We start from the raw sequence: 43,644 nt of genomic DNA on the forward strand, positions 1-43,644 counted from the left end.
CCGGCGCCAACGATCTGGTGCAGAAGCCGATCGAAGAGCGCCTGCTGGTGACCAAAGTCCTGTTCCAACTGCGGCTGGCACGCCTGGAAGACCGAGCTGTGACGCTATGAGCGAGACGACGGAGGCGCGGATCCAACTGGAGCCGTCGTGGAAGGCGCGGGTGGGAGAGTGGTTGCTGCGACCGGAGATGCGCGAGCTGTCGGCGTTCCTGCGCCAGCGCAAGGCGGCCGGCGCACGGATCTTCCCGCCGGGACCGCAGATCTTCGCCGCCTTCGATGCCACCCCGTTCGATCAGGTCAAGATCGTCGTGCTTGGCCAGGACCCCTACCACGGTTACGGGCAGGCGCATGGGTTGTGCTTCTCGGTGCTGCCGGACGTGCCGGTGCCGCCATCGCTGCTGAACATCTACAAGGAAATCCAGGACGACCTGGGCATCGCCCGGCCCGACCATGGTTACCTGATGCCGTGGGCGCGCCAGGGCGTGCTGCTGCTCAACGCGGTGCTGACCGTGGAAGAGGGCCGCGCCGGCAGCCACCAGGGCAAGGGCTGGGAGGGCTTTACCGACCATGTGGTCGATACCCTCAACCGCGAGCGCGAGGGCCTGGTGTTCATGCTCTGGGGCAGTTACGCCCAGGCCAAGGGCAAGGTCATCGATACCCGTCGCCACCGGGTGCTGAAGGCGCCGCATCCCTCGCCGCTGTCGGCGCACCGGGGCTTCCTGGGCTGCCGGCATTTCTCGATGGCCAACGAGTACCTGGCTCGCACCGGCAGCACGCCGATCGACTGGCGATTGCCGCCCCGGCAGGCGCTGGGCGAGGCCACCTGAGGCGTCGGCAACGGACGGAATACCGTCACGGCGGCGACTCAAAAAGGGTGATAGGGTGGCTGGGAAACGGTTTCCGGGGCATTGACAGAACGTAAGGGTCTGGACCCGGATAACCATCCCAATAATGGAACGCTGGAACTTTTTCTGTACCCGGCAGTCCAATAGCTTGACTGCTAAGATGAGGTCCTATGAGCCAGAACACCTCGACTGCCCTCGTGGCGAACAATCTCCCGGTTCCCAGTGCGCTGGGTTCGCTGGATGCCTACATCAATGCCGTGCACCAGATCCCGGTGCTCTCGGTCGATGAGGAACAGGAGTTGGCGCGCCGTTTCCGCGATCACGAAGACCTCGATGCCGCGCGCGAGCTGGTGCATTCGCACCTGCGTTTCGTCGTGCACGTGGCGCGTGGCTACAACGGCTACGGCCTGCAGATGGGCGACCTGGTCCAGGAAGGCAACATCGGCCTGATGAAGGCGGTCAAGCGCTTCGACCCGGACATGGGCGTGCGCCTGGTGTCCTTCGCGGTGCACTGGATCCGTGCCGAGATGCACGAGTTCATCCTGAAGAACTGGCGCATCGTCAAGGTCGCCACGACCAAGGCGCAGCGCAAGCTGTTCTTCAACCTGCGCAAGTCCAAGACCCGCCTGGGCTGGCTGAATGCCTCCGAGGTCAGTGCCGTCGCCAAGGACCTGAACGTGTCCGAGCGCGAGGTGATGGAGATGGAGTCGCGCCTGGCCGGTCGCGATATCGGTTTCGATGCGCAGTCCGACGATGACGATGAGCATGCGCCGCCGTCGCCGGTGAGCTACCTCGTCGCCAACGACGAGGATCCGTCGATGGCCTATGAGCGCTCCAACAGCGAGGACCACCAGATGGAACTGCTGCGTGAGGGCCTGGCCGAGCTGGATGCGCGTTCGCGCGACATCATCCGCCGCCGCTGGCTGGATTCGGAATCGAAGGTCACGTTGCAGGAGCTGGCCGACGAGTACGGCGTGTCGGCCGAGCGCATCCGCCAGATCGAGGCCAACGCGCTGAAGAAGATGAAGGCGCTGTTCGTCGCCTGATCCACATGCGCGCGGCGCAACGAAAAACGGCCCGGGAAACCGGGCCGTTTTCTTTGGCGCTATTCGCACTGGCGAGTGATGGTGGGAGGGACTTCAGTCCCGACTGGCTCTACCGACAAAGCGTCGGGACTGAAGTCCCTCCCACAAGTAAGTTCTTCCCACGAAGGCCAGCTTCAATGCTGTGGGGTGCCTTCAGGTGCGCGCGCCCCTCGCAGGAACGCCACACATCGTTGTGCAGGTATCCGGTGAATGCGTGTCCGCCGGTGTGCGGTCAGTGCATGCAGACCATCATCGGCATGTTGCCGCACATCATGGTCATCGGCATGCCGCAGCCCATCATGCGGTTCATGGTCTCGCAGCACATCTTGAGCATGTCCATGCTCATCATGCCGGTCGGCATCATCATGCAGACCATGCCCTGCGACTCCATCGTGCAGGTCATCTTCGGCATCATCGGCATGCCGCAGCAGCTCATCATCGGCATGTTGCCGCACATCATCCCGCACGGGGTGCCGCTGGCCATCATCGACATCATCATGTCGCAGCAGTCCTTGAGCATCTCCATCGTGCAGCCCTCGGCGGGCTTCATCACGCACATCATGCCTTCGGCGGTCATGGAGCAATCCATGTGGCACATCATCGGCATCATGGTCGCCATCGGCATGGAGGACGTGCCCGTCATCGGCATGCTGTTCATCGGCATCGACATCATGTTCATCGCGGTGTTCATGGCAGGCTCCAGGCAGTCGTTCGTAGGGAAGGATGGCGGCTGATTGCGTTTGGTAATTTCATCATGACCATAAGTGATGAATGTTTCAAGTTTCTGATTTAAAAGGGAAAATATTCGTTATCTCGAACGTCCGTCCGTTTTATTGGATGCGGTTATATGGCTATGCCGGGAGGTTGTTTCCCTGGTGCCTAGGTGCGGATGCAGATTGCATGCCTCTCCCCCGCGAATACGTCCCTTTCGATGGATATCCCTGTCAGCGCGACCCTCCATGCCATCGCGGACTACCGTGGCCGCAAGGCATTGCGTGATTGCGGGCAGGACAGCCGGCGGCGTGAGTTCCTGTGGGTGCATCCGGGCAGTGGTGCGGCGATGGTGGCGGTGTTCCGCCCGGCCCGGCCGACTGCAATGGCGACCCTGCGCAGCGCGCGTGCTGCTGGACGCGTCGGCTGAATTCGGAGGCCGGGGCGGCAGTGGTGACCGCGTCCGCCGGCGGCAAGACCCGCGACCCGGAGTATCTGGCAGTACGGGTCGCACAGAGGCTGGTCGAACTGCGCCGACAGCGGCAGTTGTCGCTGGAAGCACTGGCCAAGGTTTCGGGCGTCAGCCGGGCGATGCTCTGGCAGATTGAGCAGGGACGCAGCGCCCCGACGCTGAAGGTGCTGGCGCGCATCGCCGACTCGCTGGATCTCTCATTGACCGACCTGCTGCATGACGCGCGTGCACCGCAGGCGGAAGTGCTGCGTGCCTGCGACGCCAAGCAACTGGTTTCGGCTGATGGCGGCTACGTCTCGCGCGCGCTGTTTCCCTTCATCGGTGCGCACGTGGTGGAGTTCTACGAGATCCGGCTGTTGCCGGGTGTGGTCGAGCGTGCCGCTGCGCACGCGTCCGGTACCGTGGAGAATCTGGTGGTCAACGCAGGTCGCGTGGAAATCGAGGTCGGCGAACAGGTTCATCTGCTGACGGCCGGCGATGCGATCCATTTCCGCGCCGATCAGGTCCATGCCTACCGTAATGCGGGCAGCGAGCCGGCGCTGCTGTACCTGGTGATGAGCTTCGCCGGCGAACTCAACTACGGTTGATGGGGTTGTCGGCGCACGCCGAGCTTTACGGGGCCCGACTGCGAGCGGGCCCCGAAAGCCGGTTCATTCCGGCGGTGCCGCGCCTTGATCGTCTTCGTGTGGACGACCGAAGATGATCCGGGCCGCGCGCTGGTAGCTCCAGTACGCCATCGCCCAGTTCACCAGCACCACGAAGCGGTTGCGGAAGCCGATCAGGAAGAACACGTGGGCGGCCAGCCAGAACCACCAGGCCAGCGGGCCTGACAGCTTGAAGCGGCCGACGTGGACGATCGCGGCCATGCGCCCGATCGTGGCGAGGTTGCCGTAGTCCTTGTAGTGGAAGGGCGCTGCCGGCTGAGCGGCGAGCCGGGCGCGCAGCGCATCGGCGATGTGCCGGCCCATCTGCTTGGCGGCCGGGGCCACGCCGGGCACCGGGCGGCCGTCCTGCTGTACCGAGGCGAGGTCGCCGCCGACGAAGATCTCCGGATGACCGGGCACGCTCAGGTCAGGCTCGACCTGCACGCGGCCGGCGCGGTCCAGCGGTACGCCGAGCGTGCGCGCCAGCGGCGAGGCGGCCACGCCGGCGGCCCATACCACGGTGCGCGCCGGCACGAATTCCTCGCCGAGCCGGTAGCCGTGTGCGTCGATGTGCGTCACCGGCGTGCCGGTATGTACTTCGACACCGAGCTTCTGCAACTGGTGCTGGGCCTTGTCGGTCAGGTCGGGCGGGAACGAGGGCAGCACGCGCGGGCCGGCTTCGATCAGGCGCACGCGTGCTTCGCGCGGGTCGATGTTGCGGAACTCGTTCTTCAACGTGTGATGGGCGATTTCGGCAAGGGTGCCGGCCAGCTCGACGCCGGTCGGGCCACCGCCGACGATCGCGAAATTCAGCCATGCGGCGCGCGCGGCAGGATCGGTTTCGGCCTCGGCGCGTTCGAAGGCGAGCAGCAGCTTGCGGCGCAGGTAGAGCGCGTCGTCGAGGGTTTTCAGGCCGGGTGCGTGCTCGGCCCACTGATCGTTGCCGAAGTAGGCGTGACCGGCACCGGTGGCCAGCAGCAGATAGTCATAGCCGAGCCGATGGCCGTCGGCGAGGACCACTTCGCGCTGGGTGGGATCGACCGCTTCGACTTCACCGAGCCGCACTTCGACGTTGCGTTGCTCGCTGAGGATATGCCGCAGTGGCGCGGCGATATCCGGTGCCGACAGGCCGGCGGTGGCGACCTGGTACAGCAACGGCTGGAACAGGTGGTGGTTGTGGCGGTCGACGAGGGTGATGCGGAGCGGCGCGTCGGCCAGGGCGCGGGTGGCCCATAGGCCCGCGAAGCCGCCGCCGACGACGATCAGGTGGGGGATCTTGGAGGTCATCGTAGTGTGAAGAGCATGGGGGAACCGGAGGGCGCCTGCGGAATCGAGGCTGCCACGACTGCGCGCTAACGTAGCAGTTCGCGCGGGGTGTTGGCGTATCCGGGCATCACTGGACACCATGACATCGCCGCGCGGGTGGCCTGTGTATGCTCGGCCCCGAAACGGGCGTGGCGCCCGTACGAGGCGGGACCGATGGCATCCGGCAATGGAACCGAGACGCGCATTGCGCTGCTGGTCGACGCCGACAACGCGCCAGCCGCCAAGATCGATGTGGTGTTGGCCGAGGTCGCCCGGTATGGCGTGGCCAACGTGCGTCGCGCCTACGGCAACTGGAAGAGCCCGCATCTGAAAAGCTGGGAGGGCGTGCTGCACGAGTACGCGATCCGCCCGATTCAGCAGTTCGCCTACAGCAGCGGCAAGAATGCATCGGACATGGCGATGGTGATCGATGCGATGGATCTGCTGTACGCACGCAATCTCGATGGCTTCGCGATCATTTCCAGCGATGCGGACTTCACGCCGCTGGTGATGCGGCTGCTGACCGATGGCATGAAGGTGTACGGCTTCGGCGAGAAGAAGACGCCGGCGCCATTCGTCAATGCCTGCTCCAAGTTCACGTATCTGGAAGCGCTCGGTGCCGAGGCGCGGAGCGAGCAGAACGCCGTCTCCACTCGTACCGGAGAGAAGGAACTGCGCAACGATACGCGGCTGGTGCAGTTGTTGCGTGGTGCGGTGGATGCGGAGTCCGAGGATGATGGTTGGGCGCATCTGGGCGCGGTGGGCAAGCAGATTGCCAACCAGGCTTCGTTCGATCCGCGCAATTATGGGTATCGCAAGTTGAGCGATCTGGTTAAGGCGATCGGGTTGTTTGAGATGCGGCAGGAGAATCAGGTGATCTGGATTCGGGATAAGCCTAAGGTGCGGGGGAAGGTGGGGAGGGGGTAGTGGGTGGTTTTGGTGGTGGTTTGTTGTTGGGGTGGGTTTGTTTCGGTTGTTTATGAGGGCTTGGATCCGGTGCCTTTCACGCCATCTCCCCTCCGTCGTCCCCGCGCAGGCGGGGACCCAGCGACTTCCGCACAATCTCTCTACCGTCATCCCCGCGAAGGCGGGGATCCATGGGCGTTGCTTGTTGTGTTTGACGTTGCAGTGACAACAACAGCCAAGGCTTTCGCTCCTTCGGAGCGAGTCACCTTTCTTTGCTCGTGCAAAGAAACGTAACCCAAAGAAACACGCCCCAGTCCTCGCGCCCTTCGCTGCGCTGCGGGTCCACTCCGCCAGCGGGATTTTCTGACGCGGCATCCATGCCGCGGCAGAAAACGACGCACATCCATGTGCGTCGCCCCTTCGGGGTTTTTCCCGCTGGCTCCATCGCTGCGGATGGGGGCCCCGGAAAGTCAAAAGCAAAGAGCGACAGCAAAATCACGAGCAACGGCAACGGCAACGGCAACGGCAAAGCGTACGGCTTTTCCCTTCTCCCGCTTGCGGGGAAGGTGCCCGAAGGGCGGATGAGGGAAGTGCCGGCTTCAGGTAATCCTCATCCGAGGCTTCATATCAACATCTCGAAAAGAACACGGGTCCACATGCTAGCCAAGGAGTTGGTATGCATGAAGGCGAAGTTTTCTCGAAAAACCGCAGCATCTTCGCCCCGAATCTCGATTCGTCCATACGGTAGCGGTGTTGCGTTGCGTCGTGGCTTGGTCACATTGGCGCGTTATAAGCAGGGCACGTCGCGGCGAGGGGGCGCTGCGCGATCCGCGACGTGGGCTGGATGCCTGAGTGAGGCGTGGCCTGCGTGGCATTACGCAACGTCCAAGGAGGAAGACGCCATGCTTAGATCCATGACGCTGTTCGCCGTATCCGCGTTGTCGCTGCTGGCTCCTGTCGGCCATGCTGCCGAGCTGGTTCCCAAACAGTTGGCGGGCCCACCCGAAGAGTTCACGCAGATGCGGGCGCCTGATCCTGGCGCATCTGCAATTCTGTCCAAGAGTGCATTGTTGCCGGTGGAATTGGCCGCGCAGGTGGGTGGTGCGCAGTGGCGCGGCAGTCTGCCGGTCGAGAGTGGGCGAGCACGTTTCATGGTGCTCGATAATGGTGCCGGGTGGCAGGCGGTGGCCGGTGAGCCGGGTGTGGCGTTGCGTGCCGATGCCGCCAATGCGGCGCCGCTGCAGGCTGCCGCCGCCACGCTCGGGATGCAGGCATCCGCGGTGCAGGGTGTGCGCTATGCGCTCGAGGGGGCGCGCAGTGGTGAGTGGACACTGCAACTGCGGGCGTCCACGCCGCAGGCGCAACGTGGCTATCTGCTGATGGAAGGCGATGAGCGCACACAGTTGGCGTCCTATCCGCACGATCGCCAGCGCCAGACAGGACGTCCGCTTGCGTTGAACGCAGTGCTTGCCGGCAATAGCGCAGCAGGCGAGACGCGTGTCGGACTGGATGCCGGTCGCATCGAGCGCGCCGAGCTGCGTGTGATCGCGCCCGATGGCAGCGTATCGACCACGACGATGGCCGATGATGGTTTCCATGATGACGGTGCGGCCGGTGATGGGGTGTATGGCGGAAGCTTCGTCCCCGACCGTTCCGGAACCTGGATCGCGCAGACCGTGGTGTATGGACGCGATCGCGATGGGCAGTCGTTCGTGCGTACGGCAGAACATGTATTGCCGGTGCTGGACGCACAGTTGCGGGTGGTGGGCAGCGTCGGTGTGCAGGCCGAGCAGGATGGACGTCTTGCACTGCAGCTGCCGGTGGTCGCGCGTGGTGCGGACGTGCCTTCGCACTATCGGGTGTTGGCCGAGGTGTGGGGCAAGGGCAGCGCCGGCGAGGATGTGCCGGTGGCCTGGATCGGTGGCATGGCCTCGCCCGTGGACGGTCGCTTGACGGTGGCACTGGACGAACGCTGGATCACCCGTTCGGGTGCCCGTGCGCCGTTCGTCGTGCGCAATCTGCGTATCGAGGATCCGGACCATTTCGTTCCGCTGGTCGAGCAGGCCGAGCTGTCGTTGACACTGCCGGCCACGCGTCTGCGCGCGTTGGCCAGTGCCAACCTGACGAAGACGGTTGCGATCGACGAGGCGATGCGGATGGGGCCGCGTCCGGCGACGATGGCACGGGTAACGTCCGATGCGACAGTGCAGGCCACTGGCGCGCGTCTGGTGCTGGTGCATGGCTATTGTTCCAGCGGCGTGTGGCCGGTCGCGCAGTTCAGCAATGCATCGGCTTTCCTGGATGCCAATCAGAGCCGCAGCAATGATCAGTTCGCGCAGTTGCTGGCGCAGTTCGGCAGCCAGTGGAATTCATTCGGTACTGTCGCACACAGTCAGGGTGGGATGGCGGCACTGCATCTGTATGCGTACTACTGGAGCGGGTTGGACAATGCCAGCGGTACGCGCCTGATGCAGTCGGTCGGTACGCCATACCAGGGCACCAATCTGGCCGGCATCCTGGCGACGGTGGGTTCGTGGTTTGGCGTCGGTTGCGGCAGCAACACCGATCTCACCTATGACGGTGCGAGGGCGTGGCTGGCTGGCATCCCGGCCTCGGCGCGCGCGAAGGTCTTCTACTACACGACGTCCTTTGCCTCGACCAACTGGTGGACCAATGATTACTGCAACGCCGCCTCGGATCTGGTGCTGAGCGATCCGGAGGACGGCACGGTCGAGCAGGTCAACGCGCAGCTGCCAAGCGGCAACAACATGGGCCATACCACCGGGCAATGCCACACTACCGGGATGCGCGATCCGGCGCAGTACCTCGATGCAAGCCGCAACGCGACGATGAGCGCGAACGCGGCGCGCTGACAGCAGTTGGCCCGGGACCTCGTGTACCGCTGCGGCGGCATTCCGATTTACCCGCATGGATGAAACGTCAGCCGCGCTTGATGGCGCGGCTGACGTAGTCGGAGGTCCAGCACCGAGTCCAGCACCGAGGCAGGAGCAGGGCTCAGAACTTGTAGGTCAGGCCCATGTACGCAATGCGGCCGGCGTAGCTGTTGGAATAGAAGCGATCCTCGGTGTCGTTACCCAGGTGCATGCGCTGCTCCTCCTTGGTCAGGTTGAGCACCGACGCGGTCAGGCTCAGGTCCTTGGTGATGTTGTACGCCGCGTTCAGATCGATCTGCTGGTACGGCTCTTCGTAGATGTTCAGGCCGTTGACCAGGCCGTCGACCACCTCGCCGCGACGGTTGTACGAAGCGCGCAGCAGCAACCTCCCGGTTTCGTAGAACACGGTGAAGTTGGCCTGGTTCCTGGCGCTGCCGACCAGGGGGGACTTGCCGATCTCGGTGCCGTCCTCGAGGGTGATGGCCGCTTCGTTGGTCCTGTTGTAGGTGTAGTTGAACTGGAAGCCGAGGCCGAAATCCAGCGTGTGCTGGGCGTAGAACTCGACGCCTTCCGACACCCCATCGCGGCCGCCGGCGGTGGTGGAGTAGTTCTGCACTGTCACGGTCTCGCCGCCGATGTCCATCGACACGTTCTGCACCACCGGCACCGAGAAATTGCTGACGTCCTTGCGGAACAGGTCCAGGCCTACCACCGAGCCCGGATGGAAGTACCACTCCAGCCCGATGTCGTACTGGGTGGCCTTGTACGGCTGCAGGTTCTTGTTGCTGCCCGTGCCGTACCAGCCCGCCTCGTCGGCACCGCCGGTCAGGCGGCGATCGTTGATGTATTCCTGGCTGAAGTATTCCAGGTTGCCGGGGGCGGCGATGTCGCTGTAGCTCGGGCGCGAGATCACCTTGGAGGCTGCCGCGCGCAGCAGCAGGTTCTCGGTCAGGTCGTAGGCCAGGTTGAAGCTTGGCAACACGTCGGTGTAGTTGCGGTCGAGCGAACTGATCGCGAATGACTCGACGCGCTGCTGGCTATCGGAGAGCCTCCAGTATCCCTCGCTGCCGCAATAGGTGTCGGCGGGCGCGCCGCCGGGCGCGGTGGCGCCTTCCTGACAGGCCAGCGGATTGCCGTCGGCACCGTCGTAGAAGTAGTCGTTGTAGGAGGTGACCTTGTCGGTCGAGTCGGCATGCTGCCGGGTGCTCACGACGCGTACGCCGACGTTGCCGCGCAGGCGTTCGGTCCTGAAATTGGCCTGCAGGTAGGTGGCGTAGATCTTCTCGTCGACGTTGTAGACGAAGTTGTCTTCGTTGCGGGTCTGCATCGGCCCGTAAGTCTGGTTCAGGTAGGCGATGTAGGCCGGGTAGTTGATCGCCGGGAACGCGCTGGCGTTGATGCCTCCCGCCAGGTTGCCCATCGCGTAGAGGAAGTCCGGCGAGAATTGGGTGGCCAGGTTGTTGCAGCGGCCGTTCCAGTAGCGGTTGTCGTAGTCGCTCGGATCGGTGCCCGGGCACACCCAGTAGTTGTTGCCGGTGCTGCGGTGGATGCCGCCGTCGCGGTACTTGACGCCGAACTGCAACGAGTCGAGGAAGCCCTCGTCGTTGTGCCAGGTGGTGTCGATCTGGAAGTACTTCTGCTGGGTGGTGTTGCGGGTCCAGGACGAACCGGTCGAGCCGAGGTCGACTTGCAGGATGCCGTCCTTGAGGTTCTGCATCAGTTCCGGCGAGAACGCCATCGTCGGTGTGCCGGTCACGTCCCATGCGCTGGCGTAGTTGCCCAGGGTCCAGCTGCCGTCCGCGTTCTGGCGGCGTGGCTTGAGCGGCACCGCGAACTGCAGGTCCGGTCCGCCCTTGGCCCATGTGCGGCCGCCCTTGAAGGTGATGTCCATCGATTCGCCGCGCCACGCGGCCTCGAAGTCGGCGGTCTGCGACAGCGCGCTTTCGCGGTTGTAGCTGCCGGTGATCTGCGGCGTCGGGATGGTGCAGTCATCCGGGCCCCAGCCGCCCGGGGCCATTCCGCCCGCGGCAGCGGCGGCTTCGCTGCAGTAGTACGTCTTGCCGGCGTGTGCGCTGTATTGCGCGCCGGTGACGATGGTGCCGCTGGGGTCGAAGCTCAGCCCGTCGAGCATGCGACCGCCGGGCCAGTTGCCGTCGCCGTTGTAGCGGGCCAGATTCCATTCCGGAATTTTCAGTGTGTTGGTCTGGGAGTTCTGCGACAGGTCGAAACGGAAGTAGTTCGCCGTCAGGGTCAGATTGTCGTTCGGTTTGAATTGCAGGGTGACCTGCCCACCCTTGCGCTCGCGTTCTTCCTCCTTGACATTGAGGTTGACCGAGGTCGGCATCATGAAGTTGGTGTAGTAGTTGCCGCTCTGGTCGTAGAAGCCGGATTGGCCCCACCAGTAACTGGTCATTCCGGAAGGCTTGCCGTTGACGTCGCTGGCCGGGTGCGCGTCGTAGTCGTCGGCGTACCACTGCCAGTTCTCGGTGCTGGCGTCCAGGGTGCGCGTGGTGCGCTTTTGCTGGGTGTAGCCGACGAAGACGCCGAAACGGTCGTCCTTGTCGTGCCAGGAGTACGAGCCGGAGAACTGCCCATCGGTCTTCTTGGTGGTGTCGGCCCAGGTGCCTTCGGCGGAGACGAAGCCGGTGTTCGCTTCCATGTCCAGCGGACGGCGCGTGTGCAGGATCACGGTGCCGCCGATGCCGCCTTCATCCAGGCGCGCTTCCGGCGACTTGAACAGCTCGGCGCTGGACAGCATGTTCGACGGCAGCAGCGTGTAGTTGAACGAACGCGTGGGATCGCCGTTGGATTCGGCGGTGGCGATGTAGTTGCCGTTCAATTCGGTCAGGGTCAGTTCCGAGGACAGGCCACGGACGCTGACGTTCTTGCCCTCGCCGCCATCGCGGCTGACGATCACGCCCGGCACGCGCTGCAGCGCGTCGGCGACGTTCTTGTCGGGAAACTTGCCGATGTCCTCGGCGTTGACGACATCGACGATCGCGTTGGCGTCGCGCTTCTGGTCAAGGCTCTTTTCGATTGCGTAGCGATAGCCGGTGACGGTGACGGCATCGAGGGTCTTTGCGTCCGGTGACTGCGTGGCCTCGGCGCTCGCCTGCTGGGCGAAGGCGACGGTCGGTATTGCAGCGGCTGCGGCCAGTGTGATCGCGATGGCGCCGGACAACGAGTTCCGCGCATGCGTGCGTGATGTTTGTGCCATTTCACTCTCTCCCATTACCTGGATGGAATCGATAACCGACGCGAACACCGTGAATCGATCCGAAGTTTTGATGCCGAGCATTTCGATGAAGCTCGAGGAGCGCTTTCGCGCATCCACCAAGTGACGAATCCGGTGTGCTTCCCCCGTTTGCAGGCAACCGCTTGTCGATTCCGATTTAGATCGATCTAAACGGTTGGTAAAAATTTTGTATCACAGCGTTGCCGTATGTGCATGCTGCTGCGCAGTATTGCGATCCACTGACACTGAATGTCGTTGAGTGCGGCTTTAGATGCTGCGTCGCAGAATGCGGGGCCGGAATTGGCCATGCTTTACTTGGATCGATCCAAATGAGCTGATGCATCGATTGGGAACGATGCAAAGACCGCCGAGATGCTGTCTCGCCAGGAGATTCGTGACCGTGACTGGATGTACCCGACGCGACAATCTTGATGGCTTCCGCCGTCGTTACCGCACCGGTCTGGCCTGCCTGCTGGCGCTGGCCTTCGTGCCGCCGCTCGCGGCCGCTCCGGTCGCGCTGGAGCAAGAGGTCAACACCTTCATCGGCAGCCAGGACGAGGGCAACACCTTCCCGGGGGCGTCGGCACCGTTCGGCATGATCCAGGTCAGCCCGATCGGCAGCCATTACGCCGGCTGGCGCTATGACGACGAGAAGATCCGTGGTTTCGGGCATTCGTTCCTGTCCGGTGCCGGCTGCTGGGAGCAGGGCGGGCAGGTGTCGGTGCTGCCTGTCACCGGCAGCATTGGGCCGGGCGGCGATTTCGATACCGGTGATGCCAAGCGCTTCGACCACAACAACTACGCTTCGGCCTACCGCCATGATGGCGAGATCGGGCAGGCCGGTTACTACAGGACGCGACTGACCGACTACGGCGGCATCGACGTGGAAGCCACCGCGCGTCCCCGTGCCGCCGCCGAGCGTTACACCTTCGGTGCCGGCAGCGGCCAGGGCCATGTGCTGGTCAATGTCGGCCAGGCCAACGACCGCCATACGGTGGTCGGCAGCGTGATCGATGTGGTGGGCGACCGCGTGGTGGAAGGCAAGCTGGTCACGCGCAGCTTCTGCGGTGGGCACCAGTACACCACCTGGTTCCGCATCGAGTTCGACCGGCCATTCAAGGCATACGGTACCTGGGGCGAACAGGGCGGCGTGCCCGGCGCGCGTCACAGCATGGAAGGCGAACTCAAGCCCAACGGTGCATGGTTGAGCTTCGATCTGGCCGATGGCCGGGTGGTCACGGCCACCAGTGCGATCTCGCATGTCGATGCCGAAGGCGCGCGCAACAACCTGCGCGTGGACGGCACGCAGAACGGCAGGCTGCTCGGCTTCGAGCGCATGCGTACGCTGGCGCAGCAGGCCTGGCGCCATGAACTGGAGAGCGTGCGCGTGACGGGTGGCAGCCGCGACGACCGCACCGTGATGTATACCGCGCTGTACCACGCGCTGCTGCAGCCGATGACCGGCAGCGACGCCGACGGTCGCTATCGCGGCTATGACGATGCGATCCACCGTGCCGATGGCTGGACCTACTACGAGTACTTCTCGCTGTGGGACACCTATCGCGCGCAGAACCAGTGGCTGGCGATGACGCGTCCGGACGTGGCGCGCGACATTGCCCGAAGCGTGCTGGCGATCGACGCGCAAGGGGGCTGGTTGCCACGCTGGGGCTATGCCAACTTCGAGACCAACGTCATGACCGGCGATCCGGTCACGCCGTTCCTGGTCGATCTGTGGCGCTTCGGCGCGCTGGCGGGCCGTGAGGCTGAGGCCTGGGCAGCACTGCGCCGCAACGCCTTCAGCATGCCGCCCTTGAATTCGCGCCACGCGGGACGTTCCGGGAACGCCAACTACCTGGCCAATGGTTACGTGATCTACGACCGTGCCTTCCCGTCGAAGGGCATGGACGTGGATCCGCACCACGGCGGTTCGGCAACGCTGGAATATGCGCTGGCCGATTGCGCGCTCGCACAGATGGCCGATGGCCTTGGCCACGCCGATGACGCAAAGCAACTGCGCGAACGCGGCGGCAACTGGCACAAGGTATGGGACCCGGAGGTGCGCGATGCCGGAACGGGTTTCAGCGGCTTCCCACGACCGCGCAGCGAAGGTGGCCAGTGGTACACACCGGCTGACGGCCACTACGATCCGCGCGCCCAGCATGGCTTCCACGAAGGCACGGCGTGGCAGTACCAGTGGCTGGTGCAGCAGGATGTACCGGGCCTGGTCGCGGCCATGCATGGGCGTGAGCAGACCGCACGGCGGTTGGATGCATTCTTCGCCTACGACGCATTGCTGCAGGCACCGCTCACCGCGGCGCGCAAGGAATGGGTGGTTGGCCCGTACAGCTACTACAGCCAATACCGCTACAACCCGAACAACGAACCGGATCTGCATTCGCCGTGGATGTACACGCTGATCGGCCAACCGTGGAAGACCGCGGTCGTGGTCCGCGCCGCGCAGCAGTTGTTCGTCAATGCCCCCAATGGCGTTACCGGCAACGACGACCTGGGCACGATGTCGGCCTGGTATCTGTTCAGTGCATTGGGGTTGTATCCGGCGGTGCCGGGCACGGGCCAGCTGCTGCTGCACACGCCGCGCTTCGCGGAGGTTGAGGTCTCGCTGGGCGAAGGGCGCCGGCTGCGCCTGCAGGCACCGGGTGCCGATGGGCGCCGCTTGCAGTACATCCAGAACGTGCGCCTGGACGGCAAGCCGCAATCTGCGGTGTGGCTGGACTGGCAGCGCCTGCGCCAGGGCGGCACGCTGCGCTTCGAACTGGGCGAACAGGCGCCGCAGCAGGGCTGGGGCACTGCCCTTGCGGATCTGCCGGCGTCGTACTGCGCCACACCGGGTAGCGCGCTGCAATGAGCGGGCGTGGCGCCCATCCCGATGCTGCACGGCAGAGGGCCTGGTGTGTCGGGATAGGCGGGTGACGCGATGAGCGATAAAACATCCGGCGTCGGCAAGGGCACGCGCAAGGCCGGGAAACGCGCGGTCACGGTCACCGATATCGCGCAGGCGGTGGGTGTGTCGCGTGCGACGGTATCACTGGTGCTGCGGGGCAGCCCGCTGGTCAATGTCGAGACGCGCGCGAAGGTCGAGGCCGAGCTGCGCCGTCAGCGTTATGTGTACAACCGCACCGCGGCCAACCTGCGCCGTCGCACGTCGTCGTCGATCGCGCTGGTGATCAACGATCTGTCCAATCCGTTCTTCGCCGAGTTCGCCTCCGGCGTGGACGAGGCGCTGGGGGCAAGAGGCTACGTGACTCTGCTGGGCAGCACCGGCGAGTCGCCGCAGCGCCAGCAGGCGGTGCTGTCCACGCTGATGGAGCACATGCCCACGGGTTTCATCCTCTCGCCCGCCGAAGGCAGCGACGTGCGGCAGTTGCACCAGGTGCTCGGCGCCGATGCCCATGTGTTGCTGTTCAACCGTGAGCTGGCGGGTGCCGAGTGGGATTTCCTCACACTGGACAACCGGCATGGCGCGTACATGGCCACCCGGCATCTGATCGAGCGTGGCCACCGGCGCATCGCCTTCTTCGGTGGCCATGTCGTGTCCAGCTCCTGTCATCACCGTCGCGCGGGGTATCAGCAGGCGCTGGCCGAAGCGGGCCTGCAGGTGCGTCCGCAGTGGCTGATCGAATCGGCGCCGAACCGGCTCGAAGCGGCCGCGCGTGCCGGCGAGTTGTTCGTGGAAAACGAACGGCCCAGCGCGGCGGTCTGCTACAACGACACGGTGGCGCTGGGTCTGATGCTGGGCCTGACTTCGCGTGGTATCCGCCCTGGCGGCGATTTCGCCGTTACCGGGTTCGACGACATTTCCGAAGCCGCCATGGCGGTGCCCCCATTGACGACCCTGACCGCCGATCCGCGTGAACGTGGCCGCCAGGCCGCCGCGCTGTTGCTGCAACGGGTGGACAACCCCGATGCACCACCGATGCGGACCGTCGCGCCGGTGCAGTTGCGCATCCGCGAGAGCAGCGCGGCCCGGCCGAGCTGATCGACCCTTCTTTCCGAACCAGACGACGCATCCATTCCGAGGACTCGATGATGATCCGTGCTCTGCGCAATGCTCCCCTGATCGTGGCCCTGTCATTGGCGCTGTCCGCCTGCGGCGACCCGGCCGTGCCCGCTTCCGGCACGGCGCCCGCCGCTTCGCCAACCGCTGCCAAGCCCGCCGCATCGGCCGAGGTACCGTCCGTGGACGATGCCGAGGCCGCGCGCCTGGCCGAGCAGGTGCGCGAGCAGACCCGCCATGCCTGGCAGGGCTACATGCGATATGCCAAGGGCCACGATGACCTGAAGCCGCTCAGCGGCAAACCGCGCGATTGGTATCCGGTGCCGCTGCTGATGTCGCCGGTCGATGCGCTCGACACGCTGTTGCTGCTCGGCCTGGACAAGGAGGCCGATGAAGCGCGCGAGTTGATCGTCAGCCAGTTGTCGTTCGACCAGGACATCGAAGTGCAGAACTTCGAGGTGACCATCCGCCTGCTCGGCGGCCTGTTGTCCGGCTACCAGATGACCCACGACGAGCGCCTGCTCAAGTTGGCTGACGATCTGGGGCGACGCTTGTCGCCAGTGTTCGACAGTCCCACCGGCCTGCCGTACACCCACGTCAACCTGCGCACCGGCAAGACCAGCGGCAAGATCAGCAACCCGGCCGAGACCGGCACGCTGCTGCTGGAGTTCGGGACCCTGGCCAAGCTGACCGGCAAGCAGGCGTACTACGACAAGGCCAAGCGCGCGCTGGTGGAAACCTACAAGCGCCGCTCCAGGATCGGCCTGGTCGGTCTGAACATCGACGTCGAGACGGGCGAATGGACCAACAAGGATGCCTCCATCGCCGGTGGCATCGATTCGTACTACGAGTACCTGCTCAAGTGCTGGAAGCTGTTCGGCGATGAGGACTGCAAGCGCATGTGGACCGACAGCATCGGGCCGGTCAACCGGTACCTTGCCGACGAAGTGCGCGAAGGCGAGCTGTGGTACGGCCACGCCGACATGGACAGCGGCAAGCGCACGGCCACCACCTATGGCGCATTGGACGCCTTCATGCCCGGCCTGCTCGCGCTGGGCGGCGATCTGGACCGCGCCAAGCGCCTGCAGGAGTCCGGCCTGAAGATGTGGCGCCTGCACGGCATCGAGCCGGAGTCGCTGGATTACGCGGCGATGCAGGTGCGTTCGCCAGGTTATGCGTTGCGCCCGGAGATCATCGAATCGGCCTATTACCTGCACCACTACACCGGTGATGCGCGTTACCGCGGCATGGGCAAGGTGTTCTTCGATGACTTCGTGCGCTACACGCGTACCGAGCACGGCTTTGCCGCATTGAAGGATGTACGCAGCAAGGAGAAGGAAGACTCGATGGAGAGCTTCCTGTTCGCGGAGACCTTCAAGTACTACTACCTGCTGTTCGCGCCGAAAACGGCGCTGGATTTCGACGGGGTGGTGTTCAATACCGAGGCACACCCGCTGCGTCGCACCTGGTGATTCATGCGGGCGTCGCCGCCATGGCGGCGATGCTCGCGTATTTCCGCGGTGTCGAAAGTGGTGGGGCTCGCTTTGCGATGGCCGGAGTGTGCCGAGCCGAATCGATGTTCAACTTCGGTGGAGGCAGTTCAAGCGCTTGGGACGGTTCCTTGTGGAAGGGACTTCAGTCCCGACGGGCTTTGCCTGGGCTGCTCGATCAATGGCATTAGCAGCAGCCAAGCGTAGGCGCTGAATATCGATTCGCCACGACTGCGCTACTGCGCCCAGTCGATCCGCATGCTGATCAGGTCGAGCTGGCCATTGCCGCCGCCGAAGTTGAGCATGCCGGGGGTCTCGTCGAACTCCAGATAGAAGGGCGACAGCGCGGGCATGCCCTGGCACGGGTTGGCAGTGCCGCCGAAATGTAGCGGGCCGTAGGCGATCTCGATATTGAGCGCATCCCACTCGTCGCTGTACTTGGGTACGTAGCCGTCCTCGTTGTCGCTGGGGACGTAGTTGTCATCCGGCCTGCGTCCGGTGTTGGGATCGTCGTGACGTTCGCTCTGCTTGAACAGCAACAGCGCCCACGGATCCGAAGGCTTGTGGCCGGCCAGCCGGTGCAGGCCGTAGCGCTCGTTGAACTCCTCCTCGCCGTCCCATCCGAACAGGCGTTGGGCGGCGCTGACGGTGTGCCAATCCGGCGGGCTGCATTGGGCGTTGGCGGTGGTCTGGATCAGCGCCGGCGGTTCGCATTCGGTGCCCTGGAATTCCTGCTCGGTCAGCCAGAGCGCGGCGAAGGTCTGGTACAGGATGTCCTTGCTGCGGAACTCCATCGGATGGCGTTGCCGCAGGTGGTCGAGAAACGGCCGCAGTTCGGGTGTGACGCCATCGGGAAGCGGACGGCCATCGAACACGATTTCCATCAGATCGTGCACCGCTTCGGACTCGGCACTTTCGTTGCCCGTTTCACTGAAAAAAGCGAGTGCCACGTAATCCGGTCCGTGGGTGCGATATGGTGCAGGCACGCGGATGGTGAAGTGGTGTTCCAGCGGAAACCCGGTGCGGTGCGACAACGGCCATTGGATCGGAGTGATGCCGCGCGGCAGGCCACAGCACCAGCCATCCGGCGCGGGCGTGCCACGCGGGCGCAGGCCGGGCACGATGGCGACGTCGAAGGAGCTGGCAGGCCGTGGCAACGGCAGCTGCGGCCTGTCAGGGTAGACCGCATCGGGATTGACGATCGACATGCTGTTCACCTTGCCGTGGCCGATCTCGACACCGAAGCGGGCACCGCTGTCCAGGGTGAGGTTCCCGTGGCGATAAGGGAAGCCCTCCATCTGCGCGGTGAACGTGAGTTGCGGTACTGCCTTGATGACCTCGGCTTCCGGCATCAGCATGCGCACGCCTTCCACCGCCGCATCGGGCGCGAAGTTGTAATGGAACCGCACCCTGCCGACCTTGCCATCGCGATCGAGCTGGGCGCTGAAGCGGAAGTCCTCTTCCAGATAGGTCACTTCACCGATTTCGTGCGGCAGCGGATCGCGCCAGCGCGGGCCGACAGCGGCGGCGAGCTTGGCCCGGGTGTCGCCGGGCCGGATCGCTGCAAGCGACTGGAGGTTGGGTTGGTCGTGTGAGGGCATGAGCATTCCCGGAGTGAATGAAGTGGTTCGACAGCCGCCTCCCCCGAGAGCAGAGTCAGTCGGGATTGTTTCATGGGCGCGGATTCACGCGCTATCCACGGCGATCACTCTGTACACCGGTACTGTTACAGGCAGGCGTTAGACTGCACGCAGTCCGAGGTCTATGGGGGAGACATGGAGCCGCAGCCGATGGCATTCACTACGGTTCTGATCATCGAAGACGATGTGGCCGCCCAGCAGCGGCTATTGCGATTGGTATTGGATGTCGCCGGCCCCGAAGCGCGCGTGGAGATCGCATCGGATCTCGATGCGGCGCGATCGCGACTGTTGGCGTTACCGTTTGAGCTGGCGTTGGTGGACATGCAGTTGCCCGACGGCAATGGCGTCGAACTGATCGCCTGGATGCAGCGTCATAGTCCACAGACGCAGGCGGTGATCGTATCGGCCTGGGCCGAAGAGGAGGCCATCCTGGCCGCGATCCGGGCCGGGGCGATCGGCTATCTGCTCAAGAGCAGTGAGGATGCCGAACTGGCGTTCTTTCTGCGCATCCTGCAGCGCGGCGGCGCAGCGATTGATCCGGTGATCGCGCGGAAAATCCTGACGTTGTTGCCGCAGGCTTCATCGGCATCGCCTCCGGAAGAAACCGATGCGCACCTGACGCCACGCGAGAGCGAAGTCCTGCATTTGGTGGCGCGCGGATTGAGCAATCGCGAAATTGCCGAAGCCACCACGTTGTCGCGGCTGACCATCGAGAGCCATACCCGCAATATCTACCGCAAGCTTGCGGTGAGTTCGCGTACCGAGGCGGTGTTCGAAGCACGTTCACTGGGATTGCTCAATTGATCCGGCGCATGCGCTGGTGGCTGCTGCTGTGCCCGCTCTGGTGGGCAACGGCGGTGGCACAGGCGCCGGCGCCGCTGACCATCGACCGCGCCGAGGCCGTGCGCTCGGAGTGGAACGCCACCGCCCCACCCGATACCGGTTGGGTGGCGGTGGAGCTGATGGACTACTGGAATGGGCGCTGGCCCGATCACGATGGCGTGGTGTGGTATAGGCTGCATTGGCATCAGGATGACACCCGGCAGCCAATCGCGCTGCTGGTCGAGTATGTGTGCATGGCCAGCGCGGTCTACGTCAACGGTAGCTTGATCGGACGCGATGCGAGTCTGGTCGAACCACTGTCACGCTCATGGAACGTGCCGAAATACTTTCTGATCCCGGCGCCATTGTTGCGCCAGGGCGAGAACACGTTGTTGGTGCGAGTGTCGGGAATGGCGGCCTACCATCCCGGTTTCGGCACCGTCAGGATCGGCGATCCTGCGGCGGTGCACGTGCAGTACCAGACTGATCTCTTCCGTCGCTACGACATCAAGCTCATCAACCTGGCGATGAGCGTGGTGCTCGGTGGCGTGTTTTTGCTGATCTGGCTGTTGCGTCGGCAGGACACGGTCTATGGCTGGTTCGCGCTGTCGGAGCTGACCGGTTCGCTGTACGGGACCAACTTCATCGTCGCTAGCCCCTGGCCCTTTCCCAGTACCGATGCCTGGCAAGCGTTCATCGCCGCCATGTACATGGCGGCCGGAGGTAGCTACGCGATGTTCCTGCTGCGTTACGGCGAGCGCCGGTTCCCATGGCTGGAGCGCGTGATGGGCGCGTTGTGTTTGCTGGGGCTGATGGCGGCGCTGCTTGCGCCGGGCTGGATGGGGCCCAATCGAACGCCGTGGATATTGGTCGGCACCGCTTTCTTCTACCTGAGCATCGGTTGGTACCTGCTGCTGGCCTGGCGTGTGCGCCGTGTCGACTACGTCGTGCTGGCGGTCTGCGTATTGGTGCCGGTGTTGGTGTCGTTCTACGATTTCGCCCTTTACCTGGGCTGGGTACGCAACGACACCTATCTGCTCAGCCTGACGTCGGTGCTGACCTTGATCGGCGTCGGCTTCGTGCTGGCGTATCGATTCGTGAGCGCGATGCGCCGGGTGGAAGGCTTCAACGCCGAATTGCGCAGCGAAGTAACCGCCGCCACCAACGAGCTTGCGCAGACGCTCAACCGTCAGCATGCGCTGGAGCTGGCACACAGCCGCGCCGGTGAGCGATTGCAACTGGTGCGCGACCTGCATGACGGTTTTGGCGGCACCCTGGTCGGCGCGATTGCGCAGCTGGAGCAGGCGCCTGCCGATACGCCGAGGAACAAGGTCATCGACGTGCTCAAGGACATGCGCGACGACTTGCGTCTGGTGATAGACAGCACCGCGCGCGAGCACGCCGATCTGGCGGAGCTGCTGGTCCCGCTGCGGCATCGCACCAGCCGCCTGCTGGAAGCGGCCGACATCGACGCCTACTGGCAAGTGGACGGAATCGACGGCGTGGAGCTGGGCACCGCGCGCAGCCTCGACCTGTTGCGCCTGTTGCAGGAGGCGCTGACCAACGTGTTCAAGCACAGCCGCGCGCAGCGGGTGGACGTGCGGATCGAGCGTATTGACGACCACTTGCGCCTGCACGTGCGCGACGACGGTGTCGGTTTGTCCATGGACGATGTGGTGCCGGTCGCCGGCGCCGGCATGGCCAGCATGCACTTGCGCGCCCAGCGCCTGGGTGGGGCGTTGCGGGTGGAGTACACCGCTGGCGGTACCGAGCTGCGGGTGGAGTTTCCGCTGGCCGCATAACGGCAGAGCAATAAGCGTTCAAGCGTTGTCGCATCCCACCCGGCCCGGCAAGACCGGGCGTCTACCTGTTTTCGTGGATGTTCGCACCGTGGCGATGGGCATAGCGTAGTTCGCGTTGCCGACGCAGCCTTGCCGCAAGGGGTGGCATGGCGTTCGTGCAGCATCAGGAAAGTGTCATGCACGTCGATACCCCCCGCCGCTGTCCGCGCCTGCGAGGCATCAGCCTGGCCATCATCGCGGGACTTGCCATGGCGGCTACGCCGGCCTTTGCTGGCGTCACCTGCCAGTTGCTCGATGCGAACGGCAACGATATTGGTAACGGTGGCGCGAATGCCGGGGCGGACAGTGGTGGCTTGGTCGATTCGGTGGCCTGCGGCCGCAATGCGCAGGCGACCAATGCCCAGGGCACTGCGTTCGGCGCCCAGACGAGTGTGGTCAACGGCGGGGTGGCGGTGGGGTACCGCGCCATCACATCGGGCATCTTCAGTACCGCCATCGGTCACAACGCCAACGCCGGCGGTCAGTTCCGCTCGACTGCGATCGGCTCGAATGCATCGACCAGCAACTATTACGCCACCGCGATTGGTTCCAGCGCTCAGGCCAGCGGCGGCGCCTCGATCAGCGCAGGCAATTACGCGAATGCCAGCGGTGACTACAGCGCGGCTTTCGGTGCCATCCGCGTGGGATTGAGCGAGAACCAGACGCCCGCGACCCAGGCCACCCGCGCGGCGGGTTTCGCCTCCAGCGCGTTTGGTTCTGCCGCGCATGCCGATGCAAGCGAGAGCGTGGCATTCGGCAGCGGCAGCACCGCGTTGCTCGGCGCCGACCGGGCGCTGGCATTGGGTGCGCAATCGGTGGCGAGCGAGGCCGACACAGTGTCGCTGGGGCACGGCGCGACTGACCTCGACTATCTGGGCAACGCTTTCGGCAGCGAACTCAAACGGCGCATGACCCACCTTGCCGACGGCATCGCCGACTCGGATGCGGCGAGCGTTGGGCAACTGCGTCCATTCGCGAACGCGCTGGGCGGCGGTTCGACGTTCAGTGGCGGTGTGTTCACTGCACCGAGCTATGCGATTCAAGGCAGTACCTACCACGATGTCGGTGCTGCGTTTGCGGCCGTTGATGCGAAGTTGACATCACTGGCCAGCACGGTGGGTACGCCTGGTCCGCAGGGCCCCGCAGGACCGGCTGGACCGGCTGGACCAGCAGGGCCAGCAGGGCCAGCAGGGCCAGCAGGGCCGACCGGGGCAACAGGGGCAACAGGGGCAACAGGGGCAACAGGGGCGACAGGGGCGACAGGGGCGACAGGGGCGACAGGACCAGCGGGGCCAGCAGGACCGACTGGAGCCACAGGAGAGACGGGAGCAACCGGGCCGGCGGGTCCTGCTGGAGCGACAGGGGCGACTGGACCAGCAGGACCCGCGGGGCCGACCGGAGCTACCGGAGCGACAGGAGCGACTGGAGCTACTGGAGCTACTGGAGCTACCGGGCCACAAGGCCCGGGTAACCCTCTGAGTGCTGCTTACGACGACAGTGGGAAGGAGAGCATGACGTTGGAGGGTGCAAACGGCACTCGGGTGTCGAACGTTGCTGCCGGCGTGGCTGCGACCGACGCGGTAAACAAAGGTCAGATGGAGGCTGGAGACGCAGGCACCTTGCAGTCGGCCAATGCCTATACAGACAGCACCGCAGCCACCACCTTGCAATCAGCCAATACGCACGCAGATAGCGCGGCCGCTTCCGCCCTGCAGTCAGCCAATACCTATACGGACAACACCGCAGCTACGACGTTGCAGTCAGCCAATGCGCACGCGGACAGCGCCGTCGCTTCTACCCTGCAGTCGGCCAACACCCATACGGACAGCACGGCAGCTACGACGTTGCAGTCAGCCAATGCGCACGCGGACAGCGCCGCCGCTTCTACCCTGCAGTCGGCCAATACCTATACGGACAGCACGGCAGCTGCGACGCTGCAGTCAGCCAATGCGCATGCAGACAACACTGCCGCTTCCGCGCTGCAGTCGGCCAATACCTATACGGACAGCACGGCAGCTACCACGCTGCAGTCAGCCAATGCGCATGCCGACAGCACCGCTGCTTCCGCGTTGCAGTCGGCCAACACCTACACAGACAGCACGGCAACGACCACCTTGCAGTCGGCCAATACGTATACCGACAACCGCGTGACCTCGCTCAACGACAACCTCAACCGCTTTCGCGATGAAGTCGATCATCGCTTCAACCAGGTTGACCGTCGTATAGACCGCATCGGTGCGATGAGTGGTGCGATGGCGGCAGCAGCGCTGAACACATCGAGCCTGGCCGGCAACAATCGCGTTGGAATGGGCATTGGCTCGCAAGGCGGGCAGACGGCGTTTGCGGTGGGCTACCAGCGGCTGGTGAACGCGCGTGCCAGTGTTTCATTGGCGGCGGGGTTCTCCGGCGATGACCAGAACGTATCCGCGGGTGCCGGCTTCAGCTGGTGAGGCCGGGCATGCAGGGACTGCGGCTCCGGTCTCAATAAAGGTCCAACGGATCGACATCCAGCGACCAGCGCACGCGCCGTGCCTGCGGTAGCGCATAGACCTGCGGCAGCACCTGATCGAGCAGTGCGTGCAGCGGCGGACGTTGCGCGCACGAGAGCAGCAACTGGGTGCGCTGGAAGCCGGCACGGCGCGGCATTGGTGCCGGCATCGGGCCGTAGGCTTCGACCGGGCCTTCGCCTAGCAGCGCCCGCACCGCGCGCAGGAATTCGTTGGCCGCTTCCACCTGTTTGGCTTCGGCGCGGAACAGCGCCAGGTGTGCGAACGGCGGGAAGCCGGCGCCTTCGCGCTGTGCAAGTTCGGCCGCGGCGAAGGCGTGGTAGCCGCCGTTGATCAACGTGTGCAGCAGTGGATGTTCGGGATGATGGGTCTGCAACCAGACTTCGCCAGGACGTTCGGCGCGACCGGCGCGACCGGCGACCTGGATCAACTGCTGGGCGAGTTTTTCGGAGGCGCGGAAGTCGGCCGAGAACAGGCCTTCATCGATGCCGACCACCACCACCATCGTCAGCATCGGCAGGTCGTGGCCCTTGGCCAGGATCTGGGTGCCGACCAGGATGCCGGGCGCATTGCCGAGCTTGGTCAGTTGCTGCTCCAGTGCGTCGCGGCGCTGGGTGGTGCCGCGATCGATGCGCACCACGGTCTGATCGGGAAATGCTTCGACCAGCCGTTCCTCCAGCCGCTCGGTACCGATGCCCTGCGGCTGCAGCGCCAGGCTGCCGCACGCCGGGCACGCCAACGGTGGTGCTTGCCGCGCGCCGCAGTGATGGCATTGCAGGCGCCTGCCGCCGGCATGCACGGTCATCGGCGTGGTATGCAGCGGGGTGCTGCAGCGGTTGCACGGCGCGGTCCAGCCGCAGTCGTGGCACAGCAGCACCGGGGCGTAGCCGCGCCGATTCTTGAACACCAGCACCTGTTCACCGCGTGCAAGCGCCGCGCCGATGCCGGCCAGCACTTCCGGCGACAGCCCGTCCTGCAGCGGACGCTTGCGCACGTCGAGCACGCGTACGCGTGGCGGTTTGGCTTCGCCGGCGCGGCGAGACAGGCGCAGGTGGTGGTAACGGCCGCTGGCGGCGTTGTGCAGCGATTCCAGCGATGGCGTGGCGCTGCCGAGGATCACCGGCACGTCCAGCGCCTTGGCACGCACCAGCGCGAAGTCGCGGGCGTGGTAGCGGATGCCGTCCTGCTGCTTGTAGCTGCCGTCGTGTTCCTCGTCGATGACGATCAGGCCGGCGTCGGGCAGCGGCAGGAACACCGCGGAGCGTGTACCGACCACCAGCCGTGCCTCGCCGCGCGCCGCCGCGGTCCATACCCGGGCGCGCTCGCCGTCGGACAACCCCGAGTGCAGGGCATGCACGGTCACGCCGAGCCGGGCGCGGAAGCGCGCCAGCGTCTGCGGGGTCAGGCCGATCTCCGGCACCAGCACCAGCGCCTGGCGGCCGCGCGCGAGGCAATCGGCGATCGCTTGCAGATAGACCTCGGTCTTGCCGCTGCCGGTGACGCCGTCGAGCAGGAATGCGCCGAAACCGGACTGGGCAGCGATCGCGTCGACCGCTTCCTGTTGTTCGGCATTGAGTGGTGGCCCGGGCCGGATCGCACCGAGCGGAGGCGGCGGCAGCGCGACGCGCTCGGCATGACCGCGCTTGGACAGGCTGCGCGCGGCCTCGCGCCAGCCTTCCAGCAGGTCGTCGAGGCGATCCTCGTCGATCGGCGCGGCGGCGAGCAGGCCGGCCAGTCGCGCCGGGCGGCTGCCGGTGCGCAGTCCGGGCAGGCCGGTGTGGCCGGCTTCGGTCAGCTGCCAGGCCCAGATCCGGGTGTCGGGCAGCGCTTCGCCCCGGCGCAGCGGGCCGGGCAGGGCGGTGGCCAGCACTTCGCCGAGCGGGGCATGGGTGTAGCGCGCCAGCCAGTGCAGCGAACGCGGCAGCTCGCCGGTCAGCAGCGCGGCGTCGTCATGCCAGGCGAGCGCCTCGCGCAGACCGTCGGGCGCGGCATGTTCGCCCAGTCCGACCACCACTCCGACCAGTTCGCGTGGGCCGAACGGCACGCTGACCCGGCGGCCGATCGCATCGTCCGCCGCCCCGGTGCCGCCCGGCGGGAGGTAGTCGAAGTGCTGTGGCAGCGGTACGGGCAGGGCGACCTGGAGGGTGCGGATCGGCATCGGACCAGTTTAAGCGGCGCGTCGCCAATACCGGGCGGGTCGGCCCGGGCGGAGGCTCCATACGCCCCCGCAGCGTCGGCCGCTTGACGCCTGTTCCTCACCCTCTGGTTTGATAAACAGGATGTAAATCCATGCCCTGCTTGGAGAATTCGCCTTATCCACACAGCCTGTGGATAAGGCTGTGGGCTTCCCCTGTACTTGGGGCCATGAGGGCGCATTCCCCGGCCTCTGCCATATGTTGGACAAATTTTCGCCACCGCAACAATATTTATTAAAAACAATAACTTATGTGTGAAACATGGCTGAAACAACGGGGTTTTCGCAATTTGAGCTGGTTCGACGGCGGCCGGTTTTACTGCTGTGCACAACCCGTTCACGGCAAACCCTGAAAGGAGGCCCAAGCGACCCATCTGTCAAGGGGGCGGAAATCCCGGGGCCGCCGTTATCATGCGGACCGATGACGGAGTACCCATGACTGCAACACCGCCTTCCGAGCCTTCCGTCACCCCCGCGGCACTGTCGGCCTTCCTGCGTGGCGTCGAGCGACGCGGCTTCGTGGTGGCGCTGCTCCAGTGCGGCGACGAGGCCCTGGCCGGGCGGGCGCTGGCGGCGGCCTTGCGGGCCTTCCACAGCCATGCCGGTGAAGTCGTGATGGCCGGATGGCCGGTCCGCTTCTGGGGGCTGTTGTCGGCCGCTCCCGGGTTGCGTACTCCCCAGGCCTCGGCCAACTGGCCCGAACCGTTCACCGCGATGGCGGCGATGGCGCCGGGCGATCGCCTGGCGCTGCTGCTGCGCATCGTCGCCGGCCTGGATGAGCCGATGGCCGCCGACGTGCTCGGCGTCACCGAGGATGACTATCGCCAGGCGCTGGGACATGCCTGTCCGCGCGATGCGGCCGGCCAACCCGATGCCTCGGCCTGGCGTGCGCTGGCCGAGGCGGCGCAGGCGCAGGTCCGTGAGCTGTCGCCGGAGCGGCTGGACGGGTTGGCGCAACTGCGCCAGGCCGCCCTCGCGGGTGTCCCGGCAGCGCTGCCCCACGATGCGGCGGCCGCGTCCCGCTCGGCATCGCCGTCTTCCGAACGACCGGCCCGGATCCGCAAACCAGCCCGCCGCCCACGCCCAGGCCCGATCGTGCTGATCGTCGCGGTGCTGCTGATGGTGCTGGCGGCCTTGGCCTGGTGGTGGTGGCAGCGCTCGCCGGCACTGCCGCCTGATCCGGTCTCGCAGGCATTGCCGGGCGCCCTGCACGTAGTCGATGCCGGCCCGGTTCGGATCGAGGACCTGCCGGCTACGGCGGATGCGGCAGCTCCCGCTGTCGTGCCGGTGATCGACCCGGCCGATGCGGCGATGCTGGCCGATCCGGACCTGCCGTTGGCCCACCAGGCCGATTTCTATGCCTGGTTCGCCGCCGGCGGGCCGGTACCAGTGGACGAATCCAATACCCAGCCCGTCGTGGGTGAACCGGCATCGGCCGGTTTGGAGACGGTCGATGACGAAAATTAGCCTGCGTCTTCGCCGATTTCGCGAAGCTGCGGATCTGGTGGGCATCTATGCAAGAACCTTCAGTCCGTCATTCCCGCGAAAGCGGGAATCCATGGACGTTAGGCCTTTCGAAGCAACGTCCATGGATTCCCGCTTTCGCGGGAATGACGAGTCCTACCACTTGCATGACATCGTACAGATGGCACGGACCTCGAAGAATCTGAGACGCGGGTTCCTCGCCTTCGAGGGAATAACCATCGGCCTGCTGCTCGCCCTGTCTACCATCACCGCCACGGCCCAGACCCTGCCCGCCCCGCTCGACGAAGCCACCGGCACCTCGGTGGTCGAAACCGTCCCCGTACCGCGCATGGATTGGCAGACGATGACGCCAGCGCAACGCGCCGACCTGCGCGCGCGCTACCGCGCCTGGCGTGAACTGAGCGAAGCCGAGCGCGCGCAGTTGCGTCAGGTGCAGGCGAAGGTCGCCGCACTGCCGGCCGACCAGCAGCGCGCGTTGCACACGCGCTTCGATGCGATGGATCGCCTGCGGCGCGATGGTTGGCGACTCGGCCCCACGCTCGGCGCGCATTACATGCAGTTGCAGCCGTTGTTCGGCTATGTGCCATCGACGCAGCGCGATGGACTGCTCGGCCTGCTGCGCAGCCTGGATGCCGAACAGTTGCAGCAGTTGGCGGTGATCTCCCAGCGCACGCCGCCGCAGGACCGCGATGCACTGCGCGACGAACTGCTGGCGCAGGCCCCGGCCGCGCGCGGTGCCTGGCTGCAGCACAAGCTCGGGCGCTGAAATGGGGCGGCGTTGCGCGATTCGCGGGATGATGCGTGCGGCTTCCCGAAATGCCTGTGCAGCCACGCAATGCACAGGCGGCAGGTAAGATAGCGACCCCACGCGACCCGGTGCCAGCGCCCTCCCGGTGCGGCCGCAGTACGCGTCCTGTGTAGTCCATGTCTGCTTCAAACCTCCCGGCGGCGCCGGGCTTCGCACGCGAAGTGCGCACCACCTTCATGCTCGCCCTGCCGCTGGTGCTGGGCCACGTCTCCACCGGTCTGATCGGCTTCGTCGACAACGTCATCGCCGGCCACCACAGCACCGACACGCTGGCGGCGGTGACGATCGGCACCGCCTTGTTGTGGCTGCCGATGCTGATACCGATCGGCACGCTGATCTCGCTGACCGCCTCGGTCTCGCAGCTGCACGGCGCCGGACGCGAGGACAGGATCGCGCCGCTGTTCCGGCAGGCGATCTGGCTTTCGCTGGGCCTGGGCGCGGTGATGTTCGCGTTCCTGTCGCTGGTGCCGCCGCTGCTGCCGGCGTTCGGCATCGCCCCGGACATCGTGCCGGGCGCGACCGCATTCCTGCACGCGGTGCGCTGGGGCGGGCCGGCACTGACGCTGTACTTCTGCATGCGCTACCTCAGCGAAGGCATGCACTGGACGTTGCCGACCATGCTGCTCGGCTTCGGCGGACTGCTGGTGCTGGGACCGCTCGGTTATGCGCTGACCTACGGCCGCTTCGGCTTTTCCGAGCATGGCGCCGAAGGCCTGGGCATCGCCTCGGCCACGACGATGTGGCTGCAGGCGCTGTCGTTCGCGTTGTACCTGTGGCGGGGCAAGCGTTTTGCCCACCTGAAGCTGTTCGCGCACTTCGAGCCGCCACGCTGGTCGGCGATCAGCGACCTGCTCCGGACCGGATTGCCGATCGGCATTACCGTGCTGATGGAAGGCGGGCTGTTCATCGTCACCGCGCTGCTGATCGGCCGGCTCGGCGCGGTGCCGGCCGCTGCGCACCAGATCGCGATCAACGTCGCGCAGCTGTGTTTCATGATCCCGATGGGCGTGGCGGAAGCGACTACGGTGCGGGTAGGCCATGCGGTGGGCCGCGGCGATCCGCTCGGCATGCGCCGCGCCGCCTGGGCCGGTTACGCGATCGTGCTGGCGACGCAGACGCTGTCGGCCACGACCCTGCTGTTCGGCCACGACGCCATCGTCAGCGTCTACACCGATGACATCGCGGTGGCGGCACTGGCCTCGACGTTGCTGCTGTTCGCGGCGACCTTCCAGTTCCCCGACGGCATCCAGGTGATCTCGGCCGGCGCACTGCGCGGGCTGAAGGACACCCGCGTGCCGATGTTCATCGCGATGTTCGCGTACTGGGGTCTGGGCATGCCGCTCGGTGCCGGACTCGGGCTCGGACTGGGCTGGGGGCCGCAGGGCATGTGGATCGGCTTGATCCTCGGCCTGACCGCCGCGGCGGTGCTGCTGTGCTGGCGGTTCCAGGTCAGCAGCCGGCGCGCCCTGTTGCAATAGCGTTAACGGGCTGCGGCTGCGGCTGGGCCCTTACTTTCAGCGCATGTTGTTCCCCTTGTCAGCGGCTATGCTGACCCCGATTGTTTTGTGAGTACCTCACAACGGCGCGGCACATCCATCATGTGCCGGGATTTAATTCGTTGTGAGTTCCTCACAAGAGTGCGGCACATCCTTGTGCCGTTGTCCTTAAAAATACGTTTCCCCGGACGGAGCCCGCCATGAACCAACCCGTGCGTCGCAACCCCATCGCCGTCTTCTTCGTCGGTCTGTGGGGTGTGATGAACTTCACCCGGCGGTTGATCCTGAACCTGCTGTTCTTTGGTCTGCTGTTCCTGATCCTGCTGGCGTTCGTGGCGGCGATGGCGCGCGGTAGCGGGGTCAAGCCGCTGCAGGACCGCACCACGCTGGTGATTGCGCCGGAAGGCAAGCTGGTCGAGCAGTTCAGCGCCGATCCGGTCAGCCGTGCGCTGGCCAAGGCGGTCGGCGACAAGGGCGCCAACGAGATCCAGCAGCGCGACCTGATCCGGGCGATCGAGGCGGCCAAGGACGACAAGAAGATCGAGCGCGTGCTGCTGGATCTGGACAAGCTGCAGCCGTCCGGCTTCGCCTCGATGCGCGAGGTCGCCGTGGCGCTGCAGGATCTGCGCGCCTCCGGCAAGCAGGTCGTCGCGTTCGGCGAAGGCATGACCCAGGCCCAGTACCTGCTCGCCGCACAGGCCAGCGAGGTCTATCTGGATCCGATGGGCGGGCTGATGCTGGAAGGCCTGGGCCGCTACCGCCAGTACTTCCGCGAGGGTCTGCAGGACAAGCTCGGCGTGGACGTGCACCTGTTCCGCGTCGGCGAGTACAAGTCCGCCGCCGAGCCGTACATCCTCGACGCCGCCTCGGCCGACGCCAAGGAAGCCGACCTGTTCTGGATGAACGACGTGTGGCAGCGCTATCTGGCCGACGTCGGCAAGGCGCGCAAGCTCGAGCCGGCGCAGATTGCCGCCGGTATCGACACGATGCCCGAGGGCATCGCCGCCGCCGGTGGCGACCTGGCCAAGTACGCGCTGCAGCAGAAGCTGGTGGACGGGCTGAAGACGCGCGAGGAGATCGACAAGCTGCTCACCGAGCGTGGCGTGGCCGATGACGATGCCGACAGCGGTTTCCGCAATGTCGATTTCGACGGCTACCTGGCCCAGCTCGATACGCGTCGCTCGCCGATGGATGCGCGTCCGCAGGTTGCCGTGGTGGTGGCCGAAGGCGAGATCAGCGGCGGCGAACAGCCGGCCGGCAAGATCGGTGGCGAATCGACCGCCGCGCTGCTGCGCCAGGCGCGCGACGACAAGGACGTGAAGGCGGTGGTGCTGCGCGTGGACTCGCCCGGTGGCGAGGTGTTCGCGTCCGAGCAGATCCGTCGCGAAGTGGTCGCGCTGAAGGCCGCCGGCAAGCCGGTGGTGGTGTCGATGGGTGATCTGGCCGCTTCCGGCGGTTACTGGATCAGCATGAACGCCGATCGCATCTACGCCGACCCGTCCACGATCAGCGGCTCGATCGGCATCTTCGGCATGATCCCGAACGTCACCCGTACGCTCGGCAAGATCGGCGTGCATACCGACGGCGTGGGCACGACCCGTTTCGCCGGCGCGTTCGACATCACCCGACCGCTGGATCCGGGCGTCGGCCAGGTGATCCAGTCGGTGATCAACAAGGGCTACGCCGATTTCACCGGCAAGGTCGCCGATGCGCGTCACCAGTCGGTCGAGGCGATTGACCACATCGCGCGCGGCCGTGTCTGGAGTGGCGCACAGGCCAAGGAGCGCGGGCTGGTCGACGAATTCGGCGGCATGAAGGAAGCGGTGGCCGATGCGGCTTCGCGCGCCAAGCTGACCAAGGGCAAGTTCCGCGTGAACTACATCGAGAAGCCGTCCACCCCGTTCGCGCAGTTCATGAGCGGCTTTGCCGGCAGCCATGCCGGCGCGTGGATGCTGGGCGAGTCCGGGCTGGCGCGCGTGATGCTGGCGCGCTCACTGCCGGAAGTGGACACGCAACTGCGTTTCGTCGAAGACGCCGTCAGCGAAGCCAAGCAGGGCGGTACGCCGGTGAAGTCGCTGGCGTATTGCTTCTGCGGGCTCTGAATGCGTAGTGGAGCCCCGGCCCGGTGCGAGACCAGGCCGGGGCTCCAGGTTTCGTGTGGGAGGGACTTCAGTCCCGACGGGGCTCTACCGGAGAAGCGTCGGGACTGAAGTCCCTCCCACAGGGTCAATGGCGGGTCAGTCCTCCTGCGGTGCGGTTCTCTCAGCGCGTCGCCGCATCGATCGCCGCGCGCTGTTGCTCCGCAGCCTGATCGGTGGCCTGCTGCACCGCCTTGGCCTTGTCCAGCGGCTGCTGGATCGCATCGCGCAGTGCGGTTGCCTTCGGCTCCGGCGGACGTTCGGGCGAGGGTGGTTCGGGTCGCTTGCAGGCGACCAGCAATGGCAGCGACAGCAGTCCCATGCACAGCATCTTGTTCATCGGCGAGCCCTCGTGCGGTGTGGCGTTATCCTACGCCGCATGCTGCAAAGGCGATGAAATCCGCGCTTGCGGCCAAGCGACCATCGCAGGAGAACGCACGTGACCCCATCCCGCTGGCGTCTGGACGGACAGACCGCCCTGATCACCGGTGCCAGTGCCGGCATCGGCCTGGCGATCGCACGCGAGCTGCTCGGCTTCGGCGCCGACCTGCTGATGGTCGCGCGCGATGCCGACACGCTCGAACAGGTGCGCAACGAACTGGCCGACGAATTCCCTGATCGCGAGCTGCATGGAATGGCGGCGGACGTAGCCGACGACGAGGACCGGCGCGCGATCCTGGATTGGGTCGAGGACTATGCCGATGGCCTGAACCTGCTGATCAACAACGCCGGCAGCAACATCACCCGTACCGCGATCGACTACACCGAGGACGAGTGGCGCTCGATCTTCGAGACCAATCTGTTCTCGGCGTTCGAGCTGTCGCGCTACGCGCACCCATTGCTGGCGCGGCATGCGTCCTCGGCGATCGTCAACGTCGGCAGCGTGTCCGGCCTGACCCACGTGCGCAGTGGCGCGCCCTATGGGATGACCAAGGCCGCGCTGCACCAGATGACCCGCAACCTGGCCTGCGAGTGGGCCGGTGACGGCATCCGCGTCAACGCGGTGGCACCGTGGTACATCCGCACCCGCCGTACCTCCGAGCCGCTGTCGGACCAGGACTACTACGAGCAGGTGATCGACCGCACCCCGATGGGCCGCATCGGCGAACCGGAGGAAGTGGCCGCGGCGGTGGCGTTCCTGTGTTTGCCGGCGTCGAGCTACGTCACCGGCGAGTGCATCGCGGTGGATGGTGGGTTTCTGCGCTACGGGTTCTAGATACAGACTCACCGTAGGAGCGGCTCCGGGTGGCCTAGGGCCATCAGCCGCGATGGGGCGTTACCGTCAAGCGCTTCCATTACGACGATCACGCAAAACTGCACCAGCATCTGGCCGACTTCATGGATGCCGACAACTTCAGCCGAAGGCTCAAGACTCTCAAGGGTCTCATGCCTTAACGAATGCATCTGAAAACAGTGGACTTCAGCGCCAGAACGATTCAAATTGAATCCAGTCCACCATACGCTGGTACTAAACACCTGGTGATGATTTGACCGTGTAGCGGCAGACTGAAGGTGGAATATTAGATCTGTTTTCGGCAATCACTGATTCGACCCATGACGCAACGCATCATCATTGTTGACGACGATCAAAGTCTGCGGGAAGCCCTCGTGGATTTCCTGGCTACGCAGGGGTTTAGCGTGTGGGGATCCGTGGACGGAAAGGATCTTGATGCGGTTCTCATCGACATCGTCCCTGATCTGGTGATCTTGGATGTGATGCTTCCGGGCGAAAATGGTGTCTCGATCTGCAAGCGGCTTGTAGATCAAGGAATTCCAGTGCTCATGCTCAGTGCGTTGGGGTCTACGCCGGATCGCGTATTGGGGCTGGAGGGGGGGGCGGACGACTACATTGCAAAGCCATTCGATCCAAGAGAGCTGCTCGCCAGGGTCCGGTCTGTGCTTCGAAGAGATCTTCGTGCAGCCGAGCGGGAAGCAAGAAACCACTCATCTGTTGACTATAGGTTTGGCGCATGGCGCTTCGATATTGAGGAGAAGGTGCTGCTGGATCCTCAACAAAACGAGCTGCGCCTGACGCTTGGTGAACAGTCTTTGCTAACCGCCTTTGTTAGCAATCCAAACAAGCTTCTCTCCAGGTCGCGTCTGCAAGATCTGGTTCAAGGCCCCGGGTCTGAGAGCTTCGATCGCGCCATAGACCTAGCGGTCAGTCGTTTGAGACGGAAGCTCGCCGAGCGGGATGATGCGGTCATCATTGAGACCGTTCGAGGTGAAGGCTATCGGTTCCGTCCGAGCGTCTCCCGGACGTGATGCGACGGTTTCCAATTCTGGCTCAGGTTGGGGGATTGGCGCTTGCAGCCTTCCTCATCGGCCAGGCCATCGCCGTCAGTTTTTTTTTCGTCCGTCCGCCGCCTGTCCCGCAGATCAAGCCATCCGAAGCGGTTGCAGCGCTGCTGAGTCCTGCAGGGGCTTTAGAAAACGGCATGCGTCGGGAGGAGGCTGCTGCGCCACCTTTGCGCTCCCCAACCAGAGCCAGCGACGTTCTTCTGGCCGTCTCGATCGCTAGCGCCGTAGCTCGTCCGCTCACTGACATCCAAGTGCATACGCTGGATCCAACCGATCAACCCGATCGAGTCTCATCATTCAAGCTGACTGTTCCAGAGATCTCCTCCGGGGCCTACGCGATCACCAAGGTCGGCGACTTGGACAGAGTCCCCAACCAACTACTGACTTCGATCGCGGCAGCCTACATGGCGGAAGACGCCCCTCAGCCGGCATTCCAGGTATCGATGCGCTCGCAGAACGGCTGGATCACCGTCGGCCCAGACATCTCGTGGCTTTCGCTCTGGCGTGGCCGTGTTTTGCTGATGTTCGCAGTCAGCATCATCCTTTTGGCACCGCTTACATGGTGGATCGCACGCCGGATCACCATTCCGGTGCGGGCATTGTCGAAAGCCGCATCGAGCGCGGGGAGCTCAGGGCTGGAAATGGCGGAGTTCCCGGTCGCCGGGCCCACGGAGATTGCGCAAACGGGAGCAGCCCTCAACCAGATGCGGAGTGCTTTGGCATCTCATGCGGAAGAGCGAACAAGGATGCTGACGGCAGTCGCACATGACCTTCGAACACCGCTTACCGCGCTGAAACTACGTATGCATGCGGTCAGCGATCCAGCAGTGCCACGAATGGTCGCGGACATCGATCGTATGGAGCACATGATTGGCGAGATCATGGCGTTCTCGCGAGATCGCGTGGAAAGCGAGCCCCCTGAGTCGGTCGAGCTTCGAGACTTGGTGTCGGATTGCATCGAGGCGGGAGCGTATGACGACGTCGCGCGTTTGATGCCCGGTCTGCCGGTATCGACCATGGCGCGTCCGCTTCAGCTGGGTCGGGCTATCGGAAATATTCTGGAGAATGCCCGGAACTACGCGCATTCGGTCGAGGTCCGTGTCGGTTCAGACGCGGTCGCAGCTTGGATCGAGCTGGCCGACGATGGCTCCGGGATACCAGAGCATGAGCTCACACGCGTGCTTGAACCTTTCTATCGTGGCGAGACTTCTCGCAATCGAGCAACTGGCGGGATCGGTTTGGGTCTTGCGACGGCAAACCTGGCCATCAAGCGAAGCGGCGGACTTTTAGTGCTTTCCAACGCCTTCGAAAGAGGGCTTGTTGTCCGAATTGAGCTGCCTATTTGAGGTTTTAGCTCCAGACGTCGTCGGACAAACTTCAGATACGAAGCCGTAGTAAACATGGCGTGTGCGAATTCCGCGCCTCTATCAATCTACGGAGCAAGTCATGACCAGGAAGGCCTCAGTTGCGTTGCTGTTCGCCCTCGTTGTCGGCGCTGCGCCTGTTATCAGCTTCGCGAACGAACGAACTCGGGCGACAGTCGACCTACGGGCATTCTTCCAGGCACATGTCACGTTGGCGAGGACAGAGGTTCCTAGCCTGAAGGTGCCAGCCATCTGGGTCTTCGATCCAAGTGGCGCGTTCGTGGCGAGGCTGGACAGTCCAGACGGTGTATCCGGCTTGTCGCAGATCGTGGGCAAAGCAGGGCAGCCAGCGATCTCCGCAGTGAAGCTCACGGATTTGACCGCGAACCTTCGCAATCTGGGTGCCGATATCACAGCGCAACCTGCCGGCTGGACAGTTCTTCTCTTGACCCGCGAACCTTGCGAAAAACTGTGCCCGCAGGCGCGTGGAGAGGTCGACGCGCTCGCGAACAAGACGGGAGTGCCCGTCAACATCATCGATGTCTCGCTCGTCTTGAAACAGTGACATCAATGCGCGCGATCGGTTACCTGATGTGGATGCGAATTAGGGAGCAGCCGGGCCGTACAGCCTATCTCGCAGGCACATTGGCGGTGTCCGTAATCGCGTGGCTTGTGCTCTCCACATTCGCGGCCCCGTTCCTGGCGAACAACGCCGGCTCCTCGATGAACGCTGAGATCAATGTCTCAAACGCCCGTGTAGCAAGCTCTCCTTACCCGCTGAGGCATGCGTTGGAGATCGCGGCCATGCCTGGTGTTAGGGGCGTCTCCTATCAGACCTTGGCGGGCTTCATATGCAGCGATGGCAGAAGCGTCGTGTCCATCAACGCGTATGGGGGCGATCTCGTTCCCGAACTCGTGCAGGAGCGCGGCGCTGACGCTGTGATGTTCGATGCTTGGAACAACACGTCCAATGGACTGCTGGTAGGGCATGCGATCGCCGCAAAGTGCGGGTTGACACCCGGCATGACCCTGACGCCCCGGGACGTGCTCAGCGGTGTCGAGATCCCTGTGACGGTGGTCGGGATACTGCCGCCTTCTCAAAGTTCTTTTGCCGATCAGGCTGCTTTCGGACACTACCGCTACATCAACAACATCATCCCTGAAGACCGGCGCGACCTCGTCATGCGTGTGCGGGTGCGTGGCCAGGAGTCCGCGCGGCTGTCGGAGCTCGCCAATCAAATCGAGACGAAGTTCGCCGGCAGCGATCCGCCTTTGCAGGCGGACACCGGAAGCAGCACGGATTCAGCGCTGGCGAGGTTCGGACAGATCCAGTCTCTGCTGATGCTCATCATGGGTGCCATGTTGGCTTGTGCAACCTTGGTTCTCGTAACAGTGCTGGCCCATGCCGCATCACAGCGCCGATCGACGATGGCGACGCTGCAAACGATCGGATTTGGGAGATTGGCCCAGTTTCTGGCGCTGGCGCTGGAACTCTTTGTAATCGCATTGCTGGGGGCAGGCTCGGGCGTTGTTAGCGCCTATGGACTGCTCAAAGCGCTTGCACCCGCAACGTCTTGGTTGCTCGGATCGGTCGCTATTCCAGAGTGGGCGCTGCTGACGCTTCCTGTGGGCATCCTCGGCCTGATGGCTGTCTCGCTGGCTTGGCCGGCTTCCATCTTGTCTGGGTTGCGGCCCATTGATCACCTTCGGGGCTGATGATGTCAGGCCGAACATTTCGGGAAAGTGCACAAGTCTTGATGCTGCTCCTTTCGACGCACCGGGTGCGGCCGAGAGACAGCCTCCTGATCGCTGCGGGCTTCTTAATCTCAACAGCTACGCTGGCTGTGATGCTGGCCATCCCCTCTGGCATTGAGCGGATCGGGAGCGGGACAGGGCAGAGCACGATTGCACTGGCACTTTCGGCGAGTGCGTCTGACGAGGTGTCGAGCACTCTCACACCGGAGCAGGTTGCGCTCCTCTCTGGCCTTCCAGGGATCGCGAAATTCGCCGATGGCAAGCCCATGGCGGCGCCCCAGTTCTTGGCGAATACAAAGCTTGCTCGTTCAGATGGGCAGCCCAGCACAGTGCTGGTCCGCGGGATCAATGCAAAGATGCTGGAGTTCTTGGATCCAGGCGTTGCTGACCTGACGGGTGAACTGCAGTTCGGCCGTAGAGAGATCGCTGTCAGCGATACGCTCCGATCGCAGTTTCCTGCTTTGGGAGGAAGTTCGGTCACCTTTCAAGGACGGGACTGGCAGATTGTCAGCGGGCTTGAGACGGGCGGCAGCCTCTGGGAGTCGGAGATTTGGACCGACTTCTCCGCGCTGCAGGCGGCGTTCAACCGCTCGGGCCGGAGCTCTTCCGTCTGGCTACGACTGAGCTCTGAGGGCTCATTCGCTGCGCTCGAAGCCGCCCTGCGCGACGATCCTCGTCTTCAGGATGTCCGTGTCGTTCGTCAAACCGACTACTACCAGCAACAGGTCGGCTTTCTGGTTCGCTTCGTCCGGTTGGCGGCAGCGGGAATATCGGTGCTGTTGGGAACCGGGGCAGTGCTTGCGATTTCGACAACGCTTGGCATGGCGCTTGAGCGGCGCAGGCGCGAGATGGCAACACTGCGTGCAATTGGCTTTTCGGACGCTTCGATCGTAATCGCGACGCTACTCGATGTGCTTCTTCAGGGAGCTATCGCCACCGCCCTTGCACTGCTTTGGGTCTATGCGCTCCTGGACGGCGCGAGCTTTGGAACCTCAAGTGCTAATAGCGCTGTCTACGCTAGCTTCTCCGTGTCAGCCGATGTTATCGGGATGGTTTTTATTTATAGCCTCGCCTTGGGGCTGCTGAGCGCCGCGTTACCAATCAAGCGTGTGCTAGGCGGCAAGCTCGTTGACGCATTGAAAGATTGATTGAAGGACCGCAATGGAACAGGGACGAGACAAAAGCGAGCTGTTGAAGGATCTCAGGATCGACAGGGAAGTGGTGTACGTGGAGAAGTCTTTGCCGAAGCGCGGCAGAGCAATGCCCCTTTTGCTCGCCGTTCTTGTGGGGGGATTGATCGCATGGCTTGGCTTCTCCAGGGGGCAGGGTGAGAAGCCGGTCGCAGTCCACATCGAACCTCCGCGTACAAGCGCCTTGCTTGCCGCGAGTTCTCATTCTGTTCTCGATGCGTCGGGTTATGTGGTTGCACGGCGCACGGCTACCGTATCGTCTCAGATAATCGGTGTTGTCACGGAAGTCTTCTTCGAAGAGGGTGATCGGGTCGAGAAGGGTCAGACCCTCGCGAAGCTGGATGCCAAGACGGCAAGTGCTCAACTCCAAGCCTCCCAGAAGCAGGCGACTGCTGCCGAACATGTGGTGCGTCAACTTGAGGTGCAGCTTGCGCAAGCAGTTCGGGATAGCGCTCGGGCTCAGGAGCTCGCCTCGGCCGGTCTCGTCGCAAGGCAGGATGCCGAACAAGCCAGCTCGCGCGTTGACGAAGTCCGCGCGCAAGTCAGGGCGCAGGGGGGCAATGTTGATGTCTATAAAGCACAGGCGCAAGTTGCCCAGGTCAATCTGGACCTGTCCGTGATACGCGCACCTTTCGGCGGCGTCATCACTTCAAAGGCCGCCCAGGTCGGAGAGATCATTTCGCCGAGTGCTGCCAGCGGTTACACCCGCACGGGCATTGCCACGATCGTTGACATGGATTCTCTCGAAGTCGAGGTTGAGGTCGGTGAGGCCTCGATTGGTCGCGTGAAGCCAAACATGCGTGTGCAGGTCAATCTCAATGCGTATCCGGATTTCCAAATTCCCGGGAAGGTGATTGCCATCATCCCTGCAGCAGACCGCGGTCGGGCGACTGTCAAAGTCCGCGTCGGTCTCGACATCGAAGACCCGCGAATCGTCCCGGACATGGGAGCGCGAGTGAGCTTTGTTGATGCGGCTGACCAGTCGGTTGCTGATCTCGGGTCACAGCCAATTGCGAAAGGAGGTTGACCGTGGGGAGCTTCATCGATCTTTCTGGGGTAAAGAAGATCTACAAGGGCCAAGCAGGTTCCGTAACCGTTCTTGAAGCGCTTGATCTGCAAATCAATAAAGGCGAGTTTGTGGCGATGATGGGGCCATCGGGCTCCGGCAAAACCACGCTTTTGAACATCCTTGGGGGCCTGGACCGGCCCACGGATGGAACTGTGCGCGTAGGGGATCAGCGGATCGACGAGCTAAACAGTTCGGAGCTCTCCAAATGGAGAAGTCACAATGTGGGCTTCATCTTTCAGTTCTACAACCTGATGCCCGTCCTCACGGCGCTTCAGAATGTGCAACTGCCACTTCTGCTGACCCGTATGAGCGCCCCGGAACGATCGCGTCGTGCGCAGATTGCTCTCGCTCTGGTCGGACTCGCTGAGCGAAGCGAGCATCGCCCTGCAGAGCTGTCCGGTGGACAACAACAAAGAGTTGCCATAGCGCGGGCAATTGTCGCGGATCCGCAGCTTCTGATCTGCGATGAGCCTACGGGCGACTTGGACCGTCAATCCGCAAGCGAGGTGTTGGCACTTTTGAAGAGCCTCAGTCACGATCACGGAAAGACGATCATCATGGTCACCCATGATGCGAAGGCCGCCGAATATGCGGGCACTACGCATCATCTAGAGAAAGGGCGCTTACTGGAGGCGCCGGAGCCTACTGCGTGAGCACGAGCGTCTGTCGCCGCTCAGGCGCAATGTTGCCCAGCTCAGAGAACTTTGCTTCGAACGCATCACATGTCTTGCAGACTTCTCGATTGGTGAGCAGCAGTGCGGAAGCTTGTCCGTTGCCGCAATTGAAGCGCCAAGTCTGGCTCGGAGCCGCTTCTGTAAGTGCCGCGCTCACCTGCTCACAGGTCAGGCTGGGCGAGGTTGCGCTCTCTGAGCCTGGACTTTGCTGAAGCGCGGCGAGTTCTTCTTCCGAAGCAACGAGCTGGGTCAAGTTGCCATCTGCTGAAAAGATCCAGATTGCCGGAATAGCCACCCTGCCGCCAAATTTCCCACCTGACTTCATGAGACTCAGAAAAAACGGCTGCATTGGGGCGGTTGCTTCCGTGGAGCTATCAGAGCTCTGGCTGCCTGCGGAACCACCTGTTTCGGAACAGCCTGCAAAGATCGGTGCGGCGCAGAACATGGCAACGAGGGCGACTTTTCGGAAGCGCTTTTGACTGGACATCAATTTGATCCTTGGCGCGAGTATTTAACCAGAGGCCGAACGGGTTCGGCCTCTGGCCCCCCCACAAGCTTAGGTGATGACGATGATCAGGCAATCGGCCGAATCGCAGATGATGATGATGATCACCTCTGCGGCGTGAGCGACCGGGACCAGCGCAGCGGCGCCAGCGAGAACGAGACCAGCTGCCGAGGCGCGAAGCTTCTTGAACATATGCAAAACTCCTTTTTGACGATGTTAGAAATCAATCACCTGATGTCTGCTTCCTGAACAGACGATGCGAAGGTAGTCGATTTCGACAGCCATAGGCCGAATTTTCGCTGGATTCAGCAAGAACTCATGTATGTCGCGTAGTTGTCTGATGGGGTAATCAGATTTCTCCTACACGGGTAGGCACGATCTAGACGAGATTGGAGGCGCACGGTATTAACCTCATGAGGTTGAAGAAATCTGGACGGGATCCCATCCGCAACATGACATCGCGTAACGATCCTGGATCGACGCTTCAACCCCGGCGCGCCCGACCAGGCCTGGGTCGCCGACATCACCTACATCCGTACCGAGCGCGGCTGGCTGTATCTGGCCGCCGTACTGGACCTGTACTCACGCAAGATCGTGGGTTGGGCGATGGCCCCCAACATGCCGGCCGAATTGGTCTGTTCTGCCTTGTAGATGGCCATCGTCCTGCGCCAACCCAGGCCGAGACTGATCGTGCATACCGGCCGCATAAGAGCCAGTACGCCAGTCAAGCCCATCGTGATCTGCCGACCAAGTACAAACTCGTGGCCAGCATGGGCCGCAAGGGTAACTGCTGGGACAACGTGGTCATGGCATTCGTTATCGCTCGATCCAGAGTGCCCTAACCCGGCGCTCCACAGCTGCTTTCCTCAACGATGCGATGCAGGCGGTCGTACTCCAGCTTGCGCTGCTCGGCGTGCTCCGGCAACGCGAAGCGCCAATGCGATTCGGCTTCGAGCAGGCGCTTGTTCCACGCATCGCAGGCGGCGCCGTCGGGCACTCGCGCGCAGCGATCGGTGATGACCTCACAGGCCTCGCCGGCACCATTCAGTGGATTGCCGTCCAATCCGGTGGTGCGCAGCGGGACGCAGCGCGAGGCGGCCTGTCCGCTCTCGGTGAGGTAGTGATCGTTGTCGCGCATGCTGCACTCGAACAACGGAGGCGGTGGCAAACGCGGCGTGACTTCCGCCGCCGGCGCCGGAACAGAAACGGCAGGCGGGGCCATCGCGGTATCAACGATCGCCGGTGCCGGTGTCGTGGCAATGACGGCCGGCGGTGCTGCGGCAGGCGCTGCCACGGAGGCCGGCGGGGTCTGCAAGGGCGCCATCACTTTCTTCTGCTGCCGGCTGCCTTTCGGGCACGGCATGTTCTGAATGGTCAGTGCGTCGTTGGCATCGGTGCAACGATAGATGGTCACCTCCTGTGCCCACGACGGCGTCGCGGCGAGTACCAGCAGCCAGCTCAACCGCAGGGTTCTCATGCGCCGCCGCAATCCTGGTCCATACGTGCTTCGATACCGCGCTGGTCGCGCATCAGGTGCTCGCGTTCGCTCTGCAACGCGCTGTTGTAGCGGCGGATCAGCTCCCAACGGCGGTCAGCCAGCCGTGCGCAGACTTCGCGCGGCGGCAGCGCGTGGCACGCGTCGCGGATCTGCACGCTGCCATAGGGCACGATCACGCCGCCGCTCGATGGACGATTGCCCAGCGTGGTCGGTGGTGGCGACGAATGTCCGGCGCCGGGACGTCCGACCGGGTAGCCGTAGCCCCAGGTCGGTACCCAGCGCGGATTGCCTTCGGCGCTGTCGCTGGTATAGCGCGCGCCATCTTCCGACGAGACGCACTCGTACATCGGTTGGGGCGGCTGCACGCTGACGATGCGGACCTCGCGAACCGGCACCGGGGGCGCATTCTTGGCGGATGGCGTGCTGGCGGCACGCGGCGGTGGATCCTTCGGGCGCTGCATGTCCAGCACTTGTTGCCGGCCATCGCTGCACGGGGCGTTCTGTAGCGCCACTGCGCCATTGCTGGAGATGCAGCGGTAGATCCGAACGTTGTCCTGCTCGGCGGCCGTCAGCGGGCCGGCCAGGGCCAGCGAGACAAGGGCGGCGAGGGCAGGGAAATGGCGCATGCCTGCATGGTGCGCGCGATGGGTGTCGAAGCAAAGTGGCTGGCCCGCATGCGGTAGCAACTGTCTTGTTTACCCAAGCGCAGGTGTGCCGGCCCAGGCATCACGAGCGCGGGCATTGAGGATCACCAGC

Annotated in this window: 35 protein-coding genes and 2 pseudogenes (1 of these 37 cut by a window edge); 28 read left to right on the forward strand and 9 right to left on the reverse strand. The window is 64.1% G+C overall.

Annotation, left to right across the window (positions count from 1 at the left end):
- The 6 genes from AC3WJE_RS10615 to AC3WJE_RS10640 all read left to right on the forward strand — a co-directional run.
- Positions 1–110, forward strand: the final stretch of a protein-coding gene (locus tag AC3WJE_RS10615; RefSeq protein WP_493730760.1) for a response regulator. The gene continues 733 nt to the left of window position 1, outside the view; 110 of the gene's 843 nt are visible here — the last part of the coding sequence; its start codon lies beyond the left edge, outside the window; it ends in the stop codon at positions 108–110.
- Complete coding sequence (gene ung / locus AC3WJE_RS10620; RefSeq protein WP_493730761.1) at positions 107–826, forward strand: uracil-DNA glycosylase; 720 nt, start codon at positions 107–109, stop codon at positions 824–826. Before AC3WJE_RS10615 ends, ung begins: the two co-directional genes overlap by 4 nt.
- 188 nt (positions 827–1,014) lie before the next feature.
- Complete coding sequence (rpoH, locus tag AC3WJE_RS10625) at positions 1,015–1,890, forward strand: RNA polymerase sigma factor RpoH (protein ID WP_493730762.1); 876 nt, start codon at positions 1,015–1,017, stop codon at positions 1,888–1,890.
- Between the two features lie 278 nt (positions 1,891–2,168).
- Positions 2,169–2,663: a hypothetical protein gene (locus tag AC3WJE_RS10630; protein ID WP_493730763.1), complete on the forward strand. Its 495-nt coding sequence runs from the start codon at positions 2,169–2,171 to the stop codon at positions 2,661–2,663.
- A 197-nt stretch (positions 2,664–2,860) separates the two neighbouring features.
- Positions 2,861–3,070 (forward strand): hypothetical protein, encoded by a 210-nt coding sequence (locus tag AC3WJE_RS10635; protein WP_493730764.1) that lies wholly within the window; start codon positions 2,861–2,863, stop codon positions 3,068–3,070.
- A gap of 23 nt (positions 3,071–3,093) precedes the next feature.
- On the forward strand, positions 3,094–3,699 hold the full coding sequence (locus tag AC3WJE_RS10640; protein ID WP_493730765.1) for a helix-turn-helix domain-containing protein: 606 nt from the start codon (positions 3,094–3,096) through the stop codon (positions 3,697–3,699).
- A 63-nt stretch (positions 3,700–3,762) separates the two neighbouring features.
- Here the strand turns inward: AC3WJE_RS10640 and AC3WJE_RS10645 are convergent, their stop codons facing one another.
- Complete coding sequence (locus AC3WJE_RS10645; RefSeq protein WP_493730766.1) at positions 3,763–5,043, reverse strand: NAD(P)/FAD-dependent oxidoreductase; 1,281 nt, start codon at positions 5,041–5,043, stop codon at positions 3,763–3,765.
- Between the two features lie 192 nt (positions 5,044–5,235).
- On the opposite strand from AC3WJE_RS10645, the gene AC3WJE_RS10650 reads away from it, so the two are divergent.
- Complete coding sequence (locus AC3WJE_RS10650) at positions 5,236–5,988, forward strand: NYN domain-containing protein (RefSeq protein WP_493730767.1); 753 nt, start codon at positions 5,236–5,238, stop codon at positions 5,986–5,988.
- An 881-nt stretch (positions 5,989–6,869) separates the two neighbouring features.
- Positions 6,870–8,840 carry a choice-of-anchor X domain-containing protein gene (locus tag AC3WJE_RS10655; protein WP_493730768.1) on the forward strand — a complete coding sequence of 657 codons (1,971 nt, stop codon included), beginning with the start codon at positions 6,870–6,872 and terminating at the stop codon, positions 8,838–8,840.
- 142 nt (positions 8,841–8,982) lie between these two features.
- Here the strand turns inward: AC3WJE_RS10655 and AC3WJE_RS10660 are convergent, their stop codons facing one another.
- Positions 8,983–12,078 (reverse strand): TonB-dependent receptor, encoded by a 3,096-nt coding sequence (locus tag AC3WJE_RS10660; protein WP_493730769.1) that lies wholly within the window; start codon positions 12,076–12,078, stop codon positions 8,983–8,985.
- Positions 12,079–12,496: 418 nt separating this feature from the next.
- Between AC3WJE_RS10660 and AC3WJE_RS10665 the strand changes: the two genes are divergently transcribed.
- The 3 genes from AC3WJE_RS10665 (at position 12,497) to AC3WJE_RS10675 (ending at position 17,583) form a co-directional block, all read left to right on the forward strand.
- The gene (locus AC3WJE_RS10665) at positions 12,497–14,962 is read left to right on the forward strand and encodes a GH92 family glycosyl hydrolase (protein WP_493730770.1); all 2,466 of its coding nucleotides are present in this window, start codon (positions 12,497–12,499) and stop codon (positions 14,960–14,962) included.
- 69 nt (positions 14,963–15,031) lie between these two features.
- Positions 15,032–16,093, forward strand: a complete 1,062-nt coding sequence (locus AC3WJE_RS10670; RefSeq protein ID WP_493730771.1) for a LacI family DNA-binding transcriptional regulator — start codon at positions 15,032–15,034, stop codon at positions 16,091–16,093.
- 50 nt (positions 16,094–16,143) lie between these two features.
- Complete coding sequence (locus AC3WJE_RS10675; RefSeq protein ID WP_493730772.1) at positions 16,144–17,583, forward strand: glycoside hydrolase family 47 protein; 1,440 nt, start codon at positions 16,144–16,146, stop codon at positions 17,581–17,583.
- Between the two features lie 254 nt (positions 17,584–17,837).
- Here AC3WJE_RS10675 and AC3WJE_RS10680 read toward each other — a convergent pair whose 3' ends face one another.
- Positions 17,838–19,202 (reverse strand): DUF7256 domain-containing protein, encoded by a 1,365-nt coding sequence (locus AC3WJE_RS10680; RefSeq protein ID WP_493730773.1) that lies wholly within the window; start codon positions 19,200–19,202, stop codon positions 17,838–17,840.
- A gap of 72 nt (positions 19,203–19,274) precedes the next feature.
- Between AC3WJE_RS10680 and AC3WJE_RS10685 the strand changes: the two genes are divergently transcribed.
- From AC3WJE_RS10685 to AC3WJE_RS10695, 3 genes are all read left to right on the forward strand, one after another.
- Positions 19,275–20,045 carry a response regulator gene (locus tag AC3WJE_RS10685; RefSeq protein WP_493730774.1) on the forward strand — a complete coding sequence of 257 codons (771 nt, stop codon included), beginning with the start codon at positions 19,275–19,277 and terminating at the stop codon, positions 20,043–20,045.
- 8 nt (positions 20,046–20,053) lie between these two features.
- The gene (locus AC3WJE_RS10690; RefSeq protein ID WP_493730775.1) at positions 20,054–21,865 is read left to right on the forward strand and encodes a sensor histidine kinase; all 1,812 of its coding nucleotides are present in this window, start codon (positions 20,054–20,056) and stop codon (positions 21,863–21,865) included.
- Between the two features lie 176 nt (positions 21,866–22,041).
- Positions 22,042–24,354: a hypothetical protein gene (locus AC3WJE_RS10695; protein WP_493730776.1), complete on the forward strand. Its 2,313-nt coding sequence runs from the start codon at positions 22,042–22,044 to the stop codon at positions 24,352–24,354.
- Between the two features lie 31 nt (positions 24,355–24,385).
- Here AC3WJE_RS10695 and AC3WJE_RS10700 read toward each other — a convergent pair whose 3' ends face one another.
- Entirely contained in the window at positions 24,386–26,569 is a 2,184-nt protein-coding gene (locus AC3WJE_RS10700; protein ID WP_493730777.1) for a primosomal protein N', read from the reverse strand.
- Positions 26,570–27,040: 471 nt separating this feature from the next.
- On the opposite strand from AC3WJE_RS10700, the gene AC3WJE_RS10705 reads away from it, so the two are divergent.
- The 4 genes from AC3WJE_RS10705 to sppA all read left to right on the forward strand — a co-directional run bounded on the left by AC3WJE_RS10705 (position 27,041) and on the right by sppA (position 32,496).
- On the forward strand, positions 27,041–28,072 hold the full coding sequence (locus tag AC3WJE_RS10705) for a hypothetical protein (RefSeq protein ID WP_493730778.1): 1,032 nt from the start codon (positions 27,041–27,043) through the stop codon (positions 28,070–28,072).
- A gap of 178 nt (positions 28,073–28,250) precedes the next feature.
- Complete coding sequence (locus AC3WJE_RS10710) at positions 28,251–28,856, forward strand: DUF3106 domain-containing protein (protein ID WP_493730779.1); 606 nt, start codon at positions 28,251–28,253, stop codon at positions 28,854–28,856.
- A gap of 158 nt (positions 28,857–29,014) precedes the next feature.
- Positions 29,015–30,376, forward strand: coding sequence for an MATE family efflux transporter (locus tag AC3WJE_RS10715; protein WP_493730780.1), 1,362 nt, complete (start codon positions 29,015–29,017; stop codon positions 30,374–30,376).
- A 218-nt stretch (positions 30,377–30,594) separates the two neighbouring features.
- Positions 30,595–32,496: a signal peptide peptidase SppA gene (gene sppA, locus AC3WJE_RS10720; protein ID WP_493730781.1), complete on the forward strand. Its 1,902-nt coding sequence runs from the start codon at positions 30,595–30,597 to the stop codon at positions 32,494–32,496.
- A 160-nt stretch (positions 32,497–32,656) separates the two neighbouring features.
- Here the strand turns inward: sppA and AC3WJE_RS10725 are convergent, their stop codons facing one another.
- Positions 32,657–32,872, reverse strand: coding sequence for a hypothetical protein (locus AC3WJE_RS10725; protein ID WP_493730782.1), 216 nt, complete (start codon positions 32,870–32,872; stop codon positions 32,657–32,659).
- Positions 32,873–32,971: 99 nt separating this feature from the next.
- Here AC3WJE_RS10725 and AC3WJE_RS10730 point away from each other — a divergent pair, with 99 nt between their 5' ends.
- The 9 genes and pseudogenes from AC3WJE_RS10730 (at position 32,972) to AC3WJE_RS10770 (ending at position 40,864) form a co-directional block, all read left to right on the forward strand.
- Entirely contained in the window at positions 32,972–33,748 is a 777-nt protein-coding gene (locus AC3WJE_RS10730; RefSeq protein ID WP_493730783.1) for an SDR family oxidoreductase, read from the forward strand.
- A 62-nt stretch (positions 33,749–33,810) separates the two neighbouring features.
- Positions 33,811–34,015, forward strand: a pseudogene (locus AC3WJE_RS10735) (IS481 family transposase); the annotation flags it as partial.
- A gap of 71 nt (positions 34,016–34,086) precedes the next feature.
- Positions 34,087–34,797, forward strand: coding sequence for a response regulator (locus AC3WJE_RS10740; RefSeq protein ID WP_493730784.1), 711 nt, complete (start codon positions 34,087–34,089; stop codon positions 34,795–34,797).
- A 35-nt stretch (positions 34,798–34,832) separates the two neighbouring features.
- Entirely contained in the window at positions 34,833–36,179 is a 1,347-nt protein-coding gene (locus AC3WJE_RS10745; RefSeq protein ID WP_493730785.1) for a sensor histidine kinase, read from the forward strand.
- A 100-nt stretch (positions 36,180–36,279) separates the two neighbouring features.
- Positions 36,280–36,762 carry a hypothetical protein gene (locus tag AC3WJE_RS10750; protein ID WP_493730786.1) on the forward strand — a complete coding sequence of 161 codons (483 nt, stop codon included), beginning with the start codon at positions 36,280–36,282 and terminating at the stop codon, positions 36,760–36,762.
- A gap of 5 nt (positions 36,763–36,767) precedes the next feature.
- Entirely contained in the window at positions 36,768–37,913 is a 1,146-nt protein-coding gene (locus AC3WJE_RS10755; protein ID WP_493730787.1) for an ABC transporter permease, read from the forward strand.
- A gap of 41 nt (positions 37,914–37,954) precedes the next feature.
- Positions 37,955–39,100: an ABC transporter permease gene (locus AC3WJE_RS10760; RefSeq protein WP_493730788.1), complete on the forward strand. Its 1,146-nt coding sequence runs from the start codon at positions 37,955–37,957 to the stop codon at positions 39,098–39,100.
- Between the two features lie 13 nt (positions 39,101–39,113).
- Positions 39,114–40,169 (forward strand): efflux RND transporter periplasmic adaptor subunit, encoded by a 1,056-nt coding sequence (locus AC3WJE_RS10765; protein WP_493730789.1) that lies wholly within the window; start codon positions 39,114–39,116, stop codon positions 40,167–40,169.
- 2 nt (positions 40,170–40,171) lie between these two features.
- On the forward strand, positions 40,172–40,864 hold the full coding sequence (locus AC3WJE_RS10770; protein WP_493730790.1) for an ABC transporter ATP-binding protein: 693 nt from the start codon (positions 40,172–40,174) through the stop codon (positions 40,862–40,864).
- Here the strand turns inward: AC3WJE_RS10770 and AC3WJE_RS10775 are convergent.
- Positions 40,854–41,372, reverse strand: coding sequence for a hypothetical protein (locus AC3WJE_RS10775; RefSeq protein WP_493730791.1), 519 nt, complete (start codon positions 41,370–41,372; stop codon positions 40,854–40,856). The two genes, AC3WJE_RS10770 and AC3WJE_RS10775, sit on opposite strands and share 11 nt — an antisense overlap.
- A gap of 69 nt (positions 41,373–41,441) precedes the next feature.
- Positions 41,442–41,582, reverse strand: coding sequence for a hypothetical protein (locus AC3WJE_RS10780; RefSeq protein WP_493730792.1), 141 nt, complete (start codon positions 41,580–41,582; stop codon positions 41,442–41,444).
- A gap of 276 nt (positions 41,583–41,858) precedes the next feature.
- Here AC3WJE_RS10780 and AC3WJE_RS10785 point away from each other — a divergent pair.
- A pseudogene (locus AC3WJE_RS10785) lies at positions 41,859–42,199 on the forward strand (DDE-type integrase/transposase/recombinase); the annotation flags it as partial.
- A gap of 29 nt (positions 42,200–42,228) precedes the next feature.
- Here the strand turns inward: AC3WJE_RS10785 and AC3WJE_RS10790 are convergent.
- Positions 42,229–42,867, reverse strand: coding sequence for a hypothetical protein (locus AC3WJE_RS10790; RefSeq protein WP_493730793.1), 639 nt, complete (start codon positions 42,865–42,867; stop codon positions 42,229–42,231).
- On the reverse strand, positions 42,864–43,514 hold the full coding sequence (locus AC3WJE_RS10795; protein ID WP_493730794.1) for a hypothetical protein: 651 nt from the start codon (positions 43,512–43,514) through the stop codon (positions 42,864–42,866). Before AC3WJE_RS10795 ends, AC3WJE_RS10790 begins: the two co-directional genes overlap by 4 nt.
- Positions 43,515–43,644 lie beyond the last annotated feature (130 nt).

The sequence above is a fragment of the Pseudomonas sp. GW821-FHT07E12 genome, from assembly GCF_058986605.1.

Excerpts from the sequence above, each read along its gene's own strand:
- ung (WP_493730761.1), top strand. The coding sequence starts at position 107 with ATGAGCGAGACGACGGAGGCGCGGATCCAACTGGAGCCGTCGTGGAAG.
- rpoH (WP_493730762.1), top strand. The coding sequence starts at position 1,015 with ATGAGCCAGAACACCTCGACTGCCCTCGTGGCGAACAATCTCCCGGTT.
- AC3WJE_RS10630 (WP_493730763.1), top strand. The coding sequence starts at position 2,169 with ATGCAGACCATCATCGGCATGTTGCCGCACATCATGGTCATCGGCATG.
- AC3WJE_RS10635 (WP_493730764.1), top strand. The coding sequence starts at position 2,861 with ATGGATATCCCTGTCAGCGCGACCCTCCATGCCATCGCGGACTACCGT.
- AC3WJE_RS10645 (WP_493730766.1), bottom strand. The coding sequence starts at position 5,043 with ATGACCTCCAAGATCCCCCACCTGATCGTCGTCGGCGGCGGCTTCGCG.
- AC3WJE_RS10650 (WP_493730767.1), top strand. The coding sequence starts at position 5,236 with ATGGCATCCGGCAATGGAACCGAGACGCGCATTGCGCTGCTGGTCGAC.
- AC3WJE_RS10655 (WP_493730768.1), top strand. The coding sequence starts at position 6,870 with ATGCTTAGATCCATGACGCTGTTCGCCGTATCCGCGTTGTCGCTGCTG.
- AC3WJE_RS10660 (WP_493730769.1), bottom strand. The coding sequence starts at position 12,078 with ATGGCACAAACATCACGCACGCATGCGCGGAACTCGTTGTCCGGCGCC.
- AC3WJE_RS10670 (WP_493730771.1), top strand. The coding sequence starts at position 15,032 with ATGAGCGATAAAACATCCGGCGTCGGCAAGGGCACGCGCAAGGCCGGG.
- AC3WJE_RS10675 (WP_493730772.1), top strand. The coding sequence starts at position 16,144 with ATGATCCGTGCTCTGCGCAATGCTCCCCTGATCGTGGCCCTGTCATTG.
- AC3WJE_RS10680 (WP_493730773.1), bottom strand. The coding sequence starts at position 19,202 with ATGCCCTCACACGACCAACCCAACCTCCAGTCGCTTGCAGCGATCCGG.
- AC3WJE_RS10685 (WP_493730774.1), top strand. The coding sequence starts at position 19,275 with ATGGGCGCGGATTCACGCGCTATCCACGGCGATCACTCTGTACACCGG.
- AC3WJE_RS10690 (WP_493730775.1), top strand. The coding sequence starts at position 20,054 with ATGCGCTGGTGGCTGCTGCTGTGCCCGCTCTGGTGGGCAACGGCGGTG.
- AC3WJE_RS10695 (WP_493730776.1), top strand. The coding sequence starts at position 22,042 with ATGCACGTCGATACCCCCCGCCGCTGTCCGCGCCTGCGAGGCATCAGC.
- AC3WJE_RS10700 (WP_493730777.1), bottom strand. The coding sequence starts at position 26,569 with ATGCCGATCCGCACCCTCCAGGTCGCCCTGCCCGTACCGCTGCCACAG.
- AC3WJE_RS10705 (WP_493730778.1), top strand. The coding sequence starts at position 27,041 with ATGACTGCAACACCGCCTTCCGAGCCTTCCGTCACCCCCGCGGCACTG.
- AC3WJE_RS10710 (WP_493730779.1), top strand. The coding sequence starts at position 28,251 with ATGGCACGGACCTCGAAGAATCTGAGACGCGGGTTCCTCGCCTTCGAG.
- AC3WJE_RS10715 (WP_493730780.1), top strand. The coding sequence starts at position 29,015 with ATGTCTGCTTCAAACCTCCCGGCGGCGCCGGGCTTCGCACGCGAAGTG.
- sppA (WP_493730781.1), top strand. The coding sequence starts at position 30,595 with ATGAACCAACCCGTGCGTCGCAACCCCATCGCCGTCTTCTTCGTCGGT.
- AC3WJE_RS10725 (WP_493730782.1), bottom strand. The coding sequence starts at position 32,872 with ATGAACAAGATGCTGTGCATGGGACTGCTGTCGCTGCCATTGCTGGTC.
- AC3WJE_RS10740 (WP_493730784.1), top strand. The coding sequence starts at position 34,087 with ATGACGCAACGCATCATCATTGTTGACGACGATCAAAGTCTGCGGGAA.
- AC3WJE_RS10750 (WP_493730786.1), top strand. The coding sequence starts at position 36,280 with ATGACCAGGAAGGCCTCAGTTGCGTTGCTGTTCGCCCTCGTTGTCGGC.
- AC3WJE_RS10755 (WP_493730787.1), top strand. The coding sequence starts at position 36,768 with ATGCGCGCGATCGGTTACCTGATGTGGATGCGAATTAGGGAGCAGCCG.
- AC3WJE_RS10760 (WP_493730788.1), top strand. The coding sequence starts at position 37,955 with ATGCTGCTCCTTTCGACGCACCGGGTGCGGCCGAGAGACAGCCTCCTG.
- AC3WJE_RS10765 (WP_493730789.1), top strand. The coding sequence starts at position 39,114 with ATGGAACAGGGACGAGACAAAAGCGAGCTGTTGAAGGATCTCAGGATC.
- AC3WJE_RS10775 (WP_493730791.1), bottom strand. The coding sequence starts at position 41,372 with ATGTCCAGTCAAAAGCGCTTCCGAAAAGTCGCCCTCGTTGCCATGTTC.
- AC3WJE_RS10780 (WP_493730792.1), bottom strand. The coding sequence starts at position 41,582 with ATGTTCAAGAAGCTTCGCGCCTCGGCAGCTGGTCTCGTTCTCGCTGGC.
- AC3WJE_RS10790 (WP_493730793.1), bottom strand. The coding sequence starts at position 42,867 with ATGAGAACCCTGCGGTTGAGCTGGCTGCTGGTACTCGCCGCGACGCCG.
- AC3WJE_RS10795 (WP_493730794.1), bottom strand. The coding sequence starts at position 43,514 with ATGCGCCATTTCCCTGCCCTCGCCGCCCTTGTCTCGCTGGCCCTGGCC.